Below are 53,711 nucleotides of genomic sequence, written 5' to 3'. Positions count from 1 at the left end.
CAGGCCCTGGGCCAGGGCGGCGCGGACCTGCGGCCCGGCCTCGCCCATAGCCGAAAGCGTGCCCGCCGCGCCCGACAGGCTGATGCACAGAAGTCGCGGGCGCATCTCCTCCAGCCGGTCGAGATGGCGCAGCAGCGGCGTTCCCCACGACGCGACCAGCGCGCCAAAGCTCGTGGGGCTGGCAATCTGGCCGTAGGTGCGTCCGGGCATCGGCGTCTCGGCATGCGCCTCGGCCAGGTCGGCGAGAGCATGGAGCGTGGCGCGCAGCCGCCCCTCCCAGATCGTCAGCGCCTGCCGCAGGCGCAACATCTGCCCCGTCTCGGCGATGTCCTGACTGGTGGCGCCCCAATGGACGTATTGCGCATGCTCCGGTGCGCCCAGCTCGGCGCGGAATGCCTTGACCAGTGCAGGCACGGGCACGGCGCTGCGCCCGCTCTCGGCGGCGAGCGCGGCGGGGTCGATCTGGATTTCCAGACTGGCGCGGTGGATCGCGGTCGCGGCGAGCTCCGGGATCAGCCCCGCGGCGGCCTGCGCCCGCGCCAGCGCGCCCTCGACCAGCAGCATCGCGCGGACCTCGGCGGTGTCGGTGAAGAGCTTTGCCGTTTCGGCATCCTGCAGAAGATCGCGGTAGATCGCGCTGTCGAAGGGGCTGGCGGGCATCAGGCGGCGTCCTTCAGGCCCAGCATCCGCCGCGCCTGAGCAGGCGTGGCGACGGGGCGGTCGTACTTGGCGCAAAGTTCGACGGCGCGGTCCACCAGCGCGGCGTTCGACGGCGCAAGCGTGGTCCGGTCCAGCCGTATGTTGTCTTCAAGCCCCGTGCGGGTATGGCCCCCCTTGGCGATGGACCATTCGTTGACGGTCAGCTGCGCGGCGCCGATGCCGGCCGCGCACCACAGCGCGTCCGGGGCCAGCCGCTTCAACGTTTCGATGTAGAAATCGAAGATCGGTTCGTCCGCGGGCATGGCATTCTTCACGCCCATCACGAATTGCACGTATAGCGGGCCTTTCAGCCGTCCGTCGGCGGCCATCCGCGTGGCCTGCACGATGTGGCCGAGGTCGAAGGCCTCGATCTCGGGCTTCACGTCGTGGCGCAGCATCTCGGAGGCCAGCCAGTCGACCAGGTCGGGCGGATTCTCGTAGACCCGCGTCGGGAAGTTGTTCGACCCCACCGACAGCGACGCCATGTCCGGGGCGAGCGGCAGCATGCCGCCGCGCGCCTGCCCCGCGCCCGAACGCCCGCCGGTCGAGAGTTGCACGATCATGCCGGGGCAATGCCTCTCGATCCCCTCTTTCAGCGCGGCAAAACGATCGGGGTCGGACGAGGGCGTTTCGTCATCGTTGCGCACGTGGCAGTGGGCGATGGTCGCGCCGGCCTCGAAGGCGGCATGGGTCGATTCCACCTGCTCGGCCACCGTGATCGGCACGGCGGGGTTGTCGGATTTGCGCGGCAGCGATCCAGTGATCGCGACACAGATGATGCAGGGCTGGGTCTGGGACATCCGGGGGCCTTCTGTCGTCTGGAATGCGTCGGCCCGACCCTACAGGGCCGGGCCGCGCTGCGCGAGGGGGCGGGGGTCATCGGTCCGAAGCCCCGCCCGCAAGCCCGCCCGCCCGCCGGAAGAACGGGCGAACGCGAAGGAACGCCGGACTCAGACGTCGAAGAAGATCGTCTCGTCCGCGCCCTGCAGGTGGATGTCGAAGCGGTAGACGCCGTCTTCCTCGCGCCGGGCCATCAGGGTGGGCACGCGGTTCTGATGCTCGATCTTCGACAGGATCGGATCGGCGGCGTTGGCCTCGGCTTCGTCCTCGAAATACATCCGGGTGTGCAGGCCGAGGTTGATGCCGCGCGCGACGATCCAGAAGGTGACGTGCGGCGCCATCATGCGCCCGTCGCGGAACGGCACGGCCCCGGGCTTCACCGTCTCGAAGGTGAATTCGCCGGTGTCCATGTCGCCGGGCGACCGGCCCCAGCCGGTAAAGTTCGCATCGGCCGTGCCGCGGGTTTCGTTGACCGAGTTGTAGAGGCCGGCGCTGTCGGCCTGCCAGATCTCGATCAGCGCATCCTTGAGCGGCGTGCCGGTGCCGTCGAACACCGTGCCCTTGATGGTGATGCGTTCGCCCGTCACGTCGCCGGTGATGAGCTTGGAGCCGAGGTCGTGCGGGTAGACCCCGCCGATGTCGCAGAAATTCGGCGTGCAGCCGATGTGGACGTAGGGCCCCGCGGTCTGCGAGGGCGTTTCCTTCAGTCGGGTGACGTCGCGGATCATCTCACAGCCCTTCCATGCGGTTTTCGAAAAGCGTCTGGCGCTTGCCGCGCAGCACGATGTCGAAGCGGTAGGCGCGGGCGTCCATCGGGATCGTCGCGCCCATGTCGAGCTTGGCCACCAGCGTCTCGATCGCCTCAGGCGTGGGGATGGTGCCGACGATGGGGCATTGCCAGATCATCGGATCGCCCTCGAAGTAGAGCTGGCTGATCAGCCGCTGCGCGAAGGCGTGGCCGAAGATCGAGAAGTGGATATGCGCCGGACGCCAGTCGTTGGGGCCGTTGGGCCAGGGATAGGGCCCGGGCTGCACGGTGCGGAATTCGTACCAGCCGTTCTCGTCGGTGATGCAGCGTCCGCAGCCGCCGAAATTGGGGTCGAGCGGGGCAAGGTAGCCCTCTTTCTTGTGGCGATAGCGGCCGCCGGCATTGGCCTGCCAGACCTCGATCAGGGTGTTCGGGACGGGACGGTTCGCCTCGTCCACGACGCGGCCGTAGACCACGATGCGCGGGCCGATGGCGCCGGCGCCGTCCTTGGCGAAGTTGTGGATCAGGTCGTTGTCGAGCGGGCCCAGGACGTCGTTGCCGAAGACCGGGCTCGTCTCTTCGCTGATGGTGGTGGCGAAGGACAGCGGTGCGCGCTGCGGCGAGCGGGCGACCGAGGTCTTGTAAAGCGGCGTCAGCGCGGGGGGGTGCCAGGCGCGGTCGCGCATGTAGAAGCTGTTGCCGAACTTGTCGCGCTGGCCGCCGGGCGTCTGGCCGGGGCTGTGCTTTTTCTCGGTGAAATGGGGTTCGGATTCGCCGCCGGGTGCGGGGCGGTCATCGGCTGGGGCGGTCATGCGTCCTTCTCCATATCGGCATACGTCTCCTTGGCTATCTTGATGGCGTGGTTGGCGCGCGGCACGCCGGCATAGACGGCGACATGCATCAGCGCCTCCATCACGTCGGTCTGGCTGGCGCCGGTATTGGCGGTGGCGCGGATGTGCATCGCGACCTCTTCGTGGTTGCCGAGCGCGGCCAGCAGCGCGATCGTCAGCATCGAGCGTTCGCGCGGGGGAATGGCGTCGGAGGACCACAACGTGCCCCAGGCGCCTTCGGTGATGAAGGACTGGAAGCGTTCGTCCAGGGGCGTCTTGTTGGCTTCGGCCCGGTCCACATGGGCGTCGCCCAGCGTGGCCCGGCGGGTCTGCATGCCGGTGGCGTGACGGTCGGTCATGGCTGGGAGCTCCTGTAATATCGAGCGCCTGCGGCGCGCGCGGTGGTTGCGCCGCCTGCGGCGGCGCGGTGCCTCCGGCGGGAGTATTTGGCAAGAGAAGAAGGCAGGGGGCGGTCAGACATGGCCGACCTCGCGCAGGAAGGAGGTGAGGAGGCGGGCGTAGTCCTGCGGCTTCTCGGCCGCGGGCAGGTGGCCGGTGCCGCGGATGATTTCGAACCGCGACCCCTGGACGAGGTCGGCCGTTTCGCGCACCAGGTCAGGCGGTGTGGAGCCGTCTTCGCTGCCCGCGATGGCGAGGGTCGGCAGGGTGAGCCCGGCCGTCGAGGCGAGAAAGTCGGTGCCGGAGATGGCGGCGCAGCACCCGGCATACCCGTGCGCGGGCTGGCGCAGCAGCATGTTTTCCCATGCGCGGAAGGCGGGGGTGGCGCGGAAGGGGGCCGCGAACCAGCGTTCGAGGATCGCATCGGAGAGCGCGGCGATGCCGCCGGCCTCGATCTTGGCGATACGGTCGCTCCACATGTCGCGGGTGCCGATCTTGGCCGCCGTGTTCGACAGGACCATGGCGCGAACGAGGTCGAGGCGTTTGGCGGCCAAACCTTGCGCGATCTGCCCGCCGATCGACAGGCCGACGAAGACGCAGTCGCGCACGTTCAGGTGGTCGAGCAGCTTTTCCACGTCCGAGACCAGGGCGCCCATGGAATAGGGCCCCTGGGGCGCATCGCTGAGCCCGTGGCCGCGCTTGTCGTAGCGGATGAGGCGCAGGCCCCGTGGCAGGTGGGGCAGCATCGCGTCCCAAAGCCGCAGGTCGGTGCCGAGCGAGTTGGCGAAGACGACCGGGCGCCCCTCGGGGTCGCCGTCATCGCGGTAATGCAGGTGAAGCCCGCCGATATCGGCCATCAGCATGAGGTGTCCTCCGTCCGTGGGTCAGTAGGGCAGGCCCACGTAGTTTTCGGCCATCGACCTCTGCGCGGTTTCCGAGCCTTCGAGATAGTCGATCTCGGTCTCCTGGATGCGCTGGTCGAAGTCGGTCTGGTCGGGGAAGCGATGCATCGTCGTGGTCATCCACCAAGAGAAGCGGATCGCCTTCCAGACACGGGCGAGGGCGGTTTCGGAGTAACCCTCGATCCCTGCCGCGTCGCCGTCATGGTAGTGCGTCTTCAGCGCCTCGAACAGGTAGTGCACGTCGCTCATCGCGAGGTTGAGGCCCTTGGCGCCGGTGGGTGGCACGATGTGCGCCGCGTCGCCGACCAGGAACAGCCGCCCCCAGCGCATCGGCTCGGCCACGAAGGAGCGGAGCGGCGCGATGGATTTCTCGATCGAGGGGCCGGTGACCAGGCGGTCGGCGGCGTCCTCGGGAATGCGGCGGCGCAGTTCGTCCCAGAACGCGTCGTCGGACCACTTTTCGATCGGATCGTCGACCGGGGCCTGCACGTAGTAGCGGCTGAGGTTGGCATTGCGCATCGAGCATAGGGCAAAGCCGCGGGCGTGGTTGGCGTAGATCAGCTCATGGCTGACCGGGGGCGTTTCGGACAGCACGCCCAGCCAGCCGAAGGGGTAGACCCGTTCGAACGTCCTGAGCACGCTGGCGGGGATCGTCTGCCGTGAGACGCCGTGGTAGCCGTCGCAGCCCGCCACGAAATCGCAGTCGATGCGGTGCTCGGTGCCGTCCTTGGTGTAGGTCACATAAGGGGCATCCGTGTCGACATCATGCGGGGTCACGCCCTCGGCCTCGTCGATCACCACGCCGTCCATGGCGTCGCGCGCGTCGTAAAGGTCGTGCGTCACCTCGGTCTGGCCGTAGACCATGACGGGGGTGCCGGTCAGGGCTTTGAAGTCGACGCGGAAGCCGCGGTTCTGCGCGGCGAGGTAGGTGCCGTCGTGGACATATCCCTCGGCGTGCATGCGCTGGCCCAGTCCCGCGGATTCAAGGAGCTTGACCGTGCCCCATTCCAGCACGCCGGCACGGATCCGGCTGAGCACATAGGCGCGGCTGCGCCGTTCGAGGACGACGGTGTCGATGCCGGCGCGGTGCAGCAGTTGCGACAGCAACAGCCCCGCCGGGCCGCCGCCGATGATGCAGACCTGGGTACGCATAGAACTCCTCCCTCTTAGCGAACCATCCGTCTTTTAGTTGTCAATGTCAACTATTTCCGCACCTCATGTATGCATGGAGAGTGCTTGGGCAAACAGGGCCGGATCGATGTTGCCGCCGGTCGCGACCGCGATGACGGCGTCGCCGGGGATCAGGTCGGGCCGGAACAACGCCGCGGCCAGCGCCACCGCGCCGCCGGGTTCGACGACGATCTTCAACCGCAGGAAAGCCAGGGCCACGGCGCGCATCGCCTCGTCGTCGCTGACCACCAGGCCCGGGCCGGCGTGGGCCTTGAGGATCGGGAAGGTCAGCGCGCCGGGCTCGGGGGTGACGATGGCGTCGCACAGGCTGCCGCTTTGCCGGTCGTTGCGCTGCGGCGTGCCGGCCGCGAGCGAGCGGGCGACATCGTCGAAGCCCTCGGGCTCGGCGGTGCGCAGCCGCAGGTTCGGCGCGGTTTCCGCAAGCGCGAGCGCGATGCCCGAGGCAAGGCCGCCGCCGCCGGTGCAGACCACGACGTCGGCGTCTGAGATGCCCTCATCCGCCGCCTGCCGGGCGATCTCCAGCCCGCAGGTGCCCTGGCCCGCGATCACCTGCGGTTCGTCGAAGGGGCGTACCAGCGTCAGGCCACGCTCTTCGGCCAGTGCCGCGCCGATGGCCGCGCGGTCGCCGGTGACACGGTCGTATAGCACGACCTCGGCCCCCAGCGCGCGGGTGTTGGCGATCTTCAGCGCCGGGGCATCTTCGGGCATGATCACGACGGCGGGCACGCCCAGCAGGGCCGCGGACCGGGCGATGCCCTGCGCGTGGTTGCCCGAGGAATAGGCCAGAACGCCGCGCGCGCGCTCGGTCTCGGGCAGGGCGGTCAGAGCCGACCATGCGCCGCGGAACTTGAAGCTGCCCGTGTGTTGCAGGCATTCGGCCTTCACGTAGACGCGCCGTCCCGCGATCTCGTCCAGAAAGGGTGAGCTGAGCAGGGGCGTGCGGCGCACTACGCCATCGAGCCGGGTCGCGGCGCTGCGGATCATGTCGATGTTCATCGGGTGTCTACCTTGGAAACGGCGTCGCAGGGACAGAAAGTGGGAAACGGGCGGGTCAGAGCCGGGCGACCCACGCCCGCAGGGCGACCAGCGCGTCGGGTTCGTCGAGGAACGGGACATGCCCGCGGTCGGAGATTTCGGCATAGATCATGTCGGGGCGGCGGCGGCGCATCTCCTGCGCCGTCTCTTGGGACAGGATGTTCGACCCTTCGCCACGGATCAGGGCCAGCGGCAGATCCTCCAGCGCTTCGAACGCCGCCCAGGGGTCGGCGTCGGGCGCGGGCGGCGTGGCGGTGGCGGCATCGAACGCCTCTCTCAGTGCGGGATCATAGGTCAGCCCCAGCCCGGTGTCCGTCTCGGTGAACAGCCTCTGTGCCTCGGCCTCCCACCGGGTGGCGGGGACGTCGCGAAAGGCGGGGCGCACGGCGGGCAGGGCGATCGCCGCCTCGGCGCGGCTGGACCAGGCGGGCGGCTTGCCCAGGTAGCCCGCGATCGCCTGCAGGCCCTTGGGGTCGATCACCGGTCCCACGTCGTTCAGGCACACGCCGGTCAGCCGGGACTTGGCCTTCATCGCCAGCGCCATGGCGATCAGCCCCCCGCGCGAGGTGCCGAGGATCGCGCTGCGCGACAGCTGAAGGTGGTCGAGAAGGGCGAGCGCATCCTGCGCCTCCTGCATGACGGTATAGGTGTCGGCGGGGGCGTGCTGCGAGCCGCCGCGCCCGCGATAATCCAGCCGGATCAGCCGCACCCCGTCGAGATGCGGCGCCATGTAATCGAAATCGCGCCCGTCACGGGTCAGCCCGGCGAGGCAGAGGATCGGAGTGCCCGCGCCGTCGTCCGTGTAATGCAGGCGGATGTCGTCGGACGTGGTGAAATGGGGCATGGCGCTTCCGGGGCTGAACAGGCGAGGGCGTGCTGCGACCGCGTCCGGCGACCGCACGAAGGCGAGCCTGCCACAGGCCGCCGGGCGGGGGAAGCGGCGTGGCCAGCGCTGGGCGCACGGAGGGAACGGGGCGATATCGGAGGAAGATACGGGACGGATCGATTCGGGTATCTCGGCGCGAGGTCGCCGAACGAGACCGGCAAACGACGAATAAATACCCTGACTTCAGGGTATTAACTCACTTCCAGCCCCCCGGGTTTACTTCCGAAGCCGTATTTGACAGATTCTTCGCCAAATCGCGGGCAGCCGTCAAGCGCGGCCTCGCAGAATTCACACCTGATTATCAGGAGATCTTCATGAGCCAGGCGAAACCAGGCGATACCGTTCTCATGCACTACACCGGCACTCTGGCCGACGGCAGCACGTTCGACTCGAGCCAGGGCCGCGACCCTCTCGAGTTCACCGTCGGGTCGGGCCAGATCATTCCGGGCCTCGACAAGGCGATTTCGGGCATGTCGGTCGGCGAGACCAAGACCGTGACCGTGGCGCCGGACGAAGCCTATGGCGACCGCGACCCCGCGCGTCAGCAGGCCGTGCCGCGCGACCAGATCCCCGATCACATCCCGACCGATCCGGGCACGCAGCTGCAGGTGCAGACGCCCGAGGGTCAGACCATGCCGGTCACCGTCGCGTCGTCGACCGACGAAGAGGTGATGCTGGACGCCAACCACCCGCTGGCCGGGCAGGACCTGACGTTCAACGTCGAGCTTGTCGAGATCAAGTAAGCGGTCCGCCCGCCGTTCAGGCCATCGCGTCTAGACGGCGGGCAGGATGGCGTCCTCCACCATCGCGTGGAGGGCGCCCATGTAGCCTTCGCTGCGGGCAGGGCGGTTCGGGTCCGAGGTGACCACGACCGTCAGGGCAGCGCCGGGGACGACCCAGATCGCCTGACCGCCGTAGCCGCGGGCATAGGCGACCTCTTCACCCCCCATCTTTCGCAGGAACCAGCCATAGCCATAGGCATCGCCGGAATAGGGCGACCGTGCGCGCGCCTGCCAGGATGCGTCGATCCAGTCCTGCGACAGGACGCGGTTGCCCTGCCAGGTGCCGCCCTGCCGGTACATCTCGCCGAAACGCAAGAGACCCTCGGCCGACACTCCCATGTCGTTGCCGCCGAGGTAGAGACCCTGCGGGTCGCGGACCCATGGCGCGATGTCGATGCCCAGCGGCCGACCGAGCCAGTCGCGCGACAGGTCGAGCAGCGACCGCCCGGTGACCTGCGTCAGGATCGCGCCCAGCAGGTGGAAATTCCCGGTGGAATAGAGCATCCGCCCGCCCGGATCTGCATCGAAGGGCCGGGCCAGCGCATCGCGCACCCAGTTGCCCGAGGATACCCAGGCCCCGTAATTCCCGCCCGACGTCCGTTCAAGCCCCGCACGCATGGACAGAAGATCGCCCAGCGTGATCCTGTCGAGCCGCGGGTCCGGATCGGGCGGCAGGTCCGCGCGCAATAGCGGTGCGATCCTCTGATCCGGCCCGTCAAGCGCGCCCCGGTCGATGGCGATACCGACCAGCGCAGAAACGATGGACTTGGACACCGACTTCACGTTGACGATCTGATCGGTCGCGGGGCCGCGGATGGCCCGGGCGAGGCGGGTTTCGCCGCCGACGCTGACGATCAGGCTGCGGATCTGGTCGAACCCGCGGGCGCGCTCCAACGCCTCGGGAAAGGCGGGGGCGGCGGTCTGGCCAAGGGCCGGCGCGGCGAGGGCGGCGGTGCCTGCGGCCAGAAGCCCGCGGCGGCTGAGGGACGTGGTGCGCATGGGATCAGGTATAGCCCGTCCACGGCGCAGGTCAGCCGGTGCGTGCATCACGATGCCGACAGGCGGGGGCACGACGGCCCCCGCGGATCACAGGTTTTCCGGCTGCGGCATGCCCAGCACGTGGTAGCCGCCATCGACATGGATGATCTCGCCAGAGGTGCAGGCGCCGTGGTCCGAGGCCAGGTAGACCGCGGTGCCGCCGACGGCCGATAGCGTTGCGTTGGCGCGCAGCGGGGCATTGGTGTCGGTATGCTTGAAGGTGCGTCGCGCACCACCGATCGCGGCGCCGGCCAGCGTCTTCATCGGCCCGGGCGAGATCGCGTTGACGCGGATCTTCTGCGGTCCGAGATCATTGGCGAGATACCGCACCGTCGATTCCAGCGCCGCCTTGGCCACGCCCATCACGTTGTAGAACGGCGTCACCTTGTTCGAGCCCTGGTAGGTCAGGGTTAGAAGGCTGCCGCCCTCGGGCATCAGTTCGGACGCGCGGCGGGCGACGTCGATGAAGCTGTAGCACGAGATCGACAGCGAGTGGCGGAAGTTCTCGCGGCTGGTGTTGATGAACCGGCCCGACAGCTCGGCCTTGTCGGAATAGGCGATGGCGTGGACCACGAAATCCAGGCTGCCCCATTCTTCGGCCAGCCGGGCAAAGGCCGCATCCATCGAGGCGTCGTCGGTCACGTCGGCCTCGACCATGATCGAGGCACCTAGGCTTTCGGCAAGCGGTTGCACCCGCTTGCCCAGGTTTTCACCCTGGTAGGTGAAGGCCAGTTCGGCGCCCTCGGCCGCCAATGCTTTCGCGATACCCCATGCGATGGACCGCTCGTTTGCGACCCCCATGATCAGGCCGCGTTTTCCGGTCATCAGGTCAGGCATCTGGCGTCATCCGTCGTACTTGCTGAGCAGCATCGAGCCGTTGGTGCCGCCGAATCCGAAACTATTGGTCATCACGGTGTCGAGCCCGGCCTGATCCACGCGCGCCATCGCGATTTCGCGCGCGTCGAGGGCGGGGTCGAGCGTGTCGACATTGATCGAGGGGGCGATGAAATCGTCGCGCAGCATCAGCAGGCAGTAGATCGCCTCCTGCACGCCCGCGGCGCCCTGGCTGTGGCCGGTCATCGACTTGGTTGAGCTGACGGGCGGCGTGGTGCCGGTGCCGAAGACGCGGCGCACCGCCTCGACCTCGCCCACGTCGCCCACCGGGGTCGAGGTGCCGTGCGCGTTGATGTAGCTGATCTTGCGGTCCTCGGGCAGGGTGTTCAGCGCGATCCGCATGGCGCGTTCGCCGCCTTCGCCCGAGGGCGCGACCATGTCGTGCCCGTCCGAGGTGGCGGCGTAACCCGTGACCTCGGCATATATCTTGGCGCCGCGCGCCTTCGCACGTTCAAGCTCTTCGAGCACCAGCATGCCGCCGCCGCCCGCGATGACAAAGCCGTCGCGGTCCGCGTCGAAGGCGCGGCTGGCCTTTTCAGGCGTGTCGTTGAAGCGCGAGCTCATCGCGCCCATCGCGTCGAAGAGGCACGAGAGCGTCCAGTCAAGCTCTTCCCCACCGCCGGCGAACATCACGTCCTGCTTGCCCATCTGGATCTGTTCGGCGGCATTGCCGATGCAGTGCAGCGAGGTCGAGCAGGCCGAGGTGATCGAGTAGTTGATGCCCTTGATGCGGAACGCCGTCGACAGGTTCGCGCTGACGGTCGAGGACATGCCGCGCGGCACCATGAGGGGGCCGATCCGCTTTGGGCTGCCCTTTTCCAGCACGGTCTGGTGCGCCGAAAAGAGGTTCGAGGTCGACGGCCCGCCGGACCCGGCGATCAGCCCGGTCATCGGGGCCGAGACGTCGGACTCTTCCAGCCCGGCGTCGGCGATGGCTTCCTGCATGGCGATATGGGCATAGGCCGCGCCCGGGCCCATGAAGCGCAGCGCGCGCTTGTCGACATGCTCGGTCACGTCAATGCGTGGCGCGCCCGAAATCCGGCTGCGGAAGCCGCGCTCGGCCATTTCGGCATCATGCGCGATGCCCGATTTCCCGGCCTTGAGCGCTTCGGCCACGGCCTCGGCCCCATTGCCGATGGACGAGACGATGCCCAGTCCGGTGACGACGACGCGTCTCATTGGCGTGCTCCCATGGTCGCGATCAGCCCTGGTCCTGCGGGGCGGCAAGGCCGACCTTCATGTCCTTCACCTCGGCGACGGTTTCGCCATCGGCCTCGACGCGGCCGTCGGCCACGCCCATCTTCAGCCTGCGGTCGATCACGCGGGTGAAATCAACGTGATAGGTGACAAGCTTGCGGTCGGGCTTGATCATGCCCGAAAGCTTGACCTCGCCCACGCCCAGGGCAAATCCCTGGCCCTGCATGCCGCGCCAGCCCAGGTTGAAGCCCGTCAGCTGCCACAGGCCGTCGAGCATCAGGCAACCCGGCATCACCGGGTTGCCCGGAAAGTGGCACTGGAAAAACCACAGGTCGGGCGTGATGTCGTATTCGGCGATGACATGGCCCTTGCCGTTGGCGCCCGCGTCGCCCGAAATCTCGGTCACGCGGTCCATCATCAGCATCGGCGGCTCGGGAAGCTGCGGGTTCCCGGGGCCAAAAAGTTCGCCGCGGGCACAGGCAAGAAGCCCGTCCTTGTCGAAGCTGGTCGGAAACTCGGCCATGCAATACTATCCCACTGGTTCTGTGTGCCCTGTCGGACGGTTTCCTATCATCCGGCTTTGCGTTCGTGCAAGGGTGGCCCGGCGCCCCCGTCGTCACACCCCGGTGCCGCTGCGTCGAGTTGGCGATTGAAACAAGGCCCCTTCGTCCCCTATATTAGAACCGTTATGGATGAATGCGTTAAAATGACACCGCAGGCGATGGATCTCGGGGCGAAGTGGCTGAACCGTGCCCGCGTCCGTTCGACCCGCCAGCGATCGGCCCTGGCCGCGCTGCTGGTCGGCGACGGGCAGGACCGGCACGTCACGGCCGAAAGCCTCCATGCCGCCTCTCGCGATGCAGGCGAGACGATTTCGCTTGCCACCGTCTACAACACCTTGCGCGCATTTTGCGATGCGGGGCTGATGCAGGAGGTCACCGTCGACGGGTCGAAAAGCTACTTCGACACCCGGATGGAGGATCATCCGCATTTCTACTGGGAAGACGATTCGACGCTTGTCGATGCCCCGGCGGACGAACTTGAGATAACGCGCCTGCCCAAGGCCCCGGACGGGGCCGAGATCAGCAAGGTCGACGTGGTGATCCGCCTCAAGCGACGCTAGGCCCCCCGCGCCGCGCCTCACCGCGGCGGGGCCAGCTTCGGCCCGGGCCTAGAACCACTGGCCGGGCTCCATCAGGCCCAGCTCCATCAGTTGCCGCGAATGCCATTCGAACCGGGTGGAGTTCCCCCAGTGAAAGCTGGACACCGCGTCGCGCGATCCGGCGTTCGTCGCCAGCGCCTTGGCGGTGCGGAACGAACAGATCGCCGCCGTCAGGTTGTGGTGCCATGGGCAGGCATAGGTATTGTATTCCGGGTCGTTGAAGGTGTGATCGGCGCCCAGCCGCAGGCCGGGACGGGCGCGGAACAGCGCAACCCGGTCGATCCGTCGGCGGCGGCGCGGCACGTGTTCCTCGAACCGCCAGCGCAGGCCACCGAAGAAATCCAGCTGCCGCTCCAGCGGATGCTTTGTCACCGGATCCAGCCGGGCCAGCGCGTAGTATCCCGACTTGTCCAGCCAGGCGTCCCCTGGCGCGACCGCCCCGGGATGCGCGCCCAGGTCCGAGGGGTAGAGATCGACCACGTAGGTCAACATCGCGTCGCGCCGTTCCTCGGTATGAAAGGCCAGCATCTCGCCGACGCTGCGGGTCTCGCAGAACGGGTGGAACAGGTATTCCGCGTTGTAGCCGTAGTAGAGCCAGATGCCCGGCGCCGCCTCGATCACCGCGTTCACCGCGCGTTCGGTGGCCGCATCGGCGGTGGTGTCGTAGCTCACACGGTGGATGCGCGCCTCGATCCCAGCGTCGATGGCCAGCGCATCGGGGGCAAAGACCACCACCGCGCGAAAGCCGCGCGCCTCGTGGTGGCGGATGGTGCCGTCCAGCTCGGCCGCGTCCTCGGCCATGATCAGCGCGACGGGCCCGCGCGACAAAGCCGCGCGCCCGTGTTTCAGAAATGCCGCCAGATCGGGGTAGCGCATCCCAAGGCCCCTGCGTTTGCTCGGCTTCCGCTATGAACGAGCGGGCGATTGCAAGCAATGCCGCCGGGCGGTAGAAGGGCCGCATTCCCTGCAGATGATGGATCCCGACCATGGCCGAGCCGAAAAAGCTCTTCATCAAGACCTATGGCTGCCAGATGAACGTCTACGACAGCGAGCGTATGGCCGAGGCCCTGGGCGGGCAGGGCTATGTCGAAACGCAGTCGGCCGACGACGCCGACATGATCCTGTTGAACACCTGCCATATCCGCGAAAAGGCGGCCGAGAAGGTCTATTCCGAGCTTGGCCGCTTCAAGGGGCTGAAGGCGGCGAAACCGGATCTGAAGATCGGTGTCGCGGGCTGTGTCGCGCAGGCCGAGGGCGAAGAGATCATGCGCCGCCAGCCGATGGTCGATCTGGTCGTGGGCCCGCAAAGCTACCACCGGCTGCCCGAGCTCGAGGCGCGGGCTGGCGGCGGGGCCAAGGCGCTCGACACCGATTTTCCCGAAGAGGACAAGTTCGAGCGGCTGAAGAGCCGGCCCAAGAGCGCGCGCGGACCCACCGCGTTCCTGACGGTGCAGGAAGGCTGCGACAAGTTCTGCGCCTTCTGCGTCGTGCCCTACACCCGGGGCGCCGAGGTCAGCCGCCCCGCCGAACGCGTGCTGTCCGAAGCGCGCGACCTCGTCGAACGCGGGGTGCGCGAGATCACGCTGCTGGGGCAGAACGTCAACGCCTACCACGGGGCGGGGGGCGACGGCGACTGGAGCCTCGCCCGGCTGATCCGCGAGCTGGCGAAGGTCGACGGGTTGGAGCGCATCCGGTTCACCACCAGCCACCCCAATGACATGGACGACGAGCTGATCGCCGCGCATGGCGAGGTGGACAAGCTGATGCCCTACCTGCACCTGCCGGTGCAGTCGGGGTCGGACCGGATCCTGAAGCGGATGAACCGCAAGCACACCTCCGAAAGCTACATCCGGCTGATCGAGCGGATCCGCGCGGCGCGTCCCGACATCCTGATGTCCGGAGACTTCATCGTGGGGTTCCCCGAAGAGACGGAAGAGGATTTCGCCGCGACGATGGCGCTGGTCGAAGAGGTCCGCTACGGCCAGTGCTACAGCTTCAAGTATTCCTCGCGCCCCGGCACCCCGGCGGCCGAACGTGCGCTGGTCGATCCTGCTGCGGCGGATGACCGGCTGCACCGCCTTCAGGCGCTGCTGACCCGCCAGCAACGCGAGATCCAAGATGCAATGGTCGGGCGCGAAACCCGGGTGCTCTTCGAACGTGAGGGGCGCGTGGCCGGGCAGATGGCGGGCAAGTCCGAACATCTGCATGCGGTGCATGTCACCGCCGACGGCATCGCGCGTGGCGATCTGCGCCGGGTGCGTATCACCGAAAGCAACCCCAACTCGCTAAGCGCCGTCCTGGTCTGACGACTTGGCCAGCCAGCGCGTCCGGCCGGGGAAGAGGTGGGACGAAAGGCAGGGAACCCGCCTTTCGCCGCTTAATCGGCCGATCAGTAGTAGCGCGTGGGCGTCGGGCGGTCGCTGGGGGCGTTTTCCAGCACCCGGATCGCTTCGCGCTTCATCGCGTCGGGATTGTTGACGAGGCTCGCATCGCGGCACAGACGTTCGCCGATGGCCAGAGCCTCGGGGTGCTCGTACCCGGCGGCGACGAGGCTGTCGATGAACACCGGGTTCGGACGGTCCCAGATGACATCGGTCCAGGGGCCGCGATAGCAGCTGACGACGATGGTTCCGGCTCCTTGGCCGAAGCCCTGTTCGCCCACGCCGGAATGGCGGTTCTGCGCCGCGGCGGGCAGGGCGAGTGCAGCGAAAAGCGCGGCTGAGGTCAGGAGTCGGGTCATGCGGATCACCTATCTTTCAAACATTTTTCGCATGTAGGCGAGAATGTGGCCGCCGTGTCTAGGATTTTTAAGGAATTGTTCGGCTCTGAAAGTGGAAAACCCAAGTGCGCATCGCATTGTCGCCGGACCTAGGGTCAATGAAGGGGTCGAAACGCGGCCGCCGGGTGGCGGGGCGCCGTATAGCCGCCGCATTTGTCCCGGGCGACGGGGGGCGATTCGCCCCTGCGCGCGAGCTTCATGGCGGGTCACCGCCGAAACCGGCGGGTGCCCGCGTGATAATTCCGTGACTGTGGCAGCAACCGCTTGCACGCGAGGCGGCGTCTTGGCACGATCCGAACCTTGAGATCCCTCTTGATCGGAGCCGTTTTTGGGCATTAGCGCGCTGACCACCTCGCACACCCCCGACGCAACCTCGGAAACCGTCCTGGAATTTCCGGACAACCGCCTTCTGATTGACCTGTGCGGCGAATTCGACCGCAACCTCGCGCAGATCGAGCAAAAGCTCGAAGTGCAGATCCTGCGCCGCGGCAACATGCTGGCCGTGCATGGCGATCCCGATGCGCGCGCCCGCGCCGCCGAAACCCTGGCCGGCCTTTACGAAAGGCTGGAGGCCGGGCGCGACGTCGATGCCGGCGAGATCGACGCGCAGATTCGGCTGGGCGGCAGCGCCGAGGGCACGGGCCCCCGCGACGGCGACCAGATGGAGCTGTTCCAGGGCGGCCGGATCGAGATCAAGACCCGCAAGAAGCAGGTCGAACCGCGTACCGAGGCGCAGCGCGCCTATGTCCGGGCGCTGTTCGAAAACGAACTGGCCTTCGGCATCGGCCCCGCGGGCACGGGCAAGACCTACCTGGCCGTCGCGGTGGGCGTGTCGATGTTCCTCACGGGGCAGGTCGACAAGATCATCCTCAGCCGTCCCGCCGTCGAGGCGGGCGAACGCCTGGGCTTTCTGCCCGGCGCGATGGAGGACAAGGTCGATCCCTACATGCAGCCGCTATACGATGCGCTGAACGATTTCCTCCCCGGCAAGCAACTGGCCAAGCTGCGCGAGGAGAAGACGATCGAGATCGCGCCGCTGGCCTTCATGCGCGGGCGCACCCTGGCCAATGCCTTCGTGGTGCTGGACGAGGCGCAGAACGCCACCGCGATGCAGATGAAGATGTTCCTGACGCGCCTCGGCGAAGGCAGCCGCATGGTCATCACCGGCGATCGCAGCCAGGTCGACCTGCCGCGCGGCGTGACCTCGGGCCTGTCGGACGCCGAACGCCTGCTGAAGAACATCGACCGGATCAGCTTCAACTACTTCACCGCGAAGGACGTGGTGCGCCATCCGCTGGTCGCCCGGATCATCGAGGCCTATGACGCAGACGCGCCCGCCGGCTGAGATGGACGACCGCGATGACCCCGGCCGGGCCGCCGGCGACGACGAGTTCCCGGCGCCCGTCGACCCGGTGATCGAGGATCCCCGGTGGATGGACGTCGATCTGCCGGGCGAGGCGGCGCGGGCCTGCGCGGCCGCGCTCAGGCATCTGGGGCTGGAGCCCGGCGAGTGGGAGATCTCGCTGCTGGCCTGCGACGATGCGCGGATCGCCACGCTCAACGCCGATTTCCGGGCCAAGTCGCGGCCCACCAACGTGCTGTCCTGGCCATCGTCAGAGCGTGGGGCGGGAATGCCCGGCGCGCAGCCCGACCTGCCGCATCCCGGGGACGACCCCGAACTGGGAGACATCGCCATCGCCTATGACACCTGCGCGGCCGAGGCGCGGGCGGCGGGGGTGCCTTTTACGCGGCATTTGCGCCATCTTCTGGTGCATGCCACCCTTCATCTGCTTGGATACGACCACGAAACCGACCCGGACGCCGAGTTGATGGAACGAACCGAGGTGGCGATACTTGCCACCCTGGGTGATCCGGACCCATATAGACCATAGGGCCGCACCGCCGCGGCCCGCAGATGCGGAAAGGCAGGATGGGAGAGACGACAGACGGGTCCTCTGGCGCGGCGCATGGCGCGCACCACGACACCGAGGACGAAGAGCAGTCCGCGAACCGCGGGTTCTTCGGCAGGATCTTCGGGGGCTTCGCGGCGCCTGAGGATGAGGGCGACGAGGACGAAGACAGCGACGGCGGGCCCGAGGCCACGCAGGCCGTCCGCCCGGGGCTTTCGAACCTGCGGCGTCTGCGGGTCGAGGATGTCTCGATCCCCGCGGTCGAAATCGTGTCGGTGCGCGACGATATCGCGCGCGACGAACTGGTCGCGGTGTTCCGCGACAGCGGGATGACCCGGCTTCCCGTCTACCACGACACGCTCGACCATCCCGTCGGCATGATTCACCTGAAGGATTTCGCGCTTCAGTTCGGCTTCAACGGCGAGGCGGGCGAATTTGACATACGCAGCATGCTGCGTCCGCTGATCTATGCGCCGCCGTCGATGCCGATCGGCGTCCTGCTGCAGAAGATGCAGTCGGACCGCATCCACATGGCGCTGGTGATCGACGAATACGGAGGCGTCGACGGTCTGCTGACCATCGAGGACCTGATCGAACAGGTCGTGGGCGAAATCGAGGACGAGCACGACATCGAGGATGCGCAGCTCTGGACGCTGGAAAAGCCCGGCTCCTACCTTGCGCTGGCGCGCACCCCCCTCGATGAGTTCGAGGCCGAGATCGGGCGCAAGCTGGTTGACCCCGAGGACGAGGAGGAGATCGACACCCTGGGCGGCGTGGTCTTCGTCCTGACCGGCCGCGTGCCGACGCGCGGCGAGGTGATTCCCCATCCCGACGGGCTGGAATTCGAGATCGTCGATGCCGATCCCCGGCGGATCAAGCGTCTGCGCGTCCGCCTGCCCGAGGCGGCGGGTGCCTGACACCCCGCCCGGCAGCGCCTCCCGGGTCCGCGACCGCCTGAGCCTGCGCCGCTATGCCGGGCGTCAACGCCTGGCGCTGGCGGCCCTGGCCGGGGTCTTCGCGGGGCTGGGGCAGGTGCCGTTCTCGGCCGTGCCGGTGGCACTGGCGGGGCTGGCGCTGTCGCTGGGGCTGCTGCACGGCGCGCGCACCTGGCGTGGCGCCGCCGCGCTGGGGTTCTTTGCCGGGACGGGATATTTCGCGACCTCCCTGCACTGGATCGTCGAGCCGTTCCTTGTCGATGTCGCCCGGCACGGCTGGATGGCGCCCTTCGGGCTGTTCTTCACCGCGACCGGATTTGCGCTCTTTTGGGCCGTGGCCTTTGCGCTGGCCCGGGCGACGGGCGGACGCGGCTGGCGCCTGAGCCTGGCCTGGGCCGTCTGGCTGGGCGCCGCCGAAATGACCCGCAGCTATATCCTGACCGGCTTTCCCTGGGCGCTGGTCGGCTACGTCTGGACCGAGGGGCCGGCGCTGCAGCTGGTGTCCCTGATCGGCCCATACGGGCTGACCGTGCTGACGCTGCTTCTGGTCGCCGGCGGGGTCGAGGTGGCGCGCCGCCGCGCGTGGCCCACGCTCGTCCGCCTTGCCGTCGCTGCGGCCGTCTGGCTGCTGCCGCTGGGCGCCGGCGCGCTGCTGCTGCACGACGATCCCCCGACCCCCGGCGCGGCACTGGTGCGGATCGTGCAGCCCAACGCCCCGCAGGACGAAAAGTGGGACCCCGAGCGCGCGGGCTTTTTCTTTCAGCGGATGCTCGAATTTACCGCCGCGCCCGGGGCGCCCGACCTGACGATCTGGCCAGAAACCTCGCTGCCCTACTATCTCGAGGACGGGCATGCCGCGCTGGCCCGGGTATCCGACGCGGCCGGGGGACGCCCCGTGGCCCTGGGCGCGCAGCGGGTCGATGGCTGGCGGGCGTGGAATTCGATGGCCCTGATCGAACCCGGCGGGCGGATCGCGGACCTTTACGACAAGCACCACCTTGTCCCCTTCGGCGAATACGTGCCCCTGGGTGGCATCGGCCGGGCCCTGGGCCTGCCGAGCTTTGCCGCCGAGGACGGTTTCGGCTTCACCCCCGGGGAGGGGCCGCACCTGGTCGACACCGGGGCCGCGGGCAGGGTGCTGCCGCTCATCTGCTACGAGGCGATCTTTCCGCAGGACGTCAACGCCGCGCCGGGCCGCCCGGACTGGCTGATGCAGATCACGAATGATGCGTGGTTCGGCACCTTCTCGGGGCCCTATCAGCACCTCGCGCAGGCCCGGGCGCGGGCGGTCGAGCAGGGGCTGCCGCTGATCCGGTCGGCCAATACCGGCATCTCGGCGGTGATCGACGCGGCGGGGCGGGTCACTGCCAGTCTGCCGCTGGGTGAGGCGGGATACCTCGATGCGCGGCTGCCTCCGGCCCGTGCGGCGACGCCCTATGCGCAGAGCGGCGATCTGCCGCTGGCGCTGCTTCTGACCGTACTGGCCGTTGGAATTTGGTTAACCGCGTGGCGCGATAGACGTTGAACCCCGGCGGCACTGCCCCTATGCCGCTCAAATGCCGCCACAACGGCTTCCTGGCGTGGCGGAGATCAATCAACGGAGCATTCCCCGCCATGGCGCGCCAAAATTACATCTTCACCTCGGAATCCGTCTCCGAGGGGCACCCCGACAAGGTCTGCGACCGCATCTCGGATGCCGTGCTCGACGCTTTGCTCGCAGAAGAGCCCGAGGCCCGCGTCGCCTGCGAAACCTTCGCCACGACCGACCGCGTGGTGATCGGCGGCGAGATCGGGCTGACCGACAAGTCCCGCCTGCGCGAGTACATGGCGGGCATCGAGGACATCGCCCGCGACTGCATCCGCGATATCGGCTACGAGCAGGAAAAGTTCCACTGGCAGACCTGCGAGATCACCAACCTGCTGCACGAGCAGTCCTCGCATATCGCCAAGGGCGTCGACGCCTCGGGCAACAAGGACGAGGGCGCGGGCGACCAGGGGATCATGTTCGGCTATGCCTGCCGCGAAACGCCCGAGCTGATGCCGGCGCCGATCCACTATGCCCACCAGATCCTCAAGCGGCTGGCCGAGGCGCGCAAGTCGGGGGCCGAGCCGCTTCTGGGTCCCGATGCGAAAAGCCAGGTGTCGCTGCGCTATGAAAACGGTGCTCCGGTCGAGGTGACGCAGCTGGTCCTGTCGACCCAGCATATCGACGAAAGCCAGACCTCGGACGATATCCGCGCCATCGTTGAGCCGTACATTCGCGAGGTTCTGCCGGCCGACTGGCTGACCGACCGTACAGAATGGTGGGTGAACCCCACGGGCACCTTCGTGATCGGCGGGCCTGACGGCGACGCCGGCCTGACGGGTCGGAAGATCATCGTCGATACCTATGGCGGGGCCGCGCCGCATGGCGGCGGGGCGTTCTCGGGCAAGGACCCGACCAAGGTCGACCGCTCGGCCGCCTATGCCGCGCGCTACCTTGCCAAGAACGTCGTCGCCGCCGGCCTGACCGAGCGCTGCACGATCCAGCTGTCCTATGCCATCGGGATTTCGCGCCCGCTGTCGATCTATGTCGACACGCACGGCACCGGCGAGGTCGAACCGACGGCGATCGAGGCCGCCGTGGCGCAGGTGATGGACCTGACGCCGCGCGGCATCCGCGAGCACCTGCAACTGAACCGGCCGATCTACCAGCGCACGGCGGCTTACGGCCATTTCGGCCGCGCGCCCGAGGCCGACGGCGGCTTTTCCTGGGAGCGGACGGATCTGGCCGACGCGCTGCGCGCCGCGATCTAATGGCGACGGTGCCCTGGGGCCGCTCGGCGGCCTTGCGGCGCCTTTCGCGGCACGGGCCGGAATTGCCACGCCCCGCCACCACTGGCGCGGCGTGGCCCCGCTGGGACCTTCCCCTGCGCCAGGTGATCCAGCCCCCGGGGTATGGCCGGTCCGGTTTGCCCGTCCTTGGTGGCGGTCGTGTTTGACAAGACCGCCCCCGCGCGGCATTGCCCCGGGCCATGACCGACGACCGCACCTCTCCCTCGGGCGCCCCGTGGCGCAACTTTTATGGCCGGCGCCAGGGCAAGACCCTGCGCAACAGCCAGCGCGGCTATCTGGACGAGGATCTGGCGGCGCTGTCGCCCGGTGCCGTGGACTGGGACGAAAACCCCGAGCGCACGCCTCTCGATCTTGCGACCCGTTTCGGCGACCGGCCCATTTGGCTGGAAATCGGCTTCGGCGGCGGCGAACACATGGTGCACCAGGCCGCGCAGAACCCCGACGTGGCGATCATCGGTTGCGAGCCCTACATCAACGGCGTCGCGATGCTGCTGGGCAAGATCCGCAAGGCTGGTGTCAACAACGTGGCGGTCCACCCGGGCGACGCGCGCGACCTGTTCGACGTGCTGCCCCAGGCCAGCCTCGACCGGGCCTTTCTGCTCTATCCCGATCCATGGCCCAAGGCGCGGCATCACCGGCGCCGCTTCGTCACCGCCGAGCACCTGGAGCCGTTGGCCCGTGTGCTGAAGCCCGGCGCGATCTTCCGCGTGGCCACGGACATCCCCGACTATGTCCGCCAGACGCTGGAGGAGGTGCCGCGCGCAGGCTTCGACTGGCTAGCCGAGGGCCCGCAGGACTGGCGCGAACCGTGGCAGGACTGGATCCCGACCCGCTATGAGCAAAAGGCGCTGCGCGAGGGGCGCGTGCCGCACTACCTGACTTTCCGCCGCCGGGCCGCCTGAGGCCCCGCGAGGGGCGATCGACCGGCGCGCGCGGACGGCGCCGCCCCCCGGGGTGGTGCAGTGCGCCGGCGGCCCCGCAGAGCGCCCCGGCCCGTCTGCGCGGTGCGACCCGCATGGACGCGGGGCGCGGGGCGCTTTATCACGCGGGGGTCAAAGACAGGAGATCCGCCCATGTCCGCCCATGACGGCCCCGCCGCCCCGATGACCGCCCACGCCGCCGGACCGCTGACCGGCGAGGCGCAGGTGCCGGGCGACAAGTCCGTCAGCCATCGCGCGCTGATCCTGGGGGCGCTGTCGGTGGGCGAGACCCGGATCACCGGCCTGCTCGAAGGGCAGGACGTGCTCGACACCGCGACCGCGATGCGCGCCTTCGGGGCCGAGGTCACGCAGCACGAGCCGGGGTCCTGGTCGGTACACGGCGTGGGCACGGGCGGGTTCGCCGAGCCCGCGCAGGTGATCGACTGCGGCAACTCGGGCACCGGCGTGCGTCTGATCATGGGGGCGATGGGCACCTCGCCCATCACCGCGACCTTTACCGGCGACGCCTCGCTGCGGTTGCGCCCGATGGCGCGGATCACCGATCCGCTGGCGCTGTTCGGGGCTGCGGCGCATGGCCGCTCGGGCGGGCGGCTGCCGATGACCGTGGTGGGCGCGCGGGCGCCCGTGCCGGTGCAGTACACGACGCCCATGCCGTCGGCCCAGGTGAAGTCGGCGGTGCTGCTGGCGGGCCTGAACGCGCCGGGAGAGACCGTGGTGACCGAGCGCGAGGCGACGCGCGACCATACCGAACGGATGCTGGCGGGCTTCGGCGCCGAGATCGAGACCGAGACCACGAACGAAGGCCGGGTGATCCGCCTGACCGGCCAGCCCGAGTTGCGGGCGCAGACGCTGACGGTGCCGCGCGATCCGTCCTCGGCCGCCTTCCCGGTCTGTGCCGCGCTGATCGTGCCGGGGTCCGAGGTTCTGGTGCCGAATATCGGGCTGAACCCGACGCGCGCGGGGCTGTTCGAGACGCTGCGCGAGATGGGCGCGGACCTGACCTATGAGAACCCGCGCGACGAGGGCGGCGAGCCCGTGGCGGACCTGCGCGCGCGGTTTTCGCCCGACATGCGCGGGATCAGCGTGCCGCCCGAACGCGCCGCCAGCATGATCGACGAATACCCGATCCTGTCGGTCGTCGCGGCGAACGCCGCGGGCCGCACCGAGATGCGCGGCGTGGCCGAGCTGCGGGTCAAGGAAAGCGACCGGATCGACGCGATGGCGCAAGGCTTGCGCGCCTGCGGCGTCACGGTCGAGGAGGGGCCCGACTGGTGGATCGTCGAGGGCCGCGGCCCGGGCGAGGTGCCGGGCGGGGCGACGGTCGCCGCGCGGCTCGATCATCGCATCGCGATGTCCTTCCTGATCGCCGGTTTCGCCGCAAAATCGCCGGTGACGGTTGACGATGCGACACCCATCGCCACCTCTTTCCCCATCTTCACCGATATGATGACGGCGCTTGGCGCCCGTCTGGAAAGGGACCCCACATGAGCGATCTCGACGCACTCGACCTCGACGCAGCGGACCTGTCGACTACCGGAGGGTGCCTTTGCTCGGAAGTATCGTACCGGGTGCGCGGGCCCCTGCGGCCCGTGGTGGCCTGCCACTGTGACCAGTGCCGGCGCACCAGCGGCCACTACGCCGCCGCGACCTCGGCCCCCCGTGACGCGGTCGAGATCGAGGGCGACGTGACGTGGTACCAGTCCTCGGACACCGCGCGGCGGGGGTTCTGTCCGATCTGCGGCTCGACCCTGTTCTGGGACGGTCCGGGCCCGCATCTGGCGATCTTTGCCGGCACGCTCGACCAGCCCACGGGGCTGAAACTTGCCGGGCACATCTTCTGCGCCTCGAAGGGGGATTACTACGAGATCGCCGATGGGACGCCACAGGCCGCGGGCGCGGACCCCGACCTGACCGTGCAGGTAAAAGGGTGAGCTTTACTGTTGCCATCGACGGGCCGGCCGCCGCCGGAAAGGGCACGATTTCGCGTGCCGTCGCGGCGCGCTTCGGGTTCGCCCATCTCGATACCGGGCTGCTGTACCGGGCGACGGGGCGGCGAGTGCTGGACGGGCTTGAGCCGCTGGCCGCGGCCCGGGCACTGGTGGCCGAGGACCTGCTGCGCGACGGCCTGCGCAGCGCCGAGGTGGCCGAGGCCGCGAGCCGGGTCGCGGTGATCCCCGAGGTGCGTCAGGCATTGCTCGACTTCCAGCGCGCCTTCGCCGCCCGCGACGGTGGCGCGGTGCTGGATGGGCGCGACATCGGAACCGTGATCTGCCCCGAGGCGGAGGCGAAGCTGTTCGTCACCGCCCGCGCCGAGATCCGCGCCGAGCGCCGGTTCCGCGAGCTGAGCGCGGCCGGCGCGCAGACGTCCTTCGAGGCGGTGCTGGAGGACGTGCGCGCCCGCGATGCCCGCGACATGGGCCGCGCCGACGCACCGATGCGGCCGGCAGGGGACGCCGAGATCCTCGATACCTCGGACCTTGATATCGACGCCGCCGTGGCCGCCGCCGTGGCCCATGTCGCGGCCCGGCTGGGTTAGGGGCTGCCAGGCGGAGGCGCCTTGCGGCGCCGCGCGATGCGAGGCGCGCCCGGGCGGGCGCGCGCCGCCCCTTGCGGATGTCGCGGACCGGCGCCCGTGCCGCCGCGGGAGGGCAGGCCGGGGCCTCCGGCGGGAGTATTGCGGAAGAGAAGAAGCCGGGAGGCGCCGGGGCGATGGGGCGCGGGCTTGCCTTTGGCCAGTGTTTTCGGTATAGGGGGCACGTCGAAGCGGCGGGTACAGCCGCGGATATCGGAGCTCGGGCAGGGTCGGTGATTTCCGGCCCTGATTGTTTTCGTATCCGCCCCACGCACGCCCGGCCGACCAATCCGTGGAAAGACCGGCGGAGACAACCGCCCGGCCAGAAAAAGTCGTAAAAGGAAACTGCACCGCTCATGAGCGCCAATTCATCGATGGAGGAATTCGAAGCCCTCCTTAACGAAAGCTTCGAGATCGACACGCCGGACGAAGGTTCGGTGGTCCGTGGCAAGGTCATCGCCATCGAGGCAGGCCAAGCCATCATCGACGTCGGCTACAAGATGGAAGGCCGTGTCGAGCTGAAAGAATTCGCCCAGCCCGGCGAGCAGCCCGAGATCGAAGTCGGCGACGAGGTCGAAGTCTACCTGCGTCAGGTCGAGAACGCCCGTGGCGAAGCCGTCATCAGCCGGGAAATGGCCCGCCGCGAAGCCGCGTGGGACCGTCTGGAAAAGGCTTATGCCGACGAAAACCGCGTCGAAGGCGCGATCTTCGGCCGCGTCAAGGGTGGCTTTACCGTCGATCTGGGCGGCGCCGTGGCCTTCCTGCCCGGCTCGCAGGTCGACGTCCGCCCGGTGCGGGACGCGGGCCCTCTCATGGGTCTCAAGCAGCCCTTCCAGATCCTCAAGATGGACCGTCGCCGCGGCAACATCGTGGTCTCGCGCCGCGCCATCCTGGAAGAAAGCCGTGCCGAACAGCGCGCCGAGGTCATCGCGCGCCTGACCGAAGGCGATGCCGTTGACGGCGTGGTCAAGAACATCACCGAATACGGCGCCTTCGTCGATCTCGGCGGTGTCGACGGCCTGCTGCACGTCACCGACATGGCGTGGCGCCGCGTCAACCACCCCTCGGAGATCCTGTCGATCGGCGAGACCGTGAAGGTCCAGGTCATCAAGATCAACAAGGAGACGCACCGCATCTCGCTCGGCATGAAGCAGCTGCAGGCCGATCCGTGGGACAGCGTCGAGGCGAAATTCCCGCTCGACACCGTGCATACCGGCCGCGTCACCAACATCACCGACTACGGCGCCTTCGTGGAGCTGGAGCCGGGGGTCGAGGGCCTCGTGCACGTCTCGGAAATGTCGTGGACCAAGAAGAACGTCCATCCCGGCAAGATCGTCTCGACCTCGCAAGAAGTCGAAGTCATGGTGCTGGAGATCGACACCCAGAAGCGCCGCGTTTCGCTTGGCCTCAAGCAGACCATGCGCAACCCCTGGGAAGTCTTTGCCGAAACCCATCCCTCGGGCACGCATGTCGAGGGCGAGGTCAAGAACATCACCGAGTTCGGTCTGTTCGTCGGTCTCGAGGGCGACATCGACGGCATGGTGCACCTCTCCGACATCTCGTGGGATCGTCGCGGCGAGGAAGCCATCCAGGACTACCGCAAGGGCGACACGGTTCAGGCCATCGTCACCGAGGTGGACACCGACAAGGAGCGCATCTCGCTCTCGATCAAGGGCCTCGACGACAGCTTCACCGAAGCCGTTGGCGGCGTGAAGCGCGGCTCGATCATCACCGTCGAAGTGACGGCGATCGAGGATGGTGGCATCGAGGTGGAATACGAGGGCGCCAAGTCCTTCATCCGCCGCAGCGACCTGTCGCGTGACCGGGCCGAGCAGCGCCCCGAACGCTTCGGCGTCGGCGACAAGGTCGACGTTCGCGTGACCAACGTGGACCAGAAGACCCGCCGCCTGGGCCTGTCGATCAAGGCGCGCGAGATCGCCGAGGAAAAGGAAGCCGTGCAGCAGTATGGCTCGTCCGACTCGGGCGCGTCGCTGGGCGACATCCTGGGCGCCGCCCTCAAGGGCGACGAGTAACTTGCACAGACCGGGGCCGGGCAACCGTCCGGCCGCGGTCGACCCTTGCATCGCGGACGCCCCGCGGACCCTGGAGGTCCGCGGGGCGTCGTCTTTTTTAGCATTGCATGATTCGCCGGGCGACGGCGTGGGGCGGAACAGACCGGCCAAACCGGACCGGGACCGGACGCAGGACGCGAAATCAATGGGCCAAGCCGCGCAAACCGCACGGATTTTGCACTGCTGCCCGGCTGAATTGTTTCGCGATGCCGTGAAGCCCGTTATAGTCGGTCGGGTCATGCGCCCGTCAGAGGCGCGATCGCAAGCAAGGGGGGACCTCAGGAATGATCAGGTCTGAACTGATTCAGAAGATCGCCGAGGAGAACCCGCATCTGTATCACAGGGACGTCGAGAGGATCGTGAATACGATCTTCGAAGAGATCATCGACGCCATGGTCCGGGGTGACCGCGTCGAACTGCGTGGTTTCGGCGCGTTTTCGGTGAAAAAGCGCGATGCCCGCGTGGGCCGGAACCCGCGCACCGGCGAACCCGTTCAAGTGGATGAGAAATTCGTTCCCTTCTTCAAGACCGGGAAGCTCTTGCGCGACCGGTTGAACGGGCAGTAGGACAGGGCATGATCCGTTACCTGCGTTACGCCATCCTGGCGATTGTCGCCATCTGCCTCGTCACCATCGCCCTCGCGAATCGCGAGCTGGTGACGCTCAGGCTTTTGCCCGATTCGATGGCCGGGTTCCTTGGCCTGTCCTGGTCGATCACGCTGCCGCTGTTCCTGATCCTTCTGATCTTCATCGTGCTGGGGCTTGCGCTCGGCTACCTTCTGGAGTGGCGCCGCGAGCACAAGCATCGCGCCGCGGCCCGCCGCGAACGGCGCCGCAAGGAAGAGCTTGAGCGTGAGGTCGTACGCCTGAAGACCCCGGCGAGCGGAGGCAGCGACGATGTGATTGCCCTGCTCGAAGACGGCAGCACGCCGCGCTAGATCGGATGGCCGGGCTTCGTTTCAAGATCTGCGGACTGACCGATCCTGCCGACGTGCCGGCGGCCTTGCTGGCCGGCGCGGGCTACCTGGGCTTTGTCTTCTTTCCGAAATCCGCACGCCACCTGACGATTCCGGACGCGGCTCTGATCGCGGGCACGGTGCCCGAGGGGATCTGCAAGGTCGCGCTGACCGTCAACGCGAGCGACGCGGAGCTGGACGCGATCGTCGGAGGCGTGCCGTTGGACATGATCCAGCTGCACGGCAGCGAGACGGCCGAGCGTGTCGACGAGGTGCGTGACCGCTTCGGGCTTCCCGTCATGAAAGCGGTGGGCGTATCCAGCGAAGAGGATTTGCCGAAACTGGACGAAATGGGGCGCGCGGCTGACCAGCTTCTGGTCGATGCCAAGCCGCCCAAGGGGGCGGATCTGCCCGGCGGCAACGGCGTGGCCTTCGACTGGCGGCTGATCGCGGGGCGGCGCTGGCCGGTGCCGTGGATGCTGGCAGGCGGGCTGACGCCCGAGAACCTGGACGAGGCGGTACGCCTGACCGGCGCGCGGCAGGTCGATGTGTCCTCCGGGGTCGAACGGGCGCCGGGCGTCAAGGACGCCGACCGCATCGCCGCCTTCGGCGCGGCGGCGCGCCGTCTGGGCTGATCCAGCCTGCGGCCCGCCGCGTAGACTGCGCAAGAGCGGGTGCAGGGGTGCGGCATGGGCATGGCGATCATCGGGGCTATCCGGGTGCGGCCCGGGCTCGTGCCGAAGACGGGCTTTGCCGCGCTGGCGGTAGGGGCGTTGGTGCAGGCGCGGCGTGCCGCCGGATCGGGGGCGCGCGGATGACGCAGCGCCATGGCCTGTCGTGGTCGCTAAGCCTTTGGCATGATCCAGCCGCGATGTCGGCCTATGCGCGCAGCGTAGCGCACCGAACCGCGATGTCGGGCGTCGGGCGACTGGCCGCTCGGTAGCGGTTCGAGGCGGTCGCGATGGACCGGATGCCGCACTGGACCGCAGCCATCGCCCTGTGGGAGACGGGGGCGGGGTGCCGGGCATCCGAATTCGCGATGGAAACCCGGGCCCCCCGTGCGTAGATACGTGCGTAGATACGTGCGTAGACATCGGGGGCAGTCATGGGCCGCAGCCATGGCGACAACAGGCGCGAGGAGATGACGATGGCCGAGGATCTGATCAACAGCTTCATGACCGGGCCCGACGAAAAGGGTCGATTCGGCGATTTCGGCGGCCGCTTCGTGTCGGAGACGCTGATGCCGCTGATCCTCGAGCTGGAGGAGCAGTACGAGCGCGCCAAGACCGACCAGAGCTTCTGGGACGAGATGAACGAGCTCTGGACGCATTACGTGGGCCGCCCCTCGCCCATGTATCATGCGGCCCGCCTGACCGAGCATCTGGGCGGCGCCAAAATCTACATGAAACGTGACGAGCTGAACCACACCGGCGCGCACAAGATCAACAATGTGCTGGGCCAGATCCTGCTGGCCCGCCGCATGGGCAAGGAGCGCATCATCGCCGAGACGGGCGCGGGCCAGCATGGCGTCGCCACCGCGACGGTCTGCGCCAAGTTCGGCCTGAAATGCGTGGTCTACATGGGCGCCCACGACGTCGAGCGGCAGCAGCCCAACGTGTTCCGCATGCGGCTTCTGGGGGCCGAGGTGGTTCCGGTGACGAGCGGTCGCGGCACGCTGAAGGACGCGATGAACGATGCGATGCGCGACTGGGTGACCAACATCGCCGACACGTTTTACTGCATCGGTACCGTGGCCGGACCGCACCCCTATCCGGCGATGGTCCGGGATTTCCAGTCGATCATCGGGACCGAGGCCAAGGCCCAGCTGCAGGAGCAGGAGGGCCGCCTGCCCGACACGATCATCGCCGCGATTGGCGGCGGGTCGAACGCCATGGGTCTGTTCTACCCTTTCCTTGACTACAAGGAGGTGCGGATCATCGGTGTCGAGGCCGGAGGCAAGGGCGTCGACGCCAAGATGGAGCACTGCGCCTCGCTCTCCGGCGGTCGCCCGGGGGTGCTGCACGGCAACCGCACTTACCTGCTGCAGGACGATGACGGGCAGATCCTGGAAGGGTTCTCGATCTCGGCAGGGCTCGACTATCCCGGAATCGGGCCCGAGCACGCCTGGCTGCACGAGATCGGGCGCGCCGAGTATGTCTCGATCACCGACAAGGAGGCGCTGGAGGCGTTTCAGCTGTCCTGCGCGACCGAGGGCATCATCCCCGCGCTGGAGCCCTGCCATGCGCTGGCCCACGTGATGAAGATCGCCCCCGACCTGCCGAAGGATCACATCATCTGCATGAACATGTGCGGGCGGGGGGACAAGGACATCTTTACCGTGGCCAAGCACCTGGGCGTCGAGATCGGCTGAGGGTCGGGCCCGATCGGCGGGGATGAGCTTGCACGGATGGCGCTGGCTGCGCCGTCCGGCCATTTGAGTATTTTTGAAGAGAAGAAGACGCGGTCGGTGCTGGCGGGCCGCCCGCGTGGATCGGGACGCATCCTGATTGGACGGCCCCGGGGATGGACGGTCTCGGAGCTGGACGGGGCCGGGGTCAGACGGCGCCGGGGGCGTCGATGGCGTAGAGCTTCAGAATCTCCAGCGGCAGCACGTCCAGCGCGCGGGCGTGAGTGGCGCCGAGGTGGATCAGCGGCGCGACGCCTTCGTGATGCGCCTGCAGGAACCGCGCGGCGCAGAGGCACCATTGATCCCCGGCGTTGAGGCCCGGAAACCCGAACTCGGGCCGGGGGGTCGACAGGTCGTTGCCGAGGTATTTCGAATAGGCGAGAAACTCGTCGGTCATTACCGCGCAGACGGTATGGCTGCCTGCGTCCTGCGCGCAGGTGTTGCAGGCGCCGTCGCGGAAAAAGCCGGTGCGCGGATGCATCGAGCAGGTTTCGAGCGTGGTGCCGAGCACGTTCTGAGAGGGGTCGGGCCGCATCGTACCGCCTTTGTGTCCGTGTGAACCGCACCCATCCGACCACGGAAGGGGCGGGGCGCGCAAGGGGATGACCCGGGGCGCGCGCGCGCGCTCTAGCGGAAGCGGTCTGCCAGCTTCTGCAGCGGGCTGCGCTGGTCTTCCGGCTCTGGCTTGGGCTCGCGCTCTGGCTTGGGCGTGGTCGTGTCCCCGGTCGGCCGCGCTGCGCCGGCGCCCGGCTTCGGCGCGGCGCCGGGCGCCCGGCGGGCAGGGGGCTGTGCGGGGGCCGTGCCGGTGCCGCTGCGGGCCGGGGAGAGGCGCTGTGCCACAGCGTTCTGGAAGCCCGGTCCATCGCCCTGCGCCAGCTTTGGCGCGCCGTCCGACACGCCGCGCAGCATGTCGTCCAGCCAGTCCTCGTCGGCCTTCGGGAAATCGTGCAGCACGTAGCCCGGCACCGCCTCTTTTCGGCCCGGGTGGCCCACGCCCATGCGCACCCGGTCGTAGTCCGGTCCGACATGGGCATGCAGCGACCGCAGGCCGTTGTGGCCCGCATGGCCGCCGCCCGTCTTCAGCCGCAGTTTGCCGGGGGCGAGATCGATTTCGTCGTGGAACACGGTCAGGTCGCCGGCGGCGAGCTTGTAGAAGCGCATCGCCTCGCCCACCGACTGGCCGGAGTTGTTCATGTAGGTCTCGGGCTTGAGCAGCACGACCTTTTCCGAGCCCAGCCTGCCCTCGGTCACCTGGCCCTGGAACTTCGACCGCCAGGGGGCAAAGCCATGGTCCGCGGCGATGCGGTCCACCGCCATGAAGCCGATGTTGTGCCGGGTTCGCGCGTATTTTCCCCCGGGATTGCCGAGGCCGATGATCAGTCGCATGGGGCGGGCTCCGCTTGCATCCATCCCCTAGTTGGCCCAGCCTACGCGCGATTGCAAACCACGTGGCGCGGAGGGCCCGGAATGTATCTGACAATGAACCGATTCAAGGTGAAGCTGGGATCGGAGGAGACCTTCGAGGAGGTTTGGAAATCCCGCGACAGCCAGTTGATGAGCGTGCCCGGCTTTCTGGGCTTTCACCTGATGAAGGGCCCCGAGAAGGAGGGCTATCGCCTCTATGCCTCGCACACCGCGTGGACGGACGAGACGGCCTTTACCGACTGGACCAAGTCCGAGGCGTTTCGCGCCGCGCACCGCGGCGCCGGGTCGCATGGCGACATCTACCTCGGGCCGCCCGAGCTTGAGGTCTTCGACAGTGTCCAGAGCCTGATGCCCTGACCTCCGGCTTCCCCCCGTTCCGGGCCGCCTGCCAGCCTCCGCCAGTCGGGGCGGGCCGGACCAGCGGGGAAGCCGGGGCTTGCCGCGATCAGCGCAGGAAAAAGGGCGGGATGCCGATGCATCCCGCCCTTTTCTACGTCTCGTGGCGGTGCAGGCCCCGGCCGGGGCCTGCGATCCGATCACTCTTCGGCGTTGTCTTCCTGCTCGGTCGCGGGAACCTCGTCCGCCGCGGGCTCTTCACCCTCATCCTCGGCGTTCTGCGACGCGAGGCCGGAAGGCGCCTGGATGTTGGCGATCACGAAATCGCGGTCGATCGTCGGGCGGGTGCCCGAGGGAAGGGTCACGTCCGAGATCGTCAGCGTATCGCCGATGTTCATGTGCGCGACCGAAGCGACCAGCTTTTCGGGAATGTCACCCGCGGTGCAGCGCAGCTCGACCTCGGGGCGGACCATGGTCAGCACGCCGCCGGCCTTGAGGCCGGGGGCCTCGTCTTCGCCTTCCAGCTCGACCGGGATGAACAGGCTGACGCGGCTGGTGCGGCGCAGGCGCATGAAGTCCACGTGCGTGGGAAGGTCCTTCACCACGTCGCGCTGGACCGAGCGGCAGATCACCCGCACGTCGTCCTGACCTTCAACCTGAAGGTTGAACAGCGTCGACAGGAAGCGGCCCTTCTTCAGACGCTTGATCAGCTCGTTGTAGGGCAGGTTGATGGCGACGGGATCGGCGCCCCCGCCATAGACGATTCCGGGAACTTGTCCCTCACGGCGTGCCTGACGGGCGGCCCCCTTGCCTGTCCCCGTCCTCACCGTGGCCTGGATGTCCGGTGTTTCACCAGCCATGGTCAATCTCCAATATATAAGGGTCCGGGCGGCCTCCAAGGGTGTCCGCCCACGAAGGCGGCCCTATAGGACAGATCGCGACGCGGGGGAAGGGCTAAACGACCGGGTTGGGGCGAAAGCGGGCGGTGCAAAGGCGGGCGGGCGAAAAGCGTGCGGGGGCAAGCCTGCCCGGCGCGATGCTGCCGCCGCCCCTTGCCGCGCGCGCAGGGAGAGGTAGACGGGGCGGCATGAGCCTTCTGACCACGCTTCGCCTGATCGGCCCCGCGGCCTGTGCCTTTGTCGTCCTCGGCGGCGGCTGGGGCATCTTCGCCGCCTCGGTGCCCGACCTCAAGGGCGCGATAGGGGCCGGCGACGGGGATTTCGGTCTGGCGGTGCTGTGTTCGTCGTCGGGCCTGCTGGCCGCGATGTGGCTGGCCCCGCAAAGCGACAGGCGGCTGGGCGCGATGGCGGTGCCGGTCACCGCGACGCTGTTTGCGTGCGCCCTGCTTCTGCCGGCGATGGCGGATCGCGTGACGCACTTCGCGCTGGCGATGATCCCGGTGGGCCTGTGTTCGGGCCTTCTGGACGTGTCGATGAACGCCCGCGTCAGCGAGGCCGAGGCGCGCGCGGGCCGGCCGCTCATGAACCTTGCGCATGCGCTTTATTCGCTGTCCTACGCCGTCGCCGCCGTGGCAACCGGCTGGGCGCGAGAGGCCGATTGGCCGCCAGTCGCGCTGTTCGCGATTCTGCTGGCGCTGGTCCTTGTGGGCGTGCGCCGTATGGTGGTCCCGGTCGCGCCGGTGCCCGATGCGGCAAACGCCACGCGGCAGGGTTTTCCGGTCCTGCTGGTGACGCTGGCCGGCGCGACGGTGCTGTTCGGGTTCATGGCCGAAAACGCGGTCGAGGGCTGGTCGGCGCTTCACCTCGAACGCACGCTGGGGGGCGGTGCGGCCGAGGGCGCTCTGGGGCCGGCGATGCTTGGGCTGACGATGGGTGTAGGCCGCGTGGCGGGGCAGGTGTTTTCCGAGCGTTTCGCGACGCATAAGGTTCTGACGGCGGGCGCGCTGGTGGCCGCGGCAGGCATCGCCGCAGCGGCGGCGGCGCCCGGCTTGGCCGTGGCCTATGCCGGGTTCGCCGTCTTCGGGCTGGGCGTGTCGGTGGTGGTGCCGCTGGCGCTGGCGATGGTGGGGGCCGAGGTTTCGCCCGCCCACCGCACCCGCGCGATTTCGCGGACGGCGGTGGTGGGGTTCTTCGGCATCGTCTTCGGACCCCCGCTGATGGGCGGGGTGTCCGAGGTGGCAGGCCTGCGGGCGGCCTTCGGCGCACAGGTGCTGCTGCTTCTGGCGGTGCCGCTCTGTCTTGTCGCGTTCCGCCGTGCGGCGGCCAGGCGGGGCGCGGCGCATTCCAGCGATGGTAACCCGGCCTGAACCGCTCTGTCCATGTGACCCCGGCGCGGCACCCTGGCCTGCGGCGAAACCGCCTGGCCGCCTAGCTGCCGACGATCATGCCGCCGTTCACGTGCACCGTCTGCCCGGTAACATACGAGGAATCCTCGCACGCGAGGTAGACATAGGCCGGGCCGCATTCCGATGGCTGGCCGATCCGCCCCAGTGCGGTCGATTTGCCGAGCGTGGGCAGGATGTCGGGATCGTAGGGCCCGAAGGTCGCGGGCTGCAGGGGCGTCCAGATCGGGCCGGGCGCGATTTCGTTCACACGGATGCCGCGTGGCCCGAGCTGCTTGGCCAGCGCCCGGGTAAAGCCCGCGATCGCGCCCTTTGTCGCGGTATAGGCCACGAGGTCCGAGTTGCCGGCAAAGGCGTTGATCGACGTGGTATTGATTATGGTCGCGCCCTCGGCCATTGCGCCAGCGCCGCCCGGGCAAGGTAGAAGTAGCCGTTGATGTTGACATCGAAATGCCACTGCCATTCGTCGTCCGACACGTCGGCCAGCGTGGCGCGGGGCACCTGGATGCCCGCGTTGTTGACCAGCACGTCGATGCCGCCCCACTCGGCCGCGACGCGGTCTGCGGCATCCTTGGCAAAGGCGCTGTCGCGCAGGTCGCCCTTGATGGTCATGCAGCGCACGCCCTCGGCCTCGATCAGCGCGGCGGTGGCCTCTGCGTCCTGATCCTCGTCGAGGTAGAGGATCGCGACATCGGCGCCTTCGCGGGCAAAGTGCAGCGCCGCGGCCCGGCCGATACCGCTGTCGCCGCCGGTGACGATGGTGCGCCACCCCTTCAGCTTGCCCGCCCCGGTATAGCCTGCACGGATATGCTCGGCTGGCGGGACGAGTTCGGATTCAGAGCCCGGTTGGCGGTCCTGGCTTTGCGGGGGAATGTCGAAGCTGGCCATCTTTTGCCCTTTCCATGCGGGTGAGGTGGCGAAACGGGCCGGAGGGGCCTCATGTTCCCGCCCGCCCCCGCACCGCCACCGCCCGGGCCTTGGGCGGGCCGGATCAGTCGGCTGGCGCGGGGTCTGGCGGCGCCTCCCACCGGCCGGAAAAGCCTTCGGGCACCAGCAGGATGTCGCGGTCGAGACTGCGGATCGACCTGCGCCCGCAAAGCGCCATCGTGGTGTCCAGCTCCTTGCGCAGGATTTCCAGCGCCGCGGTCACCCCGGGCTGCCCCATCGCGCCCAGGCCGTAGATGTAGGCCCGGCCAATGAAGACGCCCCGCGCGCCAAGCGACAGTGCCTTCAGCACGTCCTGGCCCGAGCGGATGCCGCTGTCGAGAAAGACCTCGGTCCGGTGACCCACGGCGGCGACGATGCTCGGCAGTACCCGGATCGAGGACAGGGCGCCGTCCAGCTGCCGCCCGCCATGGTTCGACACGACGATGGCGTCGCAGCCGATCTCGGCCGCGATCTTTGCGTCCTCGGCGTCCAAGATCCCTTTCAGGATCAGCTTGCCGCCCCACATTTCCTTGATCTTGCGCACCTTCTCCCAGTCAAGCTGGGGGTCGAAGCGTTCGGCGGTCCAGCGCATCAGGTCGCGCGTGTCGGAGACGCCGTTGACGTGGCCGACGATGTTGCCGAACTGGCGCCGCCGGGTGCGCAGCATCTTCGCCCCCCAGCCCCATTTCGTGGCGAGGTCCAGCATGGTGCCGGGGGTCAGACGCGGCGGCGCCGAAAGGCCGTTCTTCAGGTCCCGGTGCCGCTGGCCCAGGATCTGCAGGTCGAGCGTCAGGACCAGGGCCGAGCACCCCGCGCGCTTGGCGCGACCGATGATCCCCGCCAGATAGTCGATGTCGCGCATGACGTAGAGCTGGAACCAGAACGGGCGGCTGGTGTGCTCGGCCACGTCCTCGATCGAGCAGATTGACATCGTCGACAGGGTGAAGGGGACGCCATAGGCCTCGGCCGCGCGGGCGGCGAGGATCTCGCCGTCGGCGTGCTGCATGCCGGTCAGCCCGACGGGGGCAAGCGCCACGGGCATGGTCACGCCTTCGCCGATCATCGTCGTTGCGGTCGAGCGGTTGTCCATGTCGACGGCAACGCGCTGGCGCAGGCGGATCTTCTGGAAATCGTTGGTGTTGTCGCGGAACGTCTGTTCCGTCCAGCTGCCGGATTCGCAGTAGTCGTAGAACATCTTCGGCACGCGTCGCCGGTAAAGACGCCGAAGATCCTCGATTTCCGTCAGCACTGGCATGTTCGACCTGGCCCCCGTTTCACCCGCCGCGTGGCTCATCCCCCTAGGTTTATTGCCCCGGGCATCGCTTGACGCAATGTCACCCGGTCAATTTCCGGGTAGATCGCAGCAGGAGACGGAGGTGCCGGGTGGCCGGTCGGGGTCTTTTCCGGGGGCGGCCCCGAGGCCGAACGGCACACAAACAACGGCACACGGACAACGGCCGGGAGCCCCCGCAAGGGCCTACCGGGCGAGGGGCGCGATCAGACGCTGTGCGCGCCGTCGGCGAGCGACTTGACCACGGCCAGGACCTCGGAGGCCGAGCGGCCCTTGGCGATCTCGCCCACGATGGCCGAGCCCACCACCACGCCGTCGGCGATACCGGCGATGGCCGCGCTCGACTCGGGACTGCGGACGCCGAAGCCCACGATGACGGGCAGGTCGGTCTTGGCCTTGATCCGCGCGACCTCGGGGGCGACGGTGTCGGCGCGGGCCTCGGCCGCGCCGGTGATCCCGGTGATCGAGACGTAATAGACGAAGCCGCTGGTGTTCTGCAGCACCTTCGGCAGACGCTTGTCGTCGGTCGTGGGCGTGGCCAGCCGGATGAAGTTCAGCCCCGCGCGTTGCGCCGGGATGCACAGCTCGTCATCCTCTTCGGGCGGCAGGTCGACCACGATCAGGCCGTCGATCCCGGCCTCCTTCGCATCGGCCAGGAACCTGTCCACGCCGCGGGAATAGATCGGGTTGTAGTATCCCATCATGACGATCGGCGTCGTTGTGTCGCCCTCGCGAAAATCGCGGGCCATCTGCAACGTCCGCTCCAGCGTCTGGCCACCTGCCAGCGCCCGCTGCCCCGCCATTTGGATCGTCGGGCCATCGGCCATCGGATCGGTGAAGGGCAGGCCCATCTCGATGATGTCGACGCCGGCGCCCGGCAGGCCCTTCACGATTTCCAGGCTGCGGTCGTAGTCGGGGTCGCCGGCCATGACATAGGCCACGAAGGCCTTCTTCCCGTCGGATTTCAACCGGGCGAAGGTGTCGTCGATGCGTGTCATGTGTCGTCCCCCTGAACCGGCCCCGCGGGCCGGGGACGAGATGTGTCCGATGCGGGCGCAGAAATCAACTGAACCCGGACGGAAAATCCCGGGTCGTGCTATTCCTTGGCGGCGGGATGCCCCTATATCAGACGCATGAACTACTTGCTCGCACTTTTCCTGCCGCCTTTGTCCATCCTTCTGGCCGGGCGGCCGATCGTGGCCATCGTCACGTTCCTGATCTGGCTGCCGGCCATCCTGATTTCGGGGGGGCTGGGGCATCCGATCTTCATCCTGCTGGCCTGGGTGCTGATCTACCAGGCCCGCGCGGACCGGCGTTACGGCTGACCCGGGCCATCGGCGACGTGGGCTGACGGCAGCCCCGTCGCGGGTTCGGCCCGGGACCGCCAGCGTTGTCCGAACGGTGCGCGCCCTTGCCAAGCACGGGCGCGCACCCTAGACCCCCCGCGATCTCGAAGTTGGAAGGATGCCACCATGGGCTTTCGGATGGGTATCGTCGGCATGCCGAACGTCGGCAAATCGACGCTCTTCAACGCGCTGACGCGGACGGCCGAGGCGCAGGCGGCGAACTTTCCCTTCTGCACGATCGAACCCAACGTGGGCGAGGTCGCGGTGCCCGACAGCCGGCTGGACAAGCTGGCCGGCATCGCCGGGTCAAAGCAGATCATTCCAACCCGGATGACCTTTGTCGACATCGCGGGCCTCGTGAAGGGCGCCAGCAAGGGCGAGGGGCTGGGCAACCAGTTCCTGTCGAACATCCGCGAATGCGACGCCATCGCCCATGTGCTGCGCTGTTTCGAGGATGACGACGTTACCCATGTCGACGGCCGCGTCGACCCCGTGGCCGACGCCGAAACCATCGAGACCGAGCTGATGCTCTCCGACCTCGAATCGATCGAGCGGCGGTTGCAGAACCTCGTCCGCAAGGTGCGCGGTGGCGACAAGGAGGCGGTCCAGCAGGAGCGTCTGCTGAAAGAGGCGCAGGCGGCGCTGGAATCGGGCCGCCCGGCCCGGGTGGTCGAGGTGTCCGAGGATGACGCCAAGGCGTGGCGGATGTTGCAGCTTCTGACGACGAAGCCCGTGCTCTACGTCTGCAACGTCGGCGAATCCGAAGCCGCGACAGGCAACGCGCAATCCGCCCGCGTGGCCGAGATGGCGGCGGGGCAGGGCGCGGCGACGGTCGTGATCTCGGCCCAGATCGAGGAAGAGATCGCCCAGCTCGACGCCGAAGAGGCGGCCGAGTTCCTGTCGGAACTGGGCCTCGACGAGGCCGGGCTCGACCGGTTGATCCACGCGGGCTACGCACTGCTGGGACTGCAGACATACTTTACCGTCGGTCCCAAGGAGGCGCGCGCATGGACGATCCCCGTCGGCACGCTGGCCCCCCAGGCGGCGGGCGTGATCCACGGCGATTTCGAACGCGGCTTCATCCGGTCCGAGACCATCGCCTACGACGATTTCGTGGCGCTGGGCGGCGAAAACGGAGCCAAGGACGCCGGCAAGATGCGCGTCGAGGGCAAGAGCTACGAGGTGAAGGACGGCGACGTCCTGCATTTCCTCTTCAACGCCTGACGCCGGGCGCCCGACTGAGCACACCGGACGCCGGAGAAACGATGAAGGCGACGCCGCTCGGTTGAAAAACCGGCGCCGATCGCCCATTGTCCGCGCCTTTCGAACCTTCGAACGGGGAGCCGGATCAATGTCCGACCTGACCACCCGCGCGAATGACGAGGGCGACCTTGCACCGCTCGCGCGGCTTTTGACGGACGAGGCCGATCTGGCGCTCGTCAATCCCAACGCCAAGCATCCTTTCGATCCGCTGGAGTGGAAGGAAAAGTGGCTGGCCGATCTTGATGACGCGTCGTTCTATCTGATCGACGGGAGAGGGCGCGAGGTCGGGTTCTTCGCCCTGCGCCCCGGCATCGGGCCCGAGGTGCGGCATCTGGCCTATGTCTATGTCAGCGAAGAGGCGCGCGGCGGCGCCGGCGCGCAGATGACCCGGCTGGTCGAGGATGCGGCGCGCGGGCTGGGCGCCCTGTCGATCACCCTGAAGGTCGAGACCGACAATGACCCCGCCTTCGCCGCCTATGTGTCGGCCGGATACGAGGAGCTGTCCCGCCAACGCGGCATGGCCACGATGCGGCGCGATCTGGACTGACGCGGGCGGGGCAGGCTTGGCGCCGGTACGCTGCGGCCCGAGTTCGGCGACCTGCGGGCCCGGACCGGCGGTCGGGGAGCCTGAGGTATGATGGAAAGACGCCGCCGCGTTGCCACGCGGATCAGGCCGCCAGCAACTCTTCCAGGTGAGCCTGCGCCGCGGCGAGGTCTGCGCGGAACGTCTCGGTCTCTGCCTCTTGGGCCGCGGCATCGGGCAGGCGCAGGATGTAGGAGGGGTGGACGGTCAGGAATACGGGTCCGACCCCGGTCTCCTCGATCCGGCCGCGGCGTTTGAGGATGCCGGCGCGCGTGCCGGTCAACGTCTCCGCCGCGGTGCCCCCCATGGCGAGGATCAGGCGCGGTCGGATCAGCTCGACCTCGCGGTCCAGCCACCAGCGCGCATGCTCGATATCGCCCTTGCCAGGCGACTGGTGGATGCGCCGCTTGCCGCGCAGGGAAAACTTGAACTGTTTTACGGCATTGGTGACGTAGGCCGCGCCCCGGTCGATGCCGGCCAACGCGGCCTCGCGATCGAAAACCTGGCCAGCGGGGCCGACGAAGGGCCGCCCTTCGCGGTCCTCGACATCTCCGGGCTGCTCGCCCACGATCATCAGCGCGGCATCCGGCGGCCCCTCGCCCAGCACGATGCGACCATACCCTTCGCGGGCGGTGCGGCTGTCCTCTTCGGCCTTGCGGCGGAGATCGTCGAAGCTGAGCGTCATGGGGGGCGAAACGCGCGGCGTGTGCAGCCGTTCCAGCACCCGCGCCGCGCGCTTGGGCGCGGGCGTGGGGGCGGCGGCGCGCATCGCGTCCGACCGGGCCTGCGCGCTGGCGATCATGTCGGGAATCAACCCGGCCTCGGGGAGGTTCTTCCAATATTTCCTGGGCATCTCGGACGTCATCGCCCGCACCTTGAGCCGTGCGGGGTTAAAGATGGACCGGAAATAGGTGCCCCAAAGCTCTTCGGTGGCGTCCTCGGGCAGGGGGGGCTTTGTGCCGCCGGGCTCAAAGCTGATCTCCCCGTCGTCGAACCGCGCCGTCAGGTCCGGCGTCACGATGATCCAGTCCATGTCGCCGAAGCGGCGGGCAAAGAACGGCGCGACGGGTTCGGTGATGTGGTGATCGGGCTCGAACCAGGCGGCAAAGCGGCGGCGCGGGGCGTGCGGGTCGCCGATTTCGCGGAAACGCACGAAGGCGTGCATCTTGTGCAGATCGCGGCGCACCGATTTCTCGAGCCTGCGCAGATGCGCGAGGTCGGGGTCAGCCCGGTCGTGGATCAGGCCCGGCGCATCCCGCAGCCGCCAGAGCATGGCATAGAGCCGCGCGAAACGGTCGGGTGCCGAATGCCAGGCGACCGTTTCGGACAGTGGAACGAAGTCCCGTGGCACGGTCAGCGGCGCAGTCCGGGGCAGGTCGGGTAGGGCGGGCGCGGCAAAAAGCCCCGCCTCGGTGTCGCCGTAAAGCCAGTCGACCTCTTCGGGCGGCACGCCGGCGCGGGCGAGGTCGCGCGCCGCGTTGCGCCAGGCCGTGGCCGTGCCGCGCGTGGGCATGCGCACGGCGTGCATTAGAACAGCGCCAGCTGCTCGGGCGGCGGAGCGAAGCGCGCCCGCAGGTCGGCCGAATCGGTCAGCCCCCCGGGCGACCAGCCCCGCGCGGTGACGAAGGGCCGCGCCTTCTTCATCAGCGCGCCGAGACGGGTCAGATCCTCGAATCCCAGCGTGCGGTGACGGCGCGAGCTCAGGATGCGGCCCACCGTCTTGGTGCCGAAGCCGGGGACACGCAGCAGCATTTCGCGCGTGGCGCGGTTCGCGTCGACGGGGAAGTGTTCGCGGTGCGCCAGCGCCCAGGCAAGTTTCGGGTCGATCGTCAGGTCGAGGTTGCCGTCGGGCGTGGCCGCGGTAATCTCATCTACGTCGAAGCCATAGAAGCGCATCAGCCAGTCGGCCTGGTACAGCCTGTGCTCGCGTTCCAGCGGCGGGCGGATCAGGGGCAGCTTGGCCGTCGCGTCGGGGATCGGCGAAAACGCCGAGTAATAGACCCGCTTCAGCCCGTAGCCCGCGTAAAGCCGGTTCGACTGTCCCAGGATCGCGGCGTCGTTCGACCCGTCCGCCCCCACGATCATTTGCGTCGATTGCCCCGCGGGGGCGAACCGGGGCGGGCGACGCCCGGTATGGCTGCGATCCTTCGTGGCGGTGCGCGCCTCGTGCACCCGGCCCATCGCGCCGCGGATCGTTTCGGGGTCCTTCTCGGGCGCGAAGGCGCGCACGCTGGTGTCGGTCGGCAATTCGACATTGATCGACAGGCGGTCGGCGTGGCGCCCTGCCTCGGCAATCAGGCGCGGATCGGCGTCGGGGATGGTCTTTAGGTGGATGTAGCCGCGGAAATGATGGACCTCGCGCAGGGTGCGGGCGATGCGCACCATCTCTTCCATCGTGGCGGCGGGCGAGCGGATGATGCCCGAGGACAGGAACAACCCCTCGATATAATTGCGGCGATAGAATTCGAGGGTCAGCGACACGACCTCCTCGACGCTGAACCGGGCCCGTTCGACGTTCGACGACACTCGGTTCACGCAGTAGGCGCAATCGTAGATGCAGAAATTCGTCAGCAGAATCTTCAGCAGGCTGATGCAGCGGCCGTCGGGGGCATAGGCATGACAGATGCCCGACCCCTCGGTCGAGCCCAAGCTCTTGCCGCCGCGGCTGTCGCGTCTGGAGGTGCCGCTGGACGCGCAGGAGGCGTCATACTTGGCGGCGTCCGACAGGATGGCGAGTTTGCGGTCGAGGCTGAGTGAGGTCATGTGTTCGTTATATGTTCGCGTGCCTCCCCGGGCAAGCGCCGGGCGATCACGGTTGCGACAGGGCCCTCGCGGGAGGGCCGCGCGCGCTTCGGCACGTCGCGGCATCTGGGCGCGCGGGGGGCAGGGAGAGTTGCACCCGGCGGCGCAGGCGCTATTACGGGGCGCAGAGGCAGCCGCCGCGCCACCCGTGCGACGCCCGTCTCTGGCTTGCCGCGGCCCGGCCGCGCCCCGCGTTGCACGACCCGAAGGACATCCGAATGCTCCGCCGCCTCTATTCCGACCAGCCCGAAAGCTTCGCCTTCACCCCGGCCAACCTCGACTGGGCGCGGGCGCAGATCACCAAGTATCCCGAAGGCCGCCAGGCCAGTGCGGTGATCCCGCTGCTGTGGCGCGCGCAGGAGCAGGAGGGCTGGCTGACCCGCCCTGCCATGGAAGAAGTCGCCCGCATGCTGGATATGGCCTATATCCGCGTGCTCGAGGTCGCGACCTTCTACTTCATGTTCCAGCTGCAGCCCGTGGGCTCGGTCGCGCATGTGCAGGTCTGCGGCACGACGTCCTGCATGATCTGCGGCGCCGAGGACCTGATCGGGCTCTGCCGCGAAAAGATCGCCCCGCGCCCGCACGAACTTTCCGAGGACGGAAAGTTCTCGTGGGAAGAAGTCGAATGTCTCGGCGCCTGCTCGAACGCGCCGATGGCGCAGATCGGCAAGGATTACTACGAGGACCTGACAACCGAATCGCTGGCCCACATCCTGGACGAGATGGCCGCGGGCCGGGTGCCGCGTCCGGGGCCGCAGAACAGTCGCTTCGCGTCCGAGCCGAAGTCGGGCGCCACGTCGCTGCTGCCCGAGGGCGAGGCCGCGAACGGGGCCAACGCCAGCGTCGCGCTGGCCGAAGAGATCGGCGATACAATCAAGCGGATCGACGGGACCGAGGTGCCGTTGCGCACGCCGTGGCAAGACAAGGGCGATCGCCCCGAGGGCCAGCCCGGCCCGGTGCGCGACGACCACCTGTCGCCCGGTGTTGCCGCCGGGCCGACCGATGGGCCGACCCCGGGGCCGAAACCCTCGGAAGGGCGTCCGGCCGACGATACCGGCGTGACCGAGCAGGAGGCGCCGGCGCATGAGCGTGGCCGCCCCGAAGCGCGCGGTGATCAGCCCGCCGGGCAGCCCGGGCCGTCGGACGCCGACCACCAGGCCCATGCCGGCAGCGCGGCGCCTGCGGGCGACGCCCCCGGCCGCGAGGCCGGTGAGACGGGGGACGACGCTGCGATGCCTGAAAGCGGCCGGCACCCGCAGGGCGACGCCGCCGAGGACGCCTCGGCCGCGGGCACGACCGCGGCAGATACCGCCGCGCCGGTGTCGCAAGAGCCCGCCTCGGACACTGACACCTCGGAAGAGAGCCGTGCCGCCGCCACGCTGAACGAAAGCGAAGCGCGGGAGCCTGGGCGGCTGGATGCGCCCCGCGGCGGTCAGGGCGACGATCTCAAGCAGATGCGCGGCGTCGGTCCCAAAGTCGAAGAGCAGTTGAACGCGCTGGGGATCTGGCATCTCGACCAGGTCGCCGGGTGGAGCGCGGCCGAACTGGCCTGGGTCGACCGCAACCTCGAAGGGTTTCGCGGCCGCGCGGTGCGTGACGACTGGGTGGGGCAGGCGCGCGCCCTGACGCGCGGCACCGCCTGAACCGCGCCCCGCGCGGACGGGAGGGCCCGTTCGCCACATGGGGCGCCCGCAGTCAAGGTGACACGGATGGCCGGACGCAACGAATGGACCTCGCGCCGGGTGGCGCTGGTGGCCGGAGCGACCGGGCTGGCGGCGCTGTTCGTCCTGCTGATCGTCGGGCTTCCGGCCGGACCGGCGGCTCTGGTCGCGATCGTCGCGGCGCTCGCGGTGGGCGGGTTCCTTTTCCTCGGCCGCACGGGGCACGCCGCCTTCGGTCGCAGCCGCGGCCTGACGGTGCCTGCCTCTCCGCATCAGGGCACCGCGCCCGGGCCCCGTGACGCCGCGGTGGCGGACCCTGCCGTGCCGCCTCCGGGCCCCGGGGCGACCACCCCGCCACCCGTTCACCATCCCCACGACCCTGGACACGTGGTGCCGGCCAACGGCCACACGACGGCGCAGGCGTCCGAGGGCGGCGAGATCCGGGCGGACACGCCGCCGGGGCCCGGCCGCGACACGCCGCCGCCGGCAGCGGGGTCCCGGGCGGGGCACTCGACCGGGCAGGAGGCTGGGCAGGCTGACGATACTGCGCCGGTCCGGCCGCAGGCCCTGGCCGCGCCGCGCGCCGGCGGGGCCGATGATCTTCGCCGCATCCACGGGGTCGGACCCAAGCTTGAACAGCAGCTGCACGACCTCGGGATCTGGCACTTCGACCAGATCGCCGGCTGGACGAAGGCCGAGGTCGCGTGGATGGATTCGCATCTCGAAGGCTTTTCCGGACGCGTCAGTCGCGATAACTGGACCGGACAGGCCGCGGAGTTCGCGCGCGCCACCCCCGATCACAGCGACGGATCAGACCGCTCATGACACGCCCCCCCTCCCGATCCGGACGCCCCGCCGCGACGGGCCGCGAGGCCCGCGCCGCGCAGGAGCGTGCGCTGGCCCGGCAGGGCCGCGTCGTGGCGCTGGTCATCGCCGGAACCATGCTGATCTGGCTGGCGGCGCAATGGGTGGGACCACGGCTTGGCCTGCCCGGCCGCTATGCCGTTTTGATCGACCTCTTCGCGCTCGCGGGTTTCGCATGGGCGCTCATCGTGACATATCAGATCTGGCGCAAGCGCCGGGACAGCCAGGACGGATAGGACATGCTGAAGGACGAGGACCGGATTTTCACCAATATCTACGGCATGCACGACCGGACGCTCGACGGCGCCCGCAAGCGCGGCCATTGGGACGGAACCGCCGGCATCATCGACAAGGGTCGCGACTGGATCATCGACGAGATGAAGGCCAGCGGCCTGCGCGGACGCGGGGGCGCAGGGTTCCCCACCGGTATGAAGTGGTCCTTCATGCCCAAGGAAAGCGACGGCCGCCCCGCCTACCTGGTGGTCAACGCCGACGAATCCGAACCCGGCACCTGCAAGGACCGGGAGATCATGCGCCACGATCCGCACACGCTGATCGAGGGCTGCCTGATCGCGTCCTTCGCGATGAACGCGCATACCTGCTACATCTACCTGCGCGGCGAATACATCCGCGAACGCGAGGCGCTGCAGACCGCCATCGACGAGGCGTACGAGGCCGGGCTTCTGGGCCGCAACGCCTGCGGGTCGGGCTGGGATTTCGACCTTTATCTGCATCACGGCGCGGGCGCCTATATCTGCGGCGAGGAAACCGCCCTGCTGGAAAGCCTCGAGGGCAAGAAGGGCATGCCGCGGATGAAGCCGCCCTTCCCCGCGGGGGCAGGCCTCTATGGGTGCCCGACCACGGTCAACAACGTCGAATCGATCGCTGTCGTGCCGACGATCCTGCGCCGCGGCGCGGGGTGGTTCGCCAGCTTCGGGCGCGAAAAGAACGCGGGCACGAAGCTGTTCGCGATCTCGGGTCACGTCAACAACCCGTGCGTCGTCGAAGAGGCGATGTCGATCCCGTTCCAGGAACTGATCGACCGGCACTGCGGCGGCATCCGGGGCGGCTGGGACAACCTCAAGGCGGTGATTCCCGGCGGCTCGTCCGTTCCGCTGCTGCCCGCGTCGACGATGAAGGACGCGATCATGGATTTCGACTGGCTGCGCGAAAACCGGTCGGGTCTGGGCACCGCGGCGGTGATCGTGATGGATCAGTCGACCGACATCATCAAGGCGATCTGGCGGCTGTCGAAATTCTACAAGCACGAAAGCTGCGGCCAGTGCACGCCCTGCCGCGAAGGCGCGGGCTGGATGATGCGGGTGATGGACCGGCTGGTGCGCGGCGAGGCCGAGGTCGAGGAGATCGACATGCTGCTCGACGTTACCAAGCAGGTCGAGGGCCACACGATCTGTGCCCTGGGCGACGCGGCGGCCTGGCCGATCCAGGGTCTGATCCGGCATTTCCGCGACGAGATCGAGGATCGCATCAAGCACAAGCGCGCCGGCCGGACGAGCGCCGTCGCGGCGGAGTGACGGCCATGATGCGTGCGATGGCGGGGCTGGTCTGCGTGGCGATGCTGGCGGGCTGCGGGCTGGGCGAACGTGTGGGGCTGGGCGCCGCGCGCAAGGCGGCATCGCTGCCCTATTCCGCGCAGCTCGACCCCGGGGCCGATCCGCGCGATTTCGCGGTGGCGGTCAAGGCCGGTCCGGTGGGCGTCGACGCGGTGCGGGAATCGGTCCGCTACCCGGCGACGCGGTACTGCCTTACGACCTTCGGCACCTCGGACGCCATCTGGCGCATCGATCCGCAGACCGAAGACTGGGCCGCCATCCGCGACGGCGACCGGCTGCTCTTCGGCGGGCGGTGCACGGCCCGCTGATCAGCTTCGTGGCCCCCCTCGGGTCGAGGCGTTGATCCCCCGCGGCAAGGGCGAAACCCCTGCTGAGTTCAAGCGCGACCAGGCGCGCGAGGTCGAGGCGAAGGACCGCGTCGACTGACCTCCGGCGCCCCGCAGCCCTTCAATTGCGCTTGAGGCTCGGCCGCCGGGCGATGACGCGGGGCGCGATAGCACCCATGTGTCAGGGGGATATTCCGTGCCCCCCGAAACCCGGATGTGACGCCGCGCGGGGCGCAAGCCGCCTTGCACTTTGCGCGCTTTCGGGGCAGGACAAGACCCGATGCCGGGGAACTGGCCGGGTCTCGGGGATGTGCGGACATTCCATGATGAGAACCAAGTTGGAGCTGAGAATGCGACGGATGCCCCCCCTTGCGGCGGCCCTTTGCGCGATCGCCTTTTCCGGACAGGCGCAGGCGCTGCCGCCCCTACATGAAAACGACCGTGTGGTCGGTGGCTTCTACGCCATCGGCCTTGCCGACGAGGTGCGCAAGAACTGCGACGACATTTCGCCGCGCATCTTCGCGGCGATTGGTTACCTTCGGTCGCTCGAAAACTATGCGCTCAGCCAGGGGTACAGCCGCGACGACCTCAAGGCGCTCAAGGACAACAAGGCCGAGAAAGAGGCGCTGAAAACCCGCATCCGCAGCGAACTGGAATCGCGCGGAGCCACCCCGGCGCAACCGGGCGGGTATTGCGACGTCGGCCGCGAAGAGATTGCCCGGGGCAGTGCCGCCGGCAAGCTGCTGAAAGCGAGGTAAGCCATGATCCGTGCCGTCCGGTCCCTTTCCCTGTCCCTCGCGGTTCTGGTCGCCGCTGCCGCGGGCCTGCCGCGCGCGGGTCAGGCGCTCGACACCGCGCACCTGATGGCGGCGCTGGATCCGCCCGAGGGGCTGACGATCGTCGATCACCAGGACGGCCGGTTCGTGATCCAGGTCTGGCCCAACCTCGTCACCGGAGCCTCGGCCCGGCGGGTCGCGGCGGGCACCGCGCAGGCCCATTGCGCCGACAAGGGCCTGCGCCCGATCTTCACCAACGCCGAGCGCTATTCGAAGCTGCGCCTGGACGCGTGGTCCTTTGCGGGGCGCTGCGAATGACCGGCCTTTCGGACGCAGACGGACGGCGTGGTCCCGGACGCCCCGAAGACACCGACCGGCGTCTGCGCGCCGCCGAGACGCGGCTGCGGCGGATCGAACGCGTGGTCGCGGGGGCGGATTCTTTGCTGCGCTGCGGCGCGTCCGGGCTTGACGACACCGCGGCGGGCCCGCACCACGTGGCCCAAACCGCCACGATCCTGAATTTCCCGGCCGCGCCAGCGGGCGCGGAACCCAAGTAAAGGGGAGGGCCCGCGATGAGCGAGCTGCGTAAAATCATCATCGACGGCCGCGAGATCGAGGTCGATCCCGCGATGACCCTGATCCAGGCCTGCGAAGAGGCGGGGATCGAGATCCCGCGCTTCTGCTACCACGAACGTCTGTCGATCGCCGGCAACTGCCGCATGTGCCTGGTCGAGGTCGTGGGCGGTCCGCCGAAGCCTGCCGCCTCCTGCGCGATGCAGGTGCGCGACCTGCGCCCCGGCCCCGAGGGCGCTCCGCCGCAGGTCAAGACGAACAGCCCGATGGTCAAGAAGGCCCGCGAGGGGGTGATGGAGTTCCTCCTGATCAACCACCCCCTGGATTGCCCGATCTGCGACCAGGGTGGCGAATGCGACCTGCAGGACCAGGCGATGGCCTATGGCGTCGACTTCTCGCGCTACCGCGAACCCAAGCGCGCGGTCGTGAACCTCGACCTCGGGCCGCTCGTCGGCACCCACATGACGCGCTGCATCTCCTGCACCCGCTGCGTGCGCTTCATCACCGAGGTCGCCGGCATGCCCGAGCTGGGCCAGACCGGCCGCGGCGAGGATGCCGAGATCACCAGCTACCTTGGCCAGACGCTCGATTCCGAAATGCAGGGCAACATCATCGACCTGTGCCCGGTGGGTGCGCTGACGTCGAAGCCCTACGCCTTTACCGCCCGGCCCTGGGAGCTGACCAAGACCGAAACCATCGACGTCATGGACGCGCTGGGATCGAACATCCGGGTGGACGCCAAAGGCCGCGAAGTGATGCGGATCATGCCGCGCAACCACGACGGCATCAACGAAGAGTGGCTGGCCGACCGGTCGCGGTTCATCTGGGACGGCCTGCGCCGCCAGCGGCTGGACAAGCCCTTTATCCGTGAAAACGGCAAGCTGCGGCCCGCCTCCTGGGGTGAGGCACTGAGCGCCGCCGCCACGGCGATGAAGGGCAAGACGGTCGCGGGTCTTGTGGGCGATCTGGCCCCGGTCGAGGCGGCATTCGCGCTGAAACAGCTGATCGAGGGACAGGGCGGCCGGGTCGAGTGCCGCACCGACGGCGCCAAGCTGCCGGCCGGAAACCGGGCCGCCTATGTCGGCACCGCGGCCATCGAGGATCTGGATTTCGCGCGCAACATCGTTCTGGTGGGCGTCAATCCGCGGCTCGAAGCGCCGGTGCTGAACGCCCGCATCCGCAAGGCCTGGCTGAAGGGCGCCGAAGTGGCGCTGATCGGCGAGACCTGTGATCTGACCTATGATGTCACGCATCTGGGCACCGACCGGGCCGCGCTGGAAAAGCACGCCGCCGACGATCATTCGGATCTCGAAGGCGAAAGCGTCGTGGTGGTCGGCCAGCCCGCCCTGATGGACAAGGACGGCGCCGCCGTTCTGGCCCAGGCGATGCGGCTGGCGCAGGGCATGGGCGGCAAGCTTCTGGTGCTGCACTCGGCCGCGTCGCGCGTGGGCGCGATGGACGTGGGCGCGGTGACCGACGGCGGCATGGCCGCTGCGCTGGAGGGCGCGCAGGTGATCTACAACCTCGGCGCGGACGAGGTCGAGATCGCGTCCGGCCCCGATGCGCCCTTCGTCATCTACCAGGGCAGCCACGGCGACCGTGGCGCGCACCGGGCCGACATCATCCTGCCTGCCGCCGCCTGGACGGAAGAGCAGGGGCTGTTCGTCAACACTGAGGGCCGGCCGCAGCTGGCGATGCGCGCGGGCTTCGCCCCTGGCGAAGCCAAGGAGAACTGGGCCATCCTGCGGGCGCTGTCGGCGCAGATGGACGCGACGCTGCCTTACGATTCGCTGCCGCAACTGCGCCGCGCACTGGTCGACGCGCATCCGCATCTGGGGATGGTCGACGAGCTGTCCGAATCCGAGCCGCAGGCCTTCGACGCGGGCGATCTGCTGACCGCCGATTTCCCCGGCCACGGGCGAGAGCACTACCTGGGCAACCCGATCCAGCGGGCCAGCCAGGTGATGGGCGAGCTTGCCGCCGGGGCCAAGGCGCGCCGGCCCGAGAGGATCGCGGCAGAGTAAGCTTTGATGCGTCCCAGCCACCTGCCAGGACCGTCACCGCGCCGGTCGCCCTTTGGCGGGGCCCTTGCCCTGTCGCTGGCGGCCGCCACCTTCGCGGCTGCCTGCGCGCCCGGCGCGGATAGCGGGCCCGCGGCGGAACAGGCCGCGGCGGCCGACGTCAAGGAACCCGGCATGCCCGCGGCCGCGACGCAGGACGGTGGGCGTATCCCGGCCACCCAGGACGCTTTCGTTCCGGCCTATGGCGGTGTGCAGACCCGCCTTCTGGACGGGGATCTTGTGAATTTTCTGGTCGAGATGGAGGGCGCGCGGGCCGCGCAGGACGTCATCGACTATGCCGAATGCGCGGCGGCGCAATATACGCTGATCCGCGGGTATGGTTTCGCGCGTCACGTACGCACGAATGTGGACGAAGAGGGTGGCGTTTGGCGGGGAGATGCGGTTTACACGGTCTCGCCCGCCCTGCCGGACGGGCTGAAGACCATCGACGCCGAAGTCGTGGTAGCCACCTGTGCCGCAAACGGTATTCCGACGGTGTGAGGACGCATGACTGATTTCTTCGATACAGGCGTTGGCATCGGCCTTATCATGGCCGCTCAGGGACTTCTGGTCATCGCGTTCGTGATGATCGCGCTGCTGTTCATGGTCTACGGCGACCGCAAGATCTGGGCCGCCGTTCAGATGCGGCGCGGCCCCAACGTGGTCGGCCCCTGGGGCATCCTGCAGTCCGTGGCCGACGCGCTGAAATACGTCCTCAAAGAGATCGTGATTCCCGCCGGCGCCGACCGCACCGTGTTCCTGATGGCGCCGCTGGCGTCGTTCGTGCTGGCGATGGCGGCCTGGGCTGTGATCCCGTTCAACGACACCTGGGTGCTGGCCGACATCAACGTCGCCATCCTGTTCCTTTTCGCCGTCTCCTCTCTCGAGGTGTACGGCGTGATCATGGGCGGCTGGGCCTCGAACTCGAAATACCCCTTCCTGGGCTCGCTGCGGTCCGCCGCGCAGATGATCTCGTACGAGGTGTCGCTGGGCCTGATCATCATCGGCGTGGTCATCACCACGGGAAGCCTGAACTTCGGCGACATCGTGCGCGCGCAAGACGGCAATCTCGGCCTCTTCAACTGGTACTGGCTGCCGCACTTCCCGATGGTGTTCCTGTTCTTCATCTCGTGCCTGGCCGAAACGAACCGCCCGCCCTTCGACCTGCCCGAGGCCGAGTCGGAACTGGTGGCGGGCTACCAGGTCGAATACTCCTCGACGCCGTTCCTTCTGTTCATGGCGGGCGAATACATCGCCATCTTCCTGCTGTGCGCCGTGAACTCGCTGCTGTTCTTCGGTGGCTGGCTGTCGCCGATCCCGGGTATCCCGGACGGGGCGCTGTGGATGGTCGGCAAGATGGCGTTCTTCTTCTTCCTCTTCGCGATGGTAAAGGCCGTCGTGCCGCGCTACCGGTACGACCAGCTGATGCGGATCGGCTGGAAGGTGTTCCTGCCCCTGTCGCTGATCTGGGTCGTGCTGGTGTCCTTTTTCGCTCATTTCGAACTCTTCGGCGGCGCCTATGCCCGCTGGATGATTGGAGGCTGACCCGATGGCCGCGACGTTCGACTATGCCCGCGCCGGGAAGTATTTCCTGCTTTTCGACATCTTCAAGGGTCTGGGACTGGGGCTGCGCTACTTCTTCGCGCCCAAGCCCACGGTGAACTACCCGCACGAAAAGGGGCCGCTGTCGCCCCGGTTCCGCGGCGAACATGCCCTGCGCCGGTATCCCAACGGCGAGGAACGCTGCATCGCCTGCAAGCTGTGCGAGGCGATCTGCCCCGCGCAGGCGATCACCATCGACGCCGAACCCCGCGACGACGGTAGCCGCCGCACGACGCGCTACGACATCGACATGACGAAGTGCATCTACTGCGGCTTCTGTCAGGAGGCCTGCCCGGTGGATGCCATCGTCGAAGGCCCGAATTTCGAGTTCTCGACCGAAACCCGCGAGGAACTCTACTACGACAAGGCGAAGCTTCTGGCCAACGGCGACCGTTGGGAAGCCGAGATCGCCAAGAACCTGGAACTGGACGCGCCCTACCGCTGAGGCGCGCACGGCAAGACTTCGGCGCCCGTCACGCGCCGGGATGAGAGGACCGAGACGATGGTGACCTTCGCCTTCTATCTCTTCGCAATCGTGGTTGTGGCCTCGGGGCTGCTGACCGTGCTGGCGCGGAACCCGGTGCATTCGGTGCTCTGGCTGATCCTGGCGTTCCTCAGCGCGGCGGGATTGTTCGTGATCCTCGGGGCCGAGTTCGTGGCGATGCTTCTGGTCATCGTCTACGTCGGCGCCGTCGCGGTGCTGTTTCTGTTCGTCGTCATGATGCTCGACGTCGATTTCGCCCAGCTCAAGGCCGAGATGGTGCGCTACCTGCCCGTGGCGCTGCTGATCGGGGTGGTGATCCTGATGCAGCTCGCCGTCGCCTTCGGCGTCTGGCAGGTCTCGGACGCGGCCGAGGGGCTGCGCCGCGCCGTGCCGCTGGATTACGACAACGCGCACAACACGGCGATCCTGGGGCAGCTGGTCTACGACGATTTCCTGATCCTGTTCCAGCTGGCGGGCCTGATCCTGCTGGTGGCGATGATCGGGGCCATCGTGCTGACGCTGCGCCACCGCACCGACATCAAGCGGCAGAACGTTCTGGCGCAGATGTATCGCGATCCGGCCAAGTCGCTGGAGATGAAGGACCTCAAGCCCGGGCAGGGTCTGTGACGGCATGAACGCGGGCCCCCGGCCCGCGCTGACCATCGGCATCGCCGTCGCGGTGCCCGTGGCAAACGGATACTTCAACGGGTAGCAAGACCCGGAGGGACGAATGATAGGACTCGAACACTTTCTGACCGTTGCCGCGGCGCTTTTCGTCATCGGCATCTTCGGTCTGTTCCTCAACCGAAAGAACGTCATCATCCTGTTGATGTCGATCGAGCTGATGCTGCTGGCCGTGAACATCAACTTCGTGGCCTTCTCGGCCTATCAGGGGGACATGGTGGGGCAGGTCTTCACGCTGTTCGTCCTGACCGTCGCGGCGGCCGAGGCGGCGATCGGTCTTGCGATCCTCGTCTGTTTCTTCCGCAACCGCGGCACCATCGACGTCGAAGACGTCAACGTGATGAAGGGCTGAGGCGCTATGACCACGATCATCCTCCTCGCCCCGCTTATCGGCGCGATCATCTGCGGCTTTGGCTGGCGCGTGATCGGGCAGACCGCCGCGACCTACACCGCGACCGGCATCCTGTTCCTGGTCTGCCTGCTCAGCTGGATCACCTTCCTGGGCTTCGACGGCGAAACCCAGCACATCCAGATCCTGCGCTGGATCGAGAGCGGGACGCTGTCGACCGACTGGTCGATCCGGCTGGACCGTCTGACCGCGATCATGCTGATCGTGATCACCAGCGTCTCGGCGCTCGTCCACCTTTATTCGCTGGGCTACATGGCCCATGACGAGAACTTCCGCGAAGGCGAGGTCTACAAGCCCCGGTTCTTCGCCTACCTGTCCTTCTTCACCTTCGCGATGCTCGCTCTGGTGACGGCCGACAACCTGATCCAGATGTTCTTCGGATGGGAGGGCGTGGGCGTCGCCTCTTACCTCCTG

Annotated in this window: 60 protein-coding genes, 1 pseudogene and 1 riboswitch (2 of these 62 running past the window's edge); of the genes and pseudogenes, 38 read left to right on the top strand and 23 right to left on the bottom strand. The window is 68.2% G+C overall.

Annotated features, from left to right (window positions below; translation table 11 throughout):
- The 9 genes from EKE94_RS14905 to EKE94_RS14865 all read right to left on the bottom strand — a co-directional run.
- On the bottom strand, positions 1-660 hold the 5' portion of the coding sequence (locus EKE94_RS14905) for a lyase family protein (RefSeq protein WP_127907422.1). The gene continues 666 nt to the left of window position 1, outside the view; 660 of the gene's 1,326 nt are visible here — the first part of the coding sequence; it begins with the start codon at positions 658-660; its stop codon lies beyond the left edge, outside the window.
- Positions 660-1,499, bottom strand: a complete 840-nt coding sequence (locus tag EKE94_RS14900; RefSeq protein WP_127907421.1) for a BKACE family enzyme — start codon at positions 1,497-1,499, stop codon at positions 660-662. The genes EKE94_RS14905 and EKE94_RS14900 overlap by 1 nt, the downstream gene beginning before the upstream one ends.
- A 150-nt stretch (positions 1,500-1,649) precedes the next feature.
- Positions 1,650-2,267: a protocatechuate 3,4-dioxygenase subunit alpha gene (pcaG, locus tag EKE94_RS14895; protein ID WP_127907420.1), complete on the bottom strand. Its 618-nt coding sequence runs from the start codon at positions 2,265-2,267 to the stop codon at positions 1,650-1,652.
- 1 nt (position 2,268) lies between these two features.
- A complete protein-coding gene (gene pcaH / locus EKE94_RS14890) occupies positions 2,269-2,973 on the bottom strand; it encodes a protocatechuate 3,4-dioxygenase subunit beta (RefSeq protein WP_127907454.1) in 705 nt (234 codons plus the stop codon).
- 122 nt (positions 2,974-3,095) lie between these two features.
- A complete protein-coding gene (gene pcaC, locus EKE94_RS14885; RefSeq protein ID WP_127907419.1) occupies positions 3,096-3,476 on the bottom strand; it encodes a 4-carboxymuconolactone decarboxylase in 381 nt (126 codons plus the stop codon).
- 114 nt (positions 3,477-3,590) lie between these two features.
- A complete protein-coding gene (gene pcaD, locus EKE94_RS14880) occupies positions 3,591-4,379 on the bottom strand; it encodes a 3-oxoadipate enol-lactonase (protein WP_127907418.1) in 789 nt (262 codons plus the stop codon).
- Positions 4,380-4,400: 21 nt separating this feature from the next.
- Positions 4,401-5,570, bottom strand: a complete 1,170-nt coding sequence (gene pobA, locus EKE94_RS14875) for a 4-hydroxybenzoate 3-monooxygenase (RefSeq protein WP_127907417.1) — start codon at positions 5,568-5,570, stop codon at positions 4,401-4,403.
- 63 nt (positions 5,571-5,633) lie between these two features.
- Complete coding sequence (locus EKE94_RS14870) at positions 5,634-6,605, bottom strand: threonine ammonia-lyase (protein ID WP_127907416.1); 972 nt, start codon at positions 6,603-6,605, stop codon at positions 5,634-5,636.
- A 55-nt stretch (positions 6,606-6,660) separates the two neighbouring features.
- Entirely contained in the window at positions 6,661-7,488 is an 828-nt protein-coding gene (locus EKE94_RS14865; RefSeq protein ID WP_127907415.1) for an alpha/beta fold hydrolase, read from the bottom strand.
- A 356-nt stretch (positions 7,489-7,844) separates the two neighbouring features.
- Here EKE94_RS14865 and EKE94_RS14860 point away from each other — a divergent pair, with 356 nt between their 5' ends.
- Positions 7,845-8,273 (top strand): FKBP-type peptidyl-prolyl cis-trans isomerase, encoded by a 429-nt coding sequence (locus EKE94_RS14860; RefSeq protein ID WP_127907414.1) that lies wholly within the window; start codon positions 7,845-7,847, stop codon positions 8,271-8,273.
- Positions 8,274-8,303: 30 nt separating this feature from the next.
- Here EKE94_RS14860 and EKE94_RS14855 read toward each other — a convergent pair whose 3' ends face one another.
- The 4 genes from EKE94_RS14855 to fabA form a co-directional block, all read right to left on the bottom strand.
- Positions 8,304-9,311, bottom strand: a complete 1,008-nt coding sequence (locus EKE94_RS14855; protein WP_127907413.1) for a serine hydrolase domain-containing protein — start codon at positions 9,309-9,311, stop codon at positions 8,304-8,306.
- Positions 9,312-9,398: 87 nt separating this feature from the next.
- The gene (locus EKE94_RS14850) at positions 9,399-10,187 is read right to left on the bottom strand and encodes an enoyl-ACP reductase FabI (protein WP_127907412.1); all 789 of its coding nucleotides are present in this window, start codon (positions 10,185-10,187) and stop codon (positions 9,399-9,401) included.
- A gap of 6 nt (positions 10,188-10,193) precedes the next feature.
- Positions 10,194-11,423, bottom strand: a complete 1,230-nt coding sequence (fabB, locus tag EKE94_RS14845) for a beta-ketoacyl-ACP synthase I (protein ID WP_127907411.1) — start codon at positions 11,421-11,423, stop codon at positions 10,194-10,196.
- A gap of 22 nt (positions 11,424-11,445) precedes the next feature.
- The gene (gene fabA / locus EKE94_RS14840; protein ID WP_127907410.1) at positions 11,446-11,964 is read right to left on the bottom strand and encodes a bifunctional 3-hydroxydecanoyl-ACP dehydratase/trans-2-decenoyl-ACP isomerase; all 519 of its coding nucleotides are present in this window, start codon (positions 11,962-11,964) and stop codon (positions 11,446-11,448) included.
- Positions 11,965-12,147: 183 nt separating this feature from the next.
- Between fabA and irr the strand changes: the two genes are divergently transcribed.
- Positions 12,148-12,564 carry a Fur family transcriptional regulator Irr gene (irr, locus tag EKE94_RS14835; RefSeq protein ID WP_127907409.1) on the top strand — a complete coding sequence of 139 codons (417 nt, stop codon included), beginning with the start codon at positions 12,148-12,150 and terminating at the stop codon, positions 12,562-12,564.
- Between the two features lie 48 nt (positions 12,565-12,612).
- Here the strand turns inward: irr and EKE94_RS14830 are convergent, their stop codons facing one another.
- On the bottom strand, positions 12,613-13,479 hold the full coding sequence (locus EKE94_RS14830; protein ID WP_127907408.1) for a hypothetical protein: 867 nt from the start codon (positions 13,477-13,479) through the stop codon (positions 12,613-12,615).
- A gap of 110 nt (positions 13,480-13,589) precedes the next feature.
- Between EKE94_RS14830 and miaB the strand changes: the two genes are divergently transcribed.
- Positions 13,590-14,909, top strand: coding sequence for a tRNA (N6-isopentenyl adenosine(37)-C2)-methylthiotransferase MiaB (miaB, locus tag EKE94_RS14825; RefSeq protein ID WP_127907407.1), 1,320 nt, complete (start codon positions 13,590-13,592; stop codon positions 14,907-14,909).
- An 83-nt stretch (positions 14,910-14,992) separates the two neighbouring features.
- Here miaB and EKE94_RS14820 read toward each other — a convergent pair whose 3' ends face one another.
- Positions 14,993-15,343, bottom strand: a complete 351-nt coding sequence (locus EKE94_RS14820) for a hypothetical protein (protein ID WP_127907406.1) — start codon at positions 15,341-15,343, stop codon at positions 14,993-14,995.
- 367 nt (positions 15,344-15,710) lie between these two features.
- On the opposite strand from EKE94_RS14820, the gene EKE94_RS14815 reads away from it, so the two are divergent.
- The 15 genes from EKE94_RS14815 (at position 15,711) to trpB (ending at position 29,973) form a co-directional block, all read left to right on the top strand.
- The gene (locus EKE94_RS14815; RefSeq protein ID WP_127907405.1) at positions 15,711-16,727 is read left to right on the top strand and encodes a PhoH family protein; all 1,017 of its coding nucleotides are present in this window, start codon (positions 15,711-15,713) and stop codon (positions 16,725-16,727) included.
- 1 nt (position 16,728) lies between these two features.
- Positions 16,729-17,274 carry an rRNA maturation RNase YbeY gene (ybeY, locus tag EKE94_RS14810; RefSeq protein WP_407940918.1) on the top strand — a complete coding sequence of 182 codons (546 nt, stop codon included), beginning with the start codon at positions 16,729-16,731 and terminating at the stop codon, positions 17,272-17,274.
- Between the two features lie 38 nt (positions 17,275-17,312).
- Complete coding sequence (locus EKE94_RS14805) at positions 17,313-18,209, top strand: hemolysin family protein (RefSeq protein WP_127907403.1); 897 nt, start codon at positions 17,313-17,315, stop codon at positions 18,207-18,209.
- A gap of 37 nt (positions 18,210-18,246) precedes the next feature.
- Positions 18,247-19,752 (top strand): apolipoprotein N-acyltransferase, encoded by a 1,506-nt coding sequence (gene lnt, locus EKE94_RS14800; protein ID WP_407940921.1) that lies wholly within the window; start codon positions 18,247-18,249, stop codon positions 19,750-19,752.
- 31 nt (positions 19,753-19,783) lie between these two features.
- Positions 19,784-19,832: riboswitch (SAM-SAH riboswitch) on the top strand.
- Positions 19,833-19,841: 9 nt separating this feature from the next.
- Complete coding sequence (gene metK, locus EKE94_RS14795) at positions 19,842-21,023, top strand: methionine adenosyltransferase (protein ID WP_127907401.1); 1,182 nt, start codon at positions 19,842-19,844, stop codon at positions 21,021-21,023.
- A 218-nt stretch (positions 21,024-21,241) separates the two neighbouring features.
- Positions 21,242-21,964, top strand: a complete 723-nt coding sequence (trmB, locus tag EKE94_RS14790; RefSeq protein ID WP_127907400.1) for a tRNA (guanosine(46)-N7)-methyltransferase TrmB — start codon at positions 21,242-21,244, stop codon at positions 21,962-21,964.
- Positions 21,965-22,135: 171 nt separating this feature from the next.
- The gene (gene aroA / locus EKE94_RS14785; protein WP_127907399.1) at positions 22,136-23,491 is read left to right on the top strand and encodes a 3-phosphoshikimate 1-carboxyvinyltransferase; all 1,356 of its coding nucleotides are present in this window, start codon (positions 22,136-22,138) and stop codon (positions 23,489-23,491) included.
- Positions 23,488-23,934: a GFA family protein gene (locus EKE94_RS14780; RefSeq protein WP_127907398.1), complete on the top strand. Its 447-nt coding sequence runs from the start codon at positions 23,488-23,490 to the stop codon at positions 23,932-23,934. The genes aroA and EKE94_RS14780 overlap by 4 nt, the downstream gene beginning before the upstream one ends.
- Positions 23,931-24,539 carry a (d)CMP kinase gene (locus EKE94_RS14775; protein WP_127907397.1) on the top strand — a complete coding sequence of 203 codons (609 nt, stop codon included), beginning with the start codon at positions 23,931-23,933 and terminating at the stop codon, positions 24,537-24,539. Before EKE94_RS14780 ends, EKE94_RS14775 begins: the two co-directional genes overlap by 4 nt.
- A gap of 392 nt (positions 24,540-24,931) precedes the next feature.
- Complete coding sequence (gene rpsA, locus EKE94_RS14770; protein WP_206615092.1) at positions 24,932-26,608, top strand: 30S ribosomal protein S1; 1,677 nt, start codon at positions 24,932-24,934, stop codon at positions 26,606-26,608.
- A gap of 323 nt (positions 26,609-26,931) precedes the next feature.
- Positions 26,932-27,213 (top strand): integration host factor subunit beta, encoded by a 282-nt coding sequence (ihfB, locus tag EKE94_RS14765; protein WP_127907396.1) that lies wholly within the window; start codon positions 26,932-26,934, stop codon positions 27,211-27,213.
- 8 nt (positions 27,214-27,221) lie between these two features.
- Positions 27,222-27,584, top strand: a complete 363-nt coding sequence (locus tag EKE94_RS14760) for a lipopolysaccharide assembly protein LapA domain-containing protein (RefSeq protein WP_328590503.1) — start codon at positions 27,222-27,224, stop codon at positions 27,582-27,584.
- Positions 27,585-27,589: 5 nt separating this feature from the next.
- Positions 27,590-28,237 carry a phosphoribosylanthranilate isomerase gene (locus EKE94_RS14755; protein WP_127907395.1) on the top strand — a complete coding sequence of 216 codons (648 nt, stop codon included), beginning with the start codon at positions 27,590-27,592 and terminating at the stop codon, positions 28,235-28,237.
- A gap of 54 nt (positions 28,238-28,291) precedes the next feature.
- Positions 28,292-28,420 carry a hypothetical protein gene (locus tag EKE94_RS19105; protein ID WP_268878291.1) on the top strand — a complete coding sequence of 43 codons (129 nt, stop codon included), beginning with the start codon at positions 28,292-28,294 and terminating at the stop codon, positions 28,418-28,420.
- A 329-nt stretch (positions 28,421-28,749) separates the two neighbouring features.
- The gene (gene trpB, locus EKE94_RS14750) at positions 28,750-29,973 is read left to right on the top strand and encodes a tryptophan synthase subunit beta (protein ID WP_127907451.1); all 1,224 of its coding nucleotides are present in this window, start codon (positions 28,750-28,752) and stop codon (positions 29,971-29,973) included.
- Between the two features lie 184 nt (positions 29,974-30,157).
- Here the strand turns inward: trpB and EKE94_RS14745 are convergent, their stop codons facing one another.
- Together EKE94_RS14745 and pth are read right to left on the bottom strand one after the other, a co-directional pair.
- Positions 30,158-30,544 carry a DUF2237 family protein gene (locus tag EKE94_RS14745; protein WP_127907394.1) on the bottom strand — a complete coding sequence of 129 codons (387 nt, stop codon included), beginning with the start codon at positions 30,542-30,544 and terminating at the stop codon, positions 30,158-30,160.
- A gap of 92 nt (positions 30,545-30,636) precedes the next feature.
- Positions 30,637-31,395, bottom strand: a complete 759-nt coding sequence (gene pth / locus EKE94_RS14740; protein WP_127907393.1) for an aminoacyl-tRNA hydrolase — start codon at positions 31,393-31,395, stop codon at positions 30,637-30,639.
- Positions 31,396-31,476: 81 nt separating this feature from the next.
- Between pth and EKE94_RS14735 the strand changes: the two genes are divergently transcribed.
- Positions 31,477-31,791, top strand: coding sequence for an antibiotic biosynthesis monooxygenase family protein (locus EKE94_RS14735; RefSeq protein WP_127907392.1), 315 nt, complete (start codon positions 31,477-31,479; stop codon positions 31,789-31,791).
- Positions 31,792-31,970: 179 nt separating this feature from the next.
- Here EKE94_RS14735 and EKE94_RS14730 read toward each other — a convergent pair whose 3' ends face one another.
- The gene (locus EKE94_RS14730; RefSeq protein ID WP_127907391.1) at positions 31,971-32,630 is read right to left on the bottom strand and encodes a 50S ribosomal protein L25/general stress protein Ctc; all 660 of its coding nucleotides are present in this window, start codon (positions 32,628-32,630) and stop codon (positions 31,971-31,973) included.
- Between the two features lie 227 nt (positions 32,631-32,857).
- On the opposite strand from EKE94_RS14730, the gene EKE94_RS14725 reads away from it, so the two are divergent.
- Positions 32,858-34,036 carry an MFS transporter gene (locus EKE94_RS14725; RefSeq protein ID WP_127907390.1) on the top strand — a complete coding sequence of 393 codons (1,179 nt, stop codon included), beginning with the start codon at positions 32,858-32,860 and terminating at the stop codon, positions 34,034-34,036.
- Between the two features lie 61 nt (positions 34,037-34,097).
- On the opposite strand, the pseudogene EKE94_RS14720 reads toward EKE94_RS14725, so the two are convergent.
- The 3 genes and pseudogenes from EKE94_RS14720 to trpA all read right to left on the bottom strand — a co-directional run bounded on the left by EKE94_RS14720 (position 34,098) and on the right by trpA (position 37,288).
- Positions 34,098-34,960 (bottom strand): annotated as a pseudogene (locus EKE94_RS14720) (SDR family oxidoreductase).
- A 103-nt stretch (positions 34,961-35,063) separates the two neighbouring features.
- The gene (locus EKE94_RS14715; protein WP_127907389.1) at positions 35,064-36,254 is read right to left on the bottom strand and encodes an alpha-hydroxy acid oxidase; all 1,191 of its coding nucleotides are present in this window, start codon (positions 36,252-36,254) and stop codon (positions 35,064-35,066) included.
- A 242-nt stretch (positions 36,255-36,496) separates the two neighbouring features.
- Positions 36,497-37,288, bottom strand: coding sequence for a tryptophan synthase subunit alpha (gene trpA / locus EKE94_RS14710; RefSeq protein ID WP_127907388.1), 792 nt, complete (start codon positions 37,286-37,288; stop codon positions 36,497-36,499).
- Between the two features lie 135 nt (positions 37,289-37,423).
- Here trpA and EKE94_RS14705 point away from each other — a divergent pair, with 135 nt between their 5' ends.
- From EKE94_RS14705 to EKE94_RS14695, 3 genes are all read left to right on the top strand, one after another.
- The gene (locus EKE94_RS14705; RefSeq protein WP_127907387.1) at positions 37,424-37,615 is read left to right on the top strand and encodes a hypothetical protein; all 192 of its coding nucleotides are present in this window, start codon (positions 37,424-37,426) and stop codon (positions 37,613-37,615) included.
- A 147-nt stretch (positions 37,616-37,762) separates the two neighbouring features.
- A complete protein-coding gene (ychF, locus tag EKE94_RS14700; protein ID WP_127907386.1) occupies positions 37,763-38,860 on the top strand; it encodes a redox-regulated ATPase YchF in 1,098 nt (365 codons plus the stop codon).
- 127 nt (positions 38,861-38,987) lie between these two features.
- Positions 38,988-39,446 (top strand): GNAT family N-acetyltransferase, encoded by a 459-nt coding sequence (locus tag EKE94_RS14695; protein WP_127907385.1) that lies wholly within the window; start codon positions 38,988-38,990, stop codon positions 39,444-39,446.
- Positions 39,447-39,567: 121 nt separating this feature from the next.
- Here EKE94_RS14695 and EKE94_RS14690 read toward each other — a convergent pair whose 3' ends face one another.
- Complete coding sequence (locus tag EKE94_RS14690) at positions 39,568-41,010, bottom strand: UdgX family uracil-DNA binding protein (RefSeq protein ID WP_127907384.1); 1,443 nt, start codon at positions 41,008-41,010, stop codon at positions 39,568-39,570.
- Positions 41,010-42,245, bottom strand: coding sequence for a putative DNA modification/repair radical SAM protein (locus EKE94_RS14685; protein ID WP_127907383.1), 1,236 nt, complete (start codon positions 42,243-42,245; stop codon positions 41,010-41,012). Before EKE94_RS14685 ends, EKE94_RS14690 begins: the two co-directional genes overlap by 1 nt.
- Before the next feature lie 257 nt (positions 42,246-42,502).
- On the opposite strand from EKE94_RS14685, the gene nuoE reads away from it, so the two are divergent.
- The 15 genes from nuoE to nuoL all read left to right on the top strand — a co-directional run.
- Positions 42,503-43,927: an NADH-quinone oxidoreductase subunit NuoE gene (nuoE, locus tag EKE94_RS14680; RefSeq protein WP_127907382.1), complete on the top strand. Its 1,425-nt coding sequence runs from the start codon at positions 42,503-42,505 to the stop codon at positions 43,925-43,927.
- Positions 43,928-43,993: 66 nt separating this feature from the next.
- Positions 43,994-44,770, top strand: coding sequence for an endonuclease (locus tag EKE94_RS18970; RefSeq protein WP_235856048.1), 777 nt, complete (start codon positions 43,994-43,996; stop codon positions 44,768-44,770).
- The gene (locus EKE94_RS14670; RefSeq protein WP_127907381.1) at positions 44,767-45,045 is read left to right on the top strand and encodes a DUF5337 domain-containing protein; all 279 of its coding nucleotides are present in this window, start codon (positions 44,767-44,769) and stop codon (positions 45,043-45,045) included. The genes EKE94_RS18970 and EKE94_RS14670 overlap by 4 nt, the downstream gene beginning before the upstream one ends.
- 3 nt (positions 45,046-45,048) lie before the next feature.
- Positions 45,049-46,344, top strand: a complete 1,296-nt coding sequence (nuoF, locus tag EKE94_RS14665) for an NADH-quinone oxidoreductase subunit NuoF (protein ID WP_127907380.1) — start codon at positions 45,049-45,051, stop codon at positions 46,342-46,344.
- 5 nt (positions 46,345-46,349) lie between these two features.
- On the top strand, positions 46,350-46,691 hold the full coding sequence (locus EKE94_RS14660) for a hypothetical protein (RefSeq protein ID WP_127907379.1): 342 nt from the start codon (positions 46,350-46,352) through the stop codon (positions 46,689-46,691).
- A gap of 368 nt (positions 46,692-47,059) precedes the next feature.
- The gene (locus EKE94_RS14655; RefSeq protein ID WP_164870970.1) at positions 47,060-47,467 is read left to right on the top strand and encodes a DUF5333 domain-containing protein; all 408 of its coding nucleotides are present in this window, start codon (positions 47,060-47,062) and stop codon (positions 47,465-47,467) included.
- Between the two features lie 3 nt (positions 47,468-47,470).
- Complete coding sequence (locus EKE94_RS14650) at positions 47,471-47,803, top strand: hypothetical protein (protein ID WP_127907377.1); 333 nt, start codon at positions 47,471-47,473, stop codon at positions 47,801-47,803.
- Positions 47,800-48,042 (top strand): hypothetical protein, encoded by a 243-nt coding sequence (locus tag EKE94_RS14645; protein WP_127907376.1) that lies wholly within the window; start codon positions 47,800-47,802, stop codon positions 48,040-48,042. Before EKE94_RS14650 ends, EKE94_RS14645 begins: the two co-directional genes overlap by 4 nt.
- Positions 48,043-48,057: 15 nt before the next feature.
- Positions 48,058-50,082 (top strand): NADH-quinone oxidoreductase subunit NuoG, encoded by a 2,025-nt coding sequence (gene nuoG, locus EKE94_RS14640; protein ID WP_127907375.1) that lies wholly within the window; start codon positions 48,058-48,060, stop codon positions 50,080-50,082.
- A gap of 171 nt (positions 50,083-50,253) precedes the next feature.
- Positions 50,254-50,619: a hypothetical protein gene (locus EKE94_RS14635; protein ID WP_127907374.1), complete on the top strand. Its 366-nt coding sequence runs from the start codon at positions 50,254-50,256 to the stop codon at positions 50,617-50,619.
- 6 nt (positions 50,620-50,625) lie between these two features.
- Complete coding sequence (gene nuoH / locus EKE94_RS14630; RefSeq protein WP_127907373.1) at positions 50,626-51,663, top strand: NADH-quinone oxidoreductase subunit NuoH; 1,038 nt, start codon at positions 50,626-50,628, stop codon at positions 51,661-51,663.
- A 4-nt stretch (positions 51,664-51,667) separates the two neighbouring features.
- Positions 51,668-52,165, top strand: a complete 498-nt coding sequence (gene nuoI, locus EKE94_RS14625) for an NADH-quinone oxidoreductase subunit NuoI (RefSeq protein WP_127907372.1) — start codon at positions 51,668-51,670, stop codon at positions 52,163-52,165.
- A gap of 57 nt (positions 52,166-52,222) precedes the next feature.
- Positions 52,223-52,831: an NADH-quinone oxidoreductase subunit J gene (locus EKE94_RS14620; protein ID WP_127907371.1), complete on the top strand. Its 609-nt coding sequence runs from the start codon at positions 52,223-52,225 to the stop codon at positions 52,829-52,831.
- Positions 52,832-52,934: 103 nt separating this feature from the next.
- Positions 52,935-53,240 (top strand): NADH-quinone oxidoreductase subunit NuoK, encoded by a 306-nt coding sequence (gene nuoK / locus EKE94_RS14615; protein ID WP_127907370.1) that lies wholly within the window; start codon positions 52,935-52,937, stop codon positions 53,238-53,240.
- Positions 53,241-53,246: 6 nt separating this feature from the next.
- On the top strand, positions 53,247-53,711 hold the 5' portion of the coding sequence (gene nuoL / locus EKE94_RS14610) for an NADH-quinone oxidoreductase subunit L (RefSeq protein WP_127907369.1). It continues 1,689 nt past the right edge of the window; the window shows 465 of its 2,154 coding nt (coding positions 1-465); its start codon is at positions 53,247-53,249; its stop codon lies off the right edge, out of view.

Origin of the sequence: Mesobaculum littorinae (genome assembly GCF_004011175.1) — a bacterium.
Taxonomy (GTDB): Bacteria; Pseudomonadota; Alphaproteobacteria; order Rhodobacterales; family Rhodobacteraceae; genus Tranquillimonas; species Tranquillimonas littorinae.
The sequence above is the reverse complement of the archived record's forward strand: the minus strand, read 5'-3'. Positions and strand labels throughout refer to the sequence as shown.

Bases quoted from the DNA above. Each gene is read 5' to 3' on its own strand.
- ychF (WP_127907386.1), top strand. From the start codon at position 37,763: ATGGGCTTTCGGATGGGTATCGTCGGCATGCCGAACGTCGGCAAATCG.
- EKE94_RS14725 (WP_127907390.1), top strand. From the start codon at position 32,858: ATGAGCCTTCTGACCACGCTTCGCCTGATCGGCCCCGCGGCCTGTGCC.
- miaB (WP_127907407.1), top strand. From the start codon at position 13,590: ATGGCCGAGCCGAAAAAGCTCTTCATCAAGACCTATGGCTGCCAGATG.
- EKE94_RS14735 (WP_127907392.1), top strand. From the start codon at position 31,477: ATGTATCTGACAATGAACCGATTCAAGGTGAAGCTGGGATCGGAGGAG.
- nuoE (WP_127907382.1), top strand. From the start codon at position 42,503: ATGCTCCGCCGCCTCTATTCCGACCAGCCCGAAAGCTTCGCCTTCACC.
- EKE94_RS14900 (WP_127907421.1), bottom strand. From the start codon at position 1,499: ATGTCCCAGACCCAGCCCTGCATCATCTGTGTCGCGATCACTGGATCG.
- trpA (WP_127907388.1), bottom strand. From the start codon at position 37,288: ATGACACGCATCGACGACACCTTCGCCCGGTTGAAATCCGACGGGAAG.
- pcaD (WP_127907418.1), bottom strand. From the start codon at position 4,379: ATGCTGATGGCCGATATCGGCGGGCTTCACCTGCATTACCGCGATGAC.
- ybeY (WP_407940918.1), top strand. From the start codon at position 16,729: ATGGACGACCGCGATGACCCCGGCCGGGCCGCCGGCGACGACGAGTTC.
- fabA (WP_127907410.1), bottom strand. From the start codon at position 11,964: ATGGCCGAGTTTCCGACCAGCTTCGACAAGGACGGGCTTCTTGCCTGT.
- EKE94_RS14620 (WP_127907371.1), top strand. From the start codon at position 52,223: ATGGTGACCTTCGCCTTCTATCTCTTCGCAATCGTGGTTGTGGCCTCG.
- pcaG (WP_127907420.1), bottom strand. From the start codon at position 2,267: ATGATCCGCGACGTCACCCGACTGAAGGAAACGCCCTCGCAGACCGCG.
- EKE94_RS14660 (WP_127907379.1), top strand. From the start codon at position 46,350: ATGATGCGTGCGATGGCGGGGCTGGTCTGCGTGGCGATGCTGGCGGGC.
- EKE94_RS14730 (WP_127907391.1), bottom strand. From the start codon at position 32,630: ATGGCTGGTGAAACACCGGACATCCAGGCCACGGTGAGGACGGGGACA.
- EKE94_RS19105 (WP_268878291.1), top strand. From the start codon at position 28,292: ATGGGCATGGCGATCATCGGGGCTATCCGGGTGCGGCCCGGGCTCGTG.
- EKE94_RS14705 (WP_127907387.1), top strand. From the start codon at position 37,424: ATGAACTACTTGCTCGCACTTTTCCTGCCGCCTTTGTCCATCCTTCTG.
- EKE94_RS14655 (WP_164870970.1), top strand. From the start codon at position 47,060: ATGCGACGGATGCCCCCCCTTGCGGCGGCCCTTTGCGCGATCGCCTTT.
- EKE94_RS14715 (WP_127907389.1), bottom strand. From the start codon at position 36,254: ATGCCAGTGCTGACGGAAATCGAGGATCTTCGGCGTCTTTACCGGCGA.
- EKE94_RS14830 (WP_127907408.1), bottom strand. From the start codon at position 13,479: ATGCGCTACCCCGATCTGGCGGCATTTCTGAAACACGGGCGCGCGGCT.
- EKE94_RS14755 (WP_127907395.1), top strand. From the start codon at position 27,590: ATGGCCGGGCTTCGTTTCAAGATCTGCGGACTGACCGATCCTGCCGAC.
- pcaC (WP_127907419.1), bottom strand. From the start codon at position 3,476: ATGACCGACCGTCACGCCACCGGCATGCAGACCCGCCGGGCCACGCTG.
- trpB (WP_127907451.1), top strand. From the start codon at position 28,750: ATGGCCGAGGATCTGATCAACAGCTTCATGACCGGGCCCGACGAAAAG.
- EKE94_RS14635 (WP_127907374.1), top strand. From the start codon at position 50,254: ATGCCCGCGGCCGCGACGCAGGACGGTGGGCGTATCCCGGCCACCCAG.
- trmB (WP_127907400.1), top strand. From the start codon at position 21,242: ATGACCGACGACCGCACCTCTCCCTCGGGCGCCCCGTGGCGCAACTTT.
- EKE94_RS14650 (WP_127907377.1), top strand. From the start codon at position 47,471: ATGATCCGTGCCGTCCGGTCCCTTTCCCTGTCCCTCGCGGTTCTGGTC.
- EKE94_RS14780 (WP_127907398.1), top strand. From the start codon at position 23,488: ATGAGCGATCTCGACGCACTCGACCTCGACGCAGCGGACCTGTCGACT.
- EKE94_RS14690 (WP_127907384.1), bottom strand. From the start codon at position 41,010: ATGCACGCCGTGCGCATGCCCACGCGCGGCACGGCCACGGCCTGGCGC.
- EKE94_RS14860 (WP_127907414.1), top strand. From the start codon at position 7,845: ATGAGCCAGGCGAAACCAGGCGATACCGTTCTCATGCACTACACCGGC.
- rpsA (WP_206615092.1), top strand. From the start codon at position 24,932: ATGAGCGCCAATTCATCGATGGAGGAATTCGAAGCCCTCCTTAACGAA.
- irr (WP_127907409.1), top strand. From the start codon at position 12,148: ATGACACCGCAGGCGATGGATCTCGGGGCGAAGTGGCTGAACCGTGCC.
- EKE94_RS14745 (WP_127907394.1), bottom strand. From the start codon at position 30,544: ATGCGGCCCGACCCCTCTCAGAACGTGCTCGGCACCACGCTCGAAACC.
- EKE94_RS14870 (WP_127907416.1), bottom strand. From the start codon at position 6,605: ATGAACATCGACATGATCCGCAGCGCCGCGACCCGGCTCGATGGCGTA.
- EKE94_RS14855 (WP_127907413.1), bottom strand. From the start codon at position 9,311: ATGCGCACCACGTCCCTCAGCCGCCGCGGGCTTCTGGCCGCAGGCACC.
- EKE94_RS14820 (WP_127907406.1), bottom strand. From the start codon at position 15,343: ATGACCCGACTCCTGACCTCAGCCGCGCTTTTCGCTGCACTCGCCCTG.
- EKE94_RS14695 (WP_127907385.1), top strand. From the start codon at position 38,988: ATGTCCGACCTGACCACCCGCGCGAATGACGAGGGCGACCTTGCACCG.
- nuoI (WP_127907372.1), top strand. From the start codon at position 51,668: ATGGCCGCGACGTTCGACTATGCCCGCGCCGGGAAGTATTTCCTGCTT.
- pcaH (WP_127907454.1), bottom strand. From the start codon at position 2,973: ATGCGCGACCGCGCCTGGCACCCCCCCGCGCTGACGCCGCTTTACAAG.
- nuoK (WP_127907370.1), top strand. From the start codon at position 52,935: ATGATAGGACTCGAACACTTTCTGACCGTTGCCGCGGCGCTTTTCGTC.
- EKE94_RS14865 (WP_127907415.1), bottom strand. From the start codon at position 7,488: ATGCCCCATTTCACCACGTCCGACGACATCCGCCTGCATTACACGGAC.
- pth (WP_127907393.1), bottom strand. From the start codon at position 31,395: ATGCGACTGATCATCGGCCTCGGCAATCCCGGGGGAAAATACGCGCGA.
- EKE94_RS14805 (WP_127907403.1), top strand. From the start codon at position 17,313: ATGGGAGAGACGACAGACGGGTCCTCTGGCGCGGCGCATGGCGCGCAC.
- ihfB (WP_127907396.1), top strand. From the start codon at position 26,932: ATGATCAGGTCTGAACTGATTCAGAAGATCGCCGAGGAGAACCCGCAT.
- EKE94_RS14685 (WP_127907383.1), bottom strand. From the start codon at position 42,245: ATGACCTCACTCAGCCTCGACCGCAAACTCGCCATCCTGTCGGACGCC.
- EKE94_RS14670 (WP_127907381.1), top strand. From the start codon at position 44,767: ATGACACGCCCCCCCTCCCGATCCGGACGCCCCGCCGCGACGGGCCGC.
- EKE94_RS14760 (WP_328590503.1), top strand. From the start codon at position 27,222: ATGATCCGTTACCTGCGTTACGCCATCCTGGCGATTGTCGCCATCTGC.
- pobA (WP_127907417.1), bottom strand. From the start codon at position 5,570: ATGCGTACCCAGGTCTGCATCATCGGCGGCGGCCCGGCGGGGCTGTTG.
- aroA (WP_127907399.1), top strand. From the start codon at position 22,136: ATGTCCGCCCATGACGGCCCCGCCGCCCCGATGACCGCCCACGCCGCC.
- EKE94_RS18970 (WP_235856048.1), top strand. From the start codon at position 43,994: ATGGCCGGACGCAACGAATGGACCTCGCGCCGGGTGGCGCTGGTGGCC.
- EKE94_RS14645 (WP_127907376.1), top strand. From the start codon at position 47,800: ATGACCGGCCTTTCGGACGCAGACGGACGGCGTGGTCCCGGACGCCCC.
- nuoH (WP_127907373.1), top strand. From the start codon at position 50,626: ATGACTGATTTCTTCGATACAGGCGTTGGCATCGGCCTTATCATGGCC.
- fabB (WP_127907411.1), bottom strand. From the start codon at position 11,423: ATGAGACGCGTCGTCGTCACCGGACTGGGCATCGTCTCGTCCATCGGC.
- nuoF (WP_127907380.1), top strand. From the start codon at position 45,049: ATGCTGAAGGACGAGGACCGGATTTTCACCAATATCTACGGCATGCAC.
- EKE94_RS14850 (WP_127907412.1), bottom strand. From the start codon at position 10,187: ATGCCTGACCTGATGACCGGAAAACGCGGCCTGATCATGGGGGTCGCA.
- nuoG (WP_127907375.1), top strand. From the start codon at position 48,058: ATGAGCGAGCTGCGTAAAATCATCATCGACGGCCGCGAGATCGAGGTC.
- metK (WP_127907401.1), top strand. From the start codon at position 19,842: ATGGCGCGCCAAAATTACATCTTCACCTCGGAATCCGTCTCCGAGGGG.